The organism is Virgibacillus xinjiangensis (genome assembly GCF_042643145.1).
In the GTDB taxonomy this organism is placed as follows: domain Bacteria; phylum Bacillota; class Bacilli; order Bacillales; family Amphibacillaceae; genus Virgibacillus_O; species Virgibacillus_O xinjiangensis.
In genome coordinates this window covers 55,876-113,546 of the sequence record NZ_JBHRSA010000057.1, presented here as the reverse complement: position 1 = coordinate 113,546, position 57,671 = coordinate 55,876, and the positions used below count along the sequence as shown (strand labels likewise).

The window sequence follows — 57,671 nt, the reverse complement described above, 5'->3', positions numbered from 1 at the left end:
CAATTGACCGGACATTCGAGTGGATTTGGTATAAAATCAAAACTTTCTTTGAAGGTGTGTTTGCCTTCTAAATAATAGTGGAAAAGAAAAGGGATAAAGCATGAGCTTTATTCCTTTTTTTGGCCTTGAAAGAGTTTAGTGGTCATAGTGGATTCGAAGGTTTTCAGGAAGAAAATGTGTTATAATTAGCACGTTACATATTTATAAACAATAATCGCAGAACAGCCTCCTCCAAGGAGGAATGAGCTGGTGTATAAGAGTATTTTAAATGTAGGGGTGTGTAATCATGCTTGATGGGGGATTCCGTTTAATAGAACTGCTTAGAATAGGCGTAGATATTGCTCTCGTCTGGTATGTATTATATAAATTGATCATGCTGATCCGTGGAACGAAGGCTATTCAGCTATTGAAGGGAATAGCTGTCGTACTGGCTGTTTGGCTTATTAGTATCCTGTTTGATTTACAGACGGTGCAGTGGATAACGAATCAAGCGATTTTATGGGGATTTCTTTCGATCATCATTCTTTTCCAGCCAGAATTGAGGCGGGCGCTGGAACAGATAGGCAGGGGAAACCTCTTTTCCCGGAATGCAAGGTCGGAGGAAGAGGTGATCGAAAAAAATATTGATGCAATCATCCAATCTGCAAAGTATATGGCGAAAAGGAGAATTGGTGCGTTGATTTCCATCGAACGTGAGACAGGAGTAGGCGAGTATGCTGAAACGGGGATTCCTATTGATGGTAAGTTATCCCATCAGCTGTTGACGAACATTTTTACGCCAAATACGCCTTTACATGATGGAGCGGTAATCATTAAAGGGAATGAGATTGCTGCGGCTGCATGCTATCTGCCATTGTCGGAAAGTCCGTTCATATCTAAAGAGCTGGGGACCAGGCACCGGGCAGCGATGGGAATCAGTGAAGTAACTGATGCACTGACGATCGTGGTTTCAGAGGAGACGGGGGATATTTCTTGTACTAAAAACGGAGAGTTATTCAGAAATCTGAGTGAAGACAGGCTCCGGGAAATACTCCAGGATAATCTGTCCCTGCAGCAAACCCCTGAAAAGAAATCAAAAAAGCGTGGGGGGGATACGAATGGATAACTGGTTCAAGAGTAAGTGGTTCATACGGGTCCTTGCTTTGGCATTTGCTGTGCTTCTCTATGTGTTCGTTAATGTGGAAGTGAACACTTCTACATCCGAGTCCGCCATCCCAGGCCGGGCTACGGAGGTGAAAACGATAGAGGAAGTACCAGTGGAAATTCGGATTGACCAGGAACAGTTTGTAGTAAGCGGGGTCCCGGAATATGTAACCGTGTCGCTGGAAGGCACTCCTGCATTACTGGCACCAACCGTCCTTCAAGAAAGTTTCGATGTGTTTGTCGACCTGCAAGGATTGGAGGAAGGCGAGCATACAGTAGAAATTCAACATGAAGACCTGTCTAATCAGCTCACTGCCTATATTGAGCCCAAGACGGTCGAGGTAACTATAGAGGAAAGAGCAACAGAGGAGTTTGAGGTAGGAGCAGAGTTTCTTAATGAAGATGAGCTGCCTACCGGTTTCGAATTGGGTGATTACAATATAGAACCGCAGACGGTGACCATTACAAGTTCACAAAGTGTCATAGATGAAATAGGGGTTGTAAATGTGTATGTTAACTTGTCTGGGGTGGAAGAATCGATTAACAACAGGGAACTCCCTGTGAATGTATATGATACGCAGGGCAATGAATTGAACGTAAGAGTCGAGCCAGAGAACGTCCAATTCTCAGCTGAATTGGAAAACCCAAGTAAGAAGGTGCCTGTGAATGTTGCTACTTCAGGAGAAGCTCCAGAAGGCTATGAAATAACATCCATATCTGCTAGTGTGGAGGAAGTAGAAGTTTATGCAACTTCCGATACACTGGAAGGTATTGAAGAAATCTCTACGGAGGAAATCGACCTGACCGAACGGACAGAGTCGGAAACCATTGAAGCAGAACTTGATCTGCCGGATGGTGCGGTTGTTCCTGAACCGGAAACTGTCGAGGTGGAGATAGAAGTGGACCAAACGGAAACAATTGAGGACGTTTCCTTACAGACTGAAGGGCTGGAGGAGGGACATGACCTGCAATTTATAGATCCCGGGAGCGGCCAGATGGATCTGCTGATTTCCGGGAGCCAGCCGGAAATCAGTCAACTGGATATAACTGATTTTCTCTTGACCATTGATCTAAGCGGAATGTCCGTTGGTGAACATCTCGTTCCAGTTGTCATTGAGGGTCCCGATTCAGATGGTTATGATGTTACCGGTGAGTATGAGGAAGTCACCGTCGCAATAAATTAAGCGAAAGAAATGACTATATTAGTTGAATGACAGGTTGATTCGCAAGTAAAGGAGAGGTAACATGGGAAAATATTTTGGAACGGATGGCGTTAGAGGGGTGGCAAATAAGGAACTTACCCCTGAAATGGCATTTAAATTAGGACGCTTCGGCGGTTATATACTGACAAAGGAAACAGAAAAACCGCGGATCCTAATTGGAAGAGATACAAGGGTTTCCGGTCCAATGCTGGAAAGTGCCCTGGTAGCAGGCCTGCTTTCCATCGGAGCGGAAGTTATGCGTCTTGGCGTCATTTCCACTCCTGGCGTCGCTTATTTGACAAAAGTTACAAGCTCGCAGGCCGGAGTGATGATTTCAGCTTCCCATAACCCTGTAGAAGACAACGGGATTAAGTTTTTCGGCCCAGACGGGTTTAAATTGTCTGATGCACAAGAAAATGAAATCGAGAGTCTTATGGATGGGGAAGATGATTTGCCTCGTCCGGCAGGAGTGGATATAGGCGTCATCAATGATTACTTTGAGGGCGGCCAAAAATATCTTTCTTTTCTTAAGGATACCATTGATAATGACTTTGAAGGGATGCAGATCGCTCTTGATTGTGCCCATGGCGCCACCTCAGGCCTGGCTACACATCTGTTTGCAGACTTGGAGGCAGACGTATTTACCGTCGGTTCTTCACCGGATGGTCTGAATATAAATGATGGGGTCGGCTCCACTCACCCGGAAACACTGCAGGCTTTTGTAAATGAAAAAGGAGCAGATGTAGGCCTGGCCTTTGACGGGGACGGAGACCGCTTAATTGCTGTGGACGAGAAAGGCAACATTGTCGACGGCGATCAGATCATGTTCATCTGTGCAAAATATATGAATTCCAAAGGATTGTTAAAGGATCATACGGTTGTTTCCACTGTTATGAGCAATATCGGTTTCTATAAAGCATTGGAAGAGAATGGTATGCGCAGTGATAAAACAGCGGTAGGCGATCGTTATGTGATGGAAGAAATGCGGAAAGGCGGCTTTAACCTTGGAGGGGAACAGTCAGGCCATATTATTTTCCTTGATTATACAACGACCGGGGACGGCATGTTGTCAGCCATTCAGTTGGTGAATGTCATGAAAGAAACCGGTAAGCCGTTGTCAGAGTTGGCCGCTGAGATGAGTGTATTCCCGCAAGTGCTGAAAAATGTAAAGGTAATCGATAAACAAGAAGCATTGGCCAACACGCAAATTCAGGAAGAAATAGATGCAGTTGAAAATGAACTCGGAGACCAGGGCCGAGTACTGGTACGTCCCTCCGGTACAGAGCCCCTGGTTCGCGTAATGGTGGAAGCTCCTACCAAAGCAGATTGTGAGAAATACGTCGATCAAGTAGCAGAAGTTATCGACCGTCTTCTCGGTGTAAAAGAGTAGCTTATAAAAGGCCGTTTTCCAAGAGGAAAACGGCCTTTTATCGTGTATGCTGCTTTAACACCGTTCTTGGAGTGCAAACCCGGTGCTATTCACGGGCGGAGAAGGTTAGGGAACGGCTTATGATCCCTCTGCATAAATTAGGTGTACCCAGTCCTTTTAACAAAAGTATTGACCAAATTAATTACCATCAAGTAAAATGAAATGAGCTCTCAACAGGAGTTTAGTTAACGAGGAATTGAGGTAAACTGAGAGAGCTGGCTTTTTATTCGAAAAATGAAAGGAGTCATCAAGTCTCACTGTCTTTTTAAAAGCGCCAGGACTATTCCCTGACCGGTGAAAGGGGATAGTTGACGAGGTGGAGGCTAATCGAGTGTTCGGCGGATTCCTCCCGGTTGTGCATCTCAACCGACATGCTTTTGCCTTAAAACAATAAGGTGACTTATTGGCCAAGGGGTTGAAGCAGGATGCAAACTTTTATATCACGGGAAAGGGGCAGCTGAACGCCCCTGAAATCAAGCGTTTTGTTGTCCCTTGATGAAGGAGGAACAACAATATGTGCGGAATTGTAGGATATATTGGTCAGAATGATACAACAGATGTTTTATTGAACGGGCTGGAGAAACTAGAGTATAGAGGGTATGATTCGGCCGGGATCGCTCTATTGACTGACAAAGGGCTTGAGTTGACAAAAGTGAAGGGGCGGATTGCAGCACTGCGTGAAAGTGTGGATACTTCCATCCGTGCCAACATGGGCATAGGACATACACGCTGGGCAACACATGGAGTGCCCAGTGAAGAAAATGCCCACCCTCATCAAAGTGCCTCAGGCAGGTTTACCCTTGTCCATAATGGTGTCATCGAAAACTATTTGGACCTAAAGAAAGAATTTCTGGCTGATGTCGACTTTGTTAGTGAAACTGATACAGAAATCATTGTACAACTCATAGAAAGGCTTCATGGAAAGTATGAAGATACAGTCGAAGCCTTCCGTCAGACCATGAAACTTTTGAAGGGTTCTTATGCCATTGCCATGATCGATGCAGAAGATCCGGAGACTTTCTATGTATCCAAGAATAAGAGTCCGTTGCTCGTAGGTCTTGGTGATAAGTTTAATGTGGTTGCAAGTGATTCGATGGCAACGTTGAAGTTGACTGATCAATATTTGGAAATTGAGGATAAAGAGATTGTACTGGTAAACCACAAGGAAGTGGAAATTCAGAAGCTTGATGGCCAAGTGGTGGAACGGACGCCGTTTACAGCAGAAATTGATGCCAGCGATACAGAAAAAGGGACCTATCCTCATTTCATGCTGAAGGAAATAGATGAACAGCCAATTGTCATGCGCAAAATCATCAATGAATATCAGGATGCTGACAACGCATTGAAGTTGGATGAGGATATCCGCAAAGCTATGCAGGAAACAGATCGAGTCTATATTATTGCTGCAGGTACCAGCTATCACGCCGGTCTTGTCGGCAAAGAATTCCTTGAAAAGCTTGCCAATATTCCGGTGGAAGTTCATGTCGCAAGTGAATTTTCCTATAACATGCCATTACTATCAGAAAAACCGCTTTTTGTATTCATCTCACAGAGCGGGGAAACAGCAGACAGCCGCAGCGTGCTTGTGAAGATTAAAGAATTGGGACATCCGGCACTAACGATTACAAACGTGCCAGGGTCCACCCTTTCCCGTGAAGCTGATTATACACTTCACTTGCATGCAGGGCCGGAGATTGCTGTCGCATCTACGAAGGCATATACAGCGCAAATTGCCGTGCTTGCTATCCTGGCGGTTGATACAGCGCAGGCAAAAAATCTTAACCTTGATTTTGATCCTCTCCAGGAACTTGCATTGGTAGCCAATGCTATGGAGGTTCTGACCGACCAGAAAGAGGAAGTGGAACAGCTGACCAGAAATTATCTGGCTACCACACGTAATGCATTCTTTATCGGTCGTAGTGCTGACTACAATGTTTCCCTGGAAGGCGCCCTGAAGCTGAAAGAGATTTCCTATATACAGGCAGAAGGATTTGCCGGCGGAGAATTGAAACATGGTACGATTGCCTTGATTGAAGAAGGGACACCGGTGATCGCCCTAGCGACACAGGAAAACGTCAACTATTCTATACGGGGAAATGTACAGGAAGTAGTGGCACGGGGAGCCAATGCTCTTGTAATCAGTATGAAAGGTTTGGAACAAGATGAGGATGCATTTGTGCTTCCGAAGGTTCATGAGCTGCTGACTCCGCTCATCAGTGTGGTACCGTTGCAGCTGCTCGCCTATTATGCAGCACTTCATCGTGACTGTGATGTTGATAAGCCGCGAAACCTCGCAAAAAGTGTGACAGTTGAATAAGTGAAAGATGAAAAGCGTGCCTGAATAAATACAGGCACGCTTATATTTGTTCTATAAAAATAGTTTTTGGTAGATCTTTCTGGCGTAATCCCGGAAACGAGGATTCCTGTGCAGATCCTTATTTTGAACGAATTCTTCAAACTCCAGCTTAGTTTTCATATCGTCCTTCTGAGAGGTTCCTGTAGCAAAGTAAAGAAGGTCAACCATGGTAAGGTCTTTCTTATTATCATCTAATTTGTCATCGATATATCCTGCATTTTTCAAAATGCGATAACCCATCCGCAGTTCCGGAGAGAGCCCTTGGAGATCTTCTTCTAAATTCAGTGGCTTCCCTTTTCCGGGAAGGTTGTCGAATTCACCCTGGTCCATTGCTTTTTTTATTCGCTCCTCCACAAACATGTACATATCACTCTCTCCTCCCATGTAAATGTACTAACAGTATAACATGAGAGAGGATAGGCGCTGTAGAACAGATTTTCTTCACGTTTTCAACTTATGTAGTCCAATATCGCTCCTATCGCCTGTTCACCTTCCATTTCCCATTTGCTTTTATCTTTTATTTGGCCATCTTTATCCAATGGTTCTTGGAATTGATTCAGCCCTGTGGCAGCCAGAAGCGACTGTTCATCTTTGTCGAGCCCGAGATGTACGACATGCTTGATGACAAAAGGTGTACCAAACTCAAGATAGGCTTCATCCCGGTCCAATTCTCCTTCCAGTACATGAAAGGGGATGCGGATGTAAATGGTCTCACCGGCTTCCCTGGACAGCACTCCATCGAAAAATCCTCCATCATATTCCCAACTGCCGCAAAGTGTATATCCATTTCGTTTGAATATCTTACGCACATCTCCAAAGTAAGCTTTCTTCCCTTCCATTTCCGTTTCCAACTTCAGCATATGATCACTCCTTCTGATACTATCATCTGTAGTATGGACGTATCGAAAAGAGTGCATACACTGACAGAGATTTACTGATAAAATGTTATACTTGTAAAGAAAAGAATTGATCAGACGATAAAGTGGTGAGGATTATGTTAGAAGACACAGGGGAAAGAGTGATCCCTGAGAATATGAAGATTACCAATGGACTGCTGATGGAACATGTCGCCAGATACCATTTTGCTGCAGAGTATGTTACAGGCAGGGTTCTGGATTTTGCAAGTGGGTCCGGTTATGGAGCCCATATCATAGCTAAATCATGCAAGCATAAAATCGATGAAGTTATTGGGGTGGATAAAGATAAGGAGGCCGTCAGGTATGCTAGAGGAATATACTACCATCCGCTTACGACCTTCCGGGAAGGAGATGTTACCGACCCGGGATTGCCGGGAGAGTTAGGTCAATTTGATGTTATCCTAAGTTTTGAAACAATAGAGCATATTACGGAAGAGGGACAGTTTCTTTCTAATATTTATCGCATGCTTAAGCCGGGAGGGATCCTAATTTTATCCACTCCGTTCGGCGAAGGGCGCGGGAAGCCATGCGGGCAGCCATACCATGTCCATCAGCTGAAGGTAGAAGAGTTTAAAGGCCTATTTTCTGCCTATAGGGAAGCCGATTTTTACTATCAAAAGGGCGTCTTGATCCAGCCAGCTGCTGCCGCCGAAGATAAGAACTTTCCGCTTGGAATAGTCGTATGCAAAAAATGACAGGGAAACAGGGGATTTATTGATGAAGGAATATGATTATGAAAAAATACTGAATATCAACACCAGTGGAGAACAACAGGGATATCCCCGTTCTCTCCATTACCATCCATATCAGCCTACTCCGTACAGTGCATTGGAAACACTATTCAGCAGTTATGAGGTCAAATCAACAGACAGGGTAGTGGACTTCGGTTGTGGGAAGGGAAGATTGAGTTTTTTCATCCATTATTATTACCATGCTAGTGTTATAGGAGTGGAAGTGAACAAAATCTTCTATCTCGAAGCGATGAATAACAAAATGAACTATAAGAAGAGAAATCAGGCCGGCCTTATTGAATTCCATCAAGGCCTTGCGCAAGAATACCCCATTGATCCGTATGATAACCGGTTTTATTTCTTTAATCCTTTTTCACTGGAAATTTTTATCCAGACGATCCATAATATCTTGTCCTCCCTTGAAAAGGACTATCGTGATATGGAATTGATTCTGTACTACAGTTCGGAGGAGTATATGTTATACCTCGACAATAATACTCCATTTGAGTTGAAGAGGGAGATACAACTGCCGGGAATAAGCAAAACCGACCCTTATGAGCGGTTCTTAATCTATAGCTTGGACTATGTCTGACATGCAGCAAATGCTTGAGCAATATCATAAAAGGCTTCCACTTGGGAAGCCTTTATAGTAGATGGTCGTCGATTATTTCTCTGAACTCGGACCAATCAGTGATACGCGAAACATGGCGGATATGCCGATTATAGGTTTGATCCTTCAAGAACAGGCGGGCAGGAATATCGGATAAGGTGTCCAGCACTTTAGGCTTGTCGTCCACATAATAATCCAAATCTAGTTCTTTGATCGTGTGAATCTTCTCTTCATCCTTCATACCGTAAAAAAAGCGGCTGTCCCGAATTGGAAAACCTTTTTTCCTCATCCAGTCCTTCGTCCGTTCTCCATGCTCTGCCGGGCGAGCCGTAATATAATAGATTTCATGCCCTTCTTCTGCAAGCTCCTGAAGCAGTTCCACAGCACCTGGGAAGGGCGGACAATCCGTATAGTAGATTTCTTCACGTGAATCCAGCCACATTTGTTTCCCTTCTTGATCGTCCATTCCAAAAGGTTCGTGGATTTCAAGCCGATCTAGTTTGAGGAATTCCTCCCGTGGTACCTTCTTCTGTAATTTGCGATTGTACAGATGGAAAGCATATTCTCGCAAGTTAATTAACGTATCATCAATATCGAATCCTATTTTCATCCTATCACCCTTTCATCTTTTGGTATTCTTATATATAGGGTATCCGATGAATTTGAAATCCTTGCCAACCATTTGAATGTCTGTGTCAGCGAGCTCAACTGCATCCTTCATCTCCTTGATTCCTTCGCCTTCTAGAAAGGTAGGGGCAGTCGAACCACCGACAAGCTTTGGAGCGAAGTAGAGAACAACTTTATCAACCAGGCGTTGCTCCAGAAAGGATGCGTGAATATTCCCCCCGCCTTCTACCAACAGGGATGATACCCCTTCTTTCCCTAGAATGTCTACAGCTTCTACAATATCCACTCTGTTCCTTCCGTTTGTTTCTATTACGGTTATTCCATGACTTTCCAATTGTAGGCGTTTTTTCTTATCATGACGCTGACTGGTGAATATCCAAGTTTCTGCTTCATTATCTGATATGACTTGATAATCCAGCGGTGTTTTCAGGGAAGAATCAACTATAATCCGAAGGGGATTGCGCCCGTTCGGTATTCTAGAAGTCAAAGCAGGATTATCCTGTAAGACGGTATTAACACCCACGAGGATAGCCATGTTTTCATTTCGGAGCTGATGGACATCTGTGCGCGCCTCTTCCGATGTGATCCATTTACTACTCAGGGAATGTGTCGCCACTTTTCCATCGAGAGTGGTACCGGCTTTCAAGGTGATGAATGGCTTTTTTTCCACAATGAATGTATTGAACACTTCATTCATGCTTTGGGCTTCTCGTTCGCGTATTCCGGTGACCACTTCTATCCCGGCGTCTTCCAATATCTTCACCCCATTGCCTGCAACAATGGGATTCGGATCCAATGTAGCAATAATTGCTCTCTTGATCCCCGCCTTTACTAATGCTTCAGCACATGGCCCTGTTCTGCCATGGTGGGAGCAGGGTTCCAGTGTTACATAAATGGTCCCGCCACGGGCATGGTCCCCAGCCATCCTTAATGCATGGATTTCAGCATGGGGTTCCCCAGCTTTCAAATGGGTACCCACCCCGACAATTCGATGATCATTGACAATAACGGAACCGACGAGCGGATTGGGATCGGTCTGTCCTTTCATTGCTCTTGCATTATTCAATGCCAAGTCCATATAGAATTCATGTTCAGTCATTTGGGCAAGTCCTTTCTTCTTCCATATGTCCAGACTTGTCCACTTTGGTCTGAAGATATTTCCGGTTGTATTCTGAAATATCCCCCCATAAAGGGGTACGTCCGGAGACAGACAAACCGGCGTTTTCCAATGCTTCCACTTTCAAGGGATTATTTGTGATCAAAGTGACTGGTTTTGTGCGCAGACGCTTCAATACCATTATGGCATCTTCATAACTGCGGGCATCATTCACAAAACCGAGACTCTCATTAGCTTCCACTGTATCATATCCGTTTTCCTGAAGAACATAGGCCATTGCCTTGCTGAACAGTCCAATTCCTCGTCCTTCATGATTGGCAAGGTAGAATAAAGCTCCTGCCCCATATTCATGGATTTTTTTCATTGATTCCTTCAGTTGGAAGCCACAGTCACAACGTTTGCTGCCGAAAATATCACCAGTGTGACAAATTGAATGCATACGAATAAGTGCGTCCTCTGACTCCTTGAAGTCACCATATACCAGTACACTGGACTGCTGATACTCTGCAAGGTTGGCGGAGGCCAAACGATCGATGATCCTCTCATAGTCTTCCGTCACTTCTTCATAATTAAGCCAGCAATACCATTGAAACACGACTGTTTCTCCGTACAGGTTGACCGGAAGTTGGATAGGCCCGACCAGATAGATAGCGGAATCTTCATGCTTAATGAGCTGTATTTTATCTTTCAAGACAGAAAATGCCTCTGAAGCCATTTTAAGTTCCATGGTTTTATCCCCCTTTATATATTTCTTAGTATAGTTAAAACCTAGGATATCATCAATTTTTCATTCTCGAGTTTCATGATTAAGGTGTTATATACCCGGAAAAAGGGTATAAATGAAGGTGTTTCATACCGCAGGAGATAGAGCAGGAAATGCAAAGCAGTGTAAATTGCTGAAATTTTGCTCCGCTGCTGTGAAGTTTCACTTTATTGTCAAAGTCTTATTAGCAAACTGTGATAAAATAGGCATACGGTAAAGAGTAAAGATGTATAGTACGATTTCTATGCTGATACACTAATATCTCCAAGCTCAGCTTGGTGGAAAACTATTGGCATATTCACTTGCTCAGTACTGAATTTGTTGAACCATATATTAGGGAGGTCAATTATTGTGGAATTCGATACAGTCATGATGAGCCGTCTTCTGACCGGAATGACGTTAGCCTTTCATATTATCTTCGCTACTATTGGCGTCGGTGTACCCTTGATGATTGCCATTGCTGAGTTCATTGGTATACGGAAAAATGACCCCCATTATTTAATGATGGCTCGGCGATGGGCAAGGGGGTTTGTGATAACCGTTGCCATTGGGGTAGTAACAGGAACGGCGATTGGCCTGCAATTGTCCCTGGTGTGGCCCAACTTTATGCAACTGGCAGGCAATGTGATTGCACTGCCGTTGTTCATGGAAGTATTCGCCTTTTTCTTTGAAGCGATTTTTCTGGGTATTTATTTGTATACATGGGATCGGTTTAAGAGTCCCTATACACACTGGGCGCTAAACATCCCAGTGGTACTTGGTGCTGGAATGTCCGCAGTATTCATCACTACGGTGAACGGTTTTATGAACCAACCGGAAGGTTTTGCAATGGAAAATGGACAGTTCGCAGCAGTGAGTCCTATCGCAGCCATGCTGAACACAGCTACTCCGACTAAAGTTTTTCATGTGCTGAGTTCAGCTTATTTGACTGCTGCAGCGTTATTAGCCGCCATTACGGCTTTTGCTATTCTCAAAAATAGAGGAAAAGCATCCGATTATCATAAAAAAGCATTGAAAGTACTGATGTCGCTAGTATTAGTCTTTGGTGTCCTCACTGCCTTGGCGGGAGATTTATCAGCCAAGTTCCTTGCTGACCATCAGCCAGAAAAACTTGCAGCAGCTGAATGGCATTTTGAGAGCGAAAAGAATGCAGATCTGGTCCTGTTCGGTTGGCTTGATGGAGAGGAACCACAGGGAGCCATCCGGATTCCAGGGGCATTGAGTTTCTTGGCATTCGGGGACTTCAATGCGGAAGTGACCGGTCTCGAGGAATTCCCGGAAGAAGAACTTCCCCCTCTCTGGGTGCACTATATGTTTGATCTGATGGTTACCATTGGAGGAGCCCTGATAGTGATTCCACTTGTCTACTTGGTTATAAGCAGGGTGAAAAAGTGGAACGAGCATAATAAGGGACTTCTCTGGTTGATTGCCGCCAGCGGGCCGATGGCATTTCTAGCTATTGAATTCGGATGGTTCTATGCAGAGGTCGGCCGTCAGCCATGGATTCTAAGGGGATACATGACAGTAGAGGAAGCGGCCACGAATTCACCTTATATCGGGCTGATGTTCTTTCTCTTCCTTGCACTGTATATTGTACTCGGTACCTTATGTGTCATTACGTTAAGGAAGCTGTTCCGTAATAATCCTGCAGAGTTGGAATTAGAGAAACACTATCCTCATCTGAAAAAGGAGGATGACCAATGAGCTATGAAATCATAGGAATATCTGTATTGTGGATTTTTCTGTACGGTTATCTGATTGTCGCTTCCGTAGATTTCGGGGCTGGTTTTTACGCTTGGTATGCCAAGGCTTCTAAAAAAGATCATATCATTAACCAGCTGATCTCCAGGTATCTGTCTCCCGTCTGGGAAATCACAAATGTCTTCTTTGTTTTTTTCTTCGTCGGCATCGTCGGTTTCTTCCCGGACACGGCCTATTATTATGGGTCGGCATTATTGGTGCCAGGTAGTATTGCGCTTGTCCTGCTGGCAATACGGGGATCTTTCTATGCCTTCGAAAATTATGGATCGAAGCAGAGTAATGTTTATATGTTTCTGTATGGAGCGACTGGTCTGCTCATCCCTGCCTCGCTTGCGGTGGCTTTAACTCTTTCGGAGGGTGGCTTTGTAATCGAAGAAGGGAATTCAGTTTCCCTGCAGTATTTAGAGTTGTTCACTAGTCCATTGTCCTGGAGCATCGTGGCGCTGGCATTAGTATCGGTGTTGTTTATCAGTGCAACATTCCTTACATTCTATGCTTCCAGAGCAAATGACAGGCCTGCGCTGAAGCTTGTCCGCAGTTATGCTTTGTTTTGGAGCACACCGACCATCATTGCAGCATTAACTGCTTTTATTTTCCTTAGTCAGCATAATGAGCGGCATTTTGAGAACATGATGGATCTATGGTGGATGCTGGGACTATCGGTTGCCTTTTTTATGGCGGCGATGTGGTTCCTCCACTCGGAGAAGTATTATGGTCTGGCGTTTATCTTCGTGATGCTGCAATTCTTCTTTGCCTTCTTTGCTTATGGAATCGGTCATTATCCGTACATCCTTGATCCATATATCACGATCCAGGATGGTTCTACCCATGAATCCATGGGACTGGCGTTGGTCATAGCCTTCATTGGCGGACTCGTTCTGCTCATACCATCCTTGATTCTTGTGTTCAAGCTATTCCTGTTTGATGCCGATTATGTCAAAGGCAAGAAGTAATCAAGACTACTTCGTATTCAACAGCCAAGAGATGGCGATGCTGTTCATGATAGCCTAAGCTCCATAATTTACTGGCTTTGTATAAAATTACCTACACTTGAGGTTAGGGGATAAAAAATGAAAGAATTGAAGAACAGACTTTCTATCCAGAGAAGAAGCATGGTATCGCTTCTTCTCTTCTCTGTATTAATAGGGCTGCTTGCCATTCTTCAAGCATATCTGCTCGTAAGCACGGTGGATCAGGTATTTCTCAAGGAAGCAGGATTTTCAGATATACTTCCCGTCCTGCTAGGATTGTTAGCTGTTCTAATGGCCAGGACGGCTGCCAGTTACTGGAATGGACGGACGGGAATCAAGATGGCCTCTAAAGTCAAAAAGGATTTTCGGAGCGAATTGTTGCAGCACTTCTCAAGGAGCAGCCCGGTTCAGTCTTCATTCGGCGGCCAGTCTGGACGAAAAGTCAGCGTAATGCTGGACGCAGTAGATGAAGTGGACAGTTATTTCAGTGAATACATCCCCCAGGTGCTCCAAGCATGCATTGTCCCGATTTTTGTGCTGGTTGCGGTGTTTACTCAACATGTGAATTCCGGGTTGATCATGTTGATCACTGCGCCGTTCATCCCCATCTTTATGATTGTTATCGGAATTCAGACGAAGAAGAAATCAGAAGAGCAGCTGGAGAAGATGGCGGCTTTTTCTGGCAAGTTCCTGGACACGCTGCAGGGGCTGACAACACTCAAATTGTTTGGAAGGGCAAAAAGGCAGAAGGAAGAAATAGAAAAAGGGAGCATCGGCTTTAGGGAAGCTACGATGGAAATCCTGAAAATTGCATTCATGAATTCATTTGCCCTTGAAGTTGTCACCATGCTCAGTATTGGTTTGGTTGCACTGGAACTGGCTATCCAGCTGATCATCTATGAAAGCATTTCATTCTTCACCGCTTTTTTAGTACTGTTGCTCGTGCCCGAGTTTTATAATTCACTGAAGGACTTGGGGAATGCTTTTCATAATGGAAAAAGCAGTATGGGAGCAGCTGCTACTATCCAGGAAGAACTGGAACAGGCGGAAGAAGGCTGCGAGTGGGGGGGTCGGAAAATAATGGGAAAAGAACCACCGGCTATAAAGCTTGAGGAGGTATCTTTCAGCTATGGTGCCGAGCGTTTTGCTCTTCAGGATATTCATGCCTATATTCCGCCGGGCAGTCAGGCTGCCATTGTTGGAAGAAGTGGTTCGGGAAAGACAACCCTTCTCCACTTGATGGCAGGCTTAGTCCCACCTGGAGACGGAAGGATCCTCGCAAATGGCCATCCTTTATCGTCCTATCAGGAACAGGAGTGGTTCAATCGATTGAGTTATATTACGCAGCATCCTTATATATTCTCGGGAACCATACGAGAGAATATAGCCATCGGAGCGAATGGAGAGCCATCCGATTCGGATATAATGCATGCTGCTGAACAGGCAGGGCTTTCCCATATGATTGAAGACTTGGAACAGGGTTATGATACACCTGTTGGTGAAGCCGGCAGGGGGTTGTCAGGTGGTGAGATGCAGCGCCTTGCCTTAGCCCGAGCCTTTTTGAAGAAGCCTTCTGTCATTCTTTTTGATGAGCCGACTACTGGCCTGGATCTGCAGACCGAACAAGTACTTCAATCTTCCATTGATAAACTAGCACGTCATGCAACCATCATTACGGTTGCCCATCGTCTCCATACGATTCAGGATGCGGATATCATCTTCTACTTGAAAAACGGTATGGTGGCTGCTTCCGGAAAGCATGAAGAATTAATGGAGGTGTCTGCCGATTACCATGCGATGGTAACTGCACACCAAGGGGGACAGCAATCATGAGTGATCTACTGAAGGTTACGAAGCTGATGTTTATGGAAAAAAAAGATATTATCATCTCTATTTTAGCTGGTTTTATAGCTGGGATAGCAGCTGTGGGCTTGTTTGCGGCAAGTGGCTATCTGATATCCAAAGCAGCACTGGCACCTCCGTTATATGCCTTGATTGTGCTGACCTCGACAGTGAAATTGCTGGGTTTTGTACGGGCCATTGCCAGATATATGGAGAGATACTTTTCACACCGTGCTACATTTACCATTCTAAGCAATCTACGGGTTGATTTCTTTAAACGCCTCGAACCACTGGCACCCGGGATTTACCAAAAGTACCGCAGTGGAGACCTGTTGGCCAGGATTGTCGGGGATGTGGAAAGCCTGCAAAATTATTTCTTGAGAGTGTTCTATCCCCCAATTGTACTGGTGATGGTGTTTCTAGCTACGATGCTGTTCACCGCCTATTATTCTGTATATGTTGCGCTTGTGCTGCTGGGGGGACTCGTCCTTACGCTGATAGTCGTCCCAGCCATATTTACTTTCCGACAAGAGAAGATCAATCAGGATGTAAGGAAAAGACGTGGTGAATTATCAACGGAAATAACGGAATTGCTCTATGGCCTCCGTGATTTGAAAATTTATCAGAAACTTGAACAAAAGGAGGAAGCTTTAAATCATTCCTCTGTAAAGTATCTGAGGAATCAGGAGAGCGAGGGCATTAACCGAATTTACAACCAGTCGGTCAACACATTCGTCTCATTATCTGTCTCCTGGCTGGTCCTAGGCTTAGGTGCGTATATGGTGGCAGAAGGCCGGCTGGAGGGAATTTTCTTGGCAATGCTGGTGATGATATCATTGACTGTTTTTGAGGACGCAGGGCCAATGGCAGTATTCCCCATCCATTTGCAGGATAGCAGAAAGGCCGCTAACCGGCTCTATTCTGTGGTGGGGAGGGACGAGGAAGTATCAGAGTCCGTCTCTGGTGAATTAGTCGTCGATCACCCACCGGCCGTTCATATGGATCATGTCTCTTTCAAATTTCCGGAGGAATGGAGGAAAGCAGTTGATGAAGTCACACTGACACTGCCGCCTGGTTCCAAGACAGCGATTGTAGGCCCCAGCGGTTCTGGAAAGTCTACAATTCTGCAGCTGCTATTAAAAATGGCTCATCCTCAACATGGTGTCATCAGCTTGAATGATACACCTGTTGATCAAATACAGCAGGAAAGCATCTGGCGTAATACCAGGGTGGTCCTACAGGAAAATCATTTATTTTATGGCACTGTCCGTGAAAATCTAATGCTGGCTGAAGAAGATTTGTCAGAGGAAAAAATGATACAAGCCCTGAAGAATGTAAAGCTGGAGGGATTTTCCCTTGATGACCATGTACAAGAAAAAGGGGATAATTTGTCGGGCGGAGAGAAACAGCGTCTTGCTATTGCAAGGGCAATGTTGAAAAGTGGGAATCTTTGGCTGCTTGATGAGCCCACCTCTTCGGTGGATGCATTGACCGAGCAGCATATCCATGAATCAATATTCAGCAAGGCTGCCGAAGATACCATTGTTCTTGTCAGCCATCGGCTCGCCGGTTTGGATAAGATGGATCAGATTATTGTCATGGAACATGGACAGATTATTGAATCGGGGACTTTTAATGAGCTGATGACACGTAAGGGTTATTTTTATCAGATGAAAGTAATAGAGAAAAACCTACTATAATATTGCCGTGGTTAGTGAAAATAGACTGAATGAGTATAGGTTTACAATAATAGTGTGAGTTGACTACGATTATTGATGGACAGATAAATTCCAAAGAGAAAGCTCGGGGCAGATTATGCTCCGAGCTTTTTAATATGCTAAAGCAACATTCGACTAAATCCGACCCCATAAGGGCTTTTTCCATACCATTAATTCATAGGGACCGATAAAGGTGAACTCCCCTTTCATTACCTTTTGTCCGTTATAACGATTGAAATCATTGGTTGCAACCAACTCCCAGCTGCCTGAAGAGGGGAGGTGTATATCATAAGAATGGTTGTCAGGGTTTACGTAGATGGCAAAATCTTCTCCATCCCCTAGGAGGGTATAACCGAATACAGGATGAGGAGTTTCGAGTATGTGCAGCCGCTTCCGTATTTCTCCGTTGGTAGTCAGCCGAAACACGGGATACTTTTTCCTCAAACCAATCAATTGCTTAACGAAATTCACATACTGATCTTCCTTCATCCTTCTCCACCAATCCAGCTGATTTACTTCATCACCGGATAGATAGCTGTTTTCATCCCCGCCTTTGCTTCTGAACCACTCCTGACCTGCATGCAGAAATGGTACTCCCTGACTCAACAATGTTAATCCGGTAGCCAATTGATGCATTTTCTTCTTTTCTGACTCTTCCTGCTCCGGATTGGTAAGGAGAAGGCGATCCCATAGGGTATGGTTATCGTGGCATTCCACATAATTAATGGTCTGAGTAGTTTCTGAGACAAATGGATCCCCGAATTCTTTCAAGGCTGAACCGGATACAAGGCTGGGCAGTTTTTCTATAAATTTACCATTTCCATTCACATAGCCTGTATCCTTTGTGTCAAACAAGCTGCCCTTCAGTATATCTCTAAAGCGATCATTGAAAAAACGAAGACCAGGGAGCTGGCTGGAATTAAAGGATGTGGCCTTTCTTTCATCTGGAAGAGCAGTTGGTAGATTCCAGCCTTCACCTAGCAGAAAAATAGACTCCCTTGCACAAAGCTGCTGAATCTGTCTCATGGTATCTATATCCATCACACCCATCAAGTCAAATCGGAAACCATCCACCTCATAGCTTCTCAGCCAGTAGTCGACCGTGTCCAAGATGAACCTCCGAGCCATTGCCCTTTCACTGGCAAAGTCGTTTCCTACACCTGTACCGTTACTACGTGACCCATCATCATGGTAGCGGAAGTAGTACCCTGGCACCAGTTTTTCAAAGGATGAAGACTCCAAATCGTACACATGGTTGAAGACGACATCCAAAATTACGCCGATACCGTGCTTATGGAAGGACTGCACCATCTCTTTACATTCTTTGACACGAGCAGTCACATCTCGGGGAGAGATGGAGTAGCTCCCTTCCGGAACCTGAAAATGCAGGGGGTCGTAGCCCCAGTTATATGATTGTTCAGGAGAAAGCTCATCAACCCGGGCAAAATCATTTACTGGCAGAAGCTGGACATGGGTGCATCCCAACTCTTTAATGTAAGCAATACCAGTCGATTGCCCAGTTTCATCAATCGCTGACGATTCTGTCAGGCCGGCAAACTTCCCCTTATGGTTTACTCCACTTGCTTCATGACTGGTTGCATCCCTAACATGCAGTTCATAGATGATGGCATCCTGAAGCTTTTCCAGCTCCGGGCGTGGGTGGTGAGCGGAAGGCTCGGTACGACTCGGATCCAGCACCACACTTTTTGAACTGTTGGGAAGTAATGCTTTAGCATAGGGATCCGTCGTTTTATTCGTTTTGCCGTTGACCTCCACTTCATATTCATAGGGCATTCCGTGCCAGTCGCCATTCATTTCCAGCTGCCATATTCCTTTGCTCTTCCTGCTCATGGCCAGTACTGTTTCACCAAAGTGCAGTTTAACGGATCGGGCGGTAGGAGCCCAGACGGCAAACAAGGTAGAAGAGGTTGTGTAACTCGCTCCTAATGGCGTCTCAGAGTCGGTATAATGCTCATCAAACCAATCAGTTCTAACAATATTGCCTGGATACACAGGCCACCGATGATCCCCCCATTCCAATTCAAGGGTCTCTCCGAGTGGGAGGGGATGAAGGAGGTTGAGGCGGATTGATGTGTGGTCTAGTCTATCTTCTGCCTCCGCTGGGAACCAATCATTTTTTTCTTTCCAATGCACCTGTGGGCGCTCTCTCTCCAGTTTGCAGACTTCTTCATCTGTAAGGATAACAGTAATGGTACGTACATCATCAATCCAGGCTGCTTGGGTATTCACAACGTTAGCTCCTTCACTGTATTAGTCTTTTCAGTATATGCTACTTTTCCTTATTAAGGTAACCGTTTGTATTCCAAAGGTGGATTTATTTATCTTTCATTCCTTCATTCATATTTTCCCTTTTAGCAAAATAACCATCTCCTGTCCTTGCTAAACGTTGAAATATAAATCCTCTGTTGTATCGACATGACGTGACAAATAGAGATGAAAGTGTCCGAAAATGTCGAAAGAATTTTCTGAAAAATAACCGTATAACCCTTGAAATGGTCTGTTGTTGTATCTATAATTTACATTATTCACACCACTTATCCTAGTAATGAGTACTGACTACAAGGGGGAAGACATCTTGCTTTATAACTTAACTGATGAGGATCTTTTCTTATTCCATCAGGGGACAAATTACCGGTGTTACAGGTTTTTAGGCTGCCACCCGCTGGAGTGGGAAGGCAGAAAAGGACACCGGTTTGCAGTATGGGCTCCTCATGCCGAGCGGGTATGTCTCGTGGGGGACTTTAACCAATGGGAGGGAAGGGACTACTATCTGGATAGAGTAACAGAATCGGGATTATGGGCTGGATTTTTCACCGGTATTTCCCCGGGTCATTCTTATAAGTACGAACTGTATACTCCGGACGGACGTGTCTTATTAAAATCCGATCCTTATGCAATCCAATCGGAATTGCGGCCTGCTACAGCCTCTGTTGTTCCTGATAGTAAAAGGTATCAATGGTCAGACCAAGCATGGCAGGAAGACCAAAGAGAATATAATCCTTATCGTTCTCCTCTTTCCATCTATGAAGTACATATGGGCTCTTGGAAAAAGAAGAGTGACGGCTCTTTTTATACGTATCGGGAACTTGCTGCTGAACTGGTACCCTACGTAAAAGAGTTAGGGTATACCCATGTGGAGCTGCTGCCTTTAGGGGAGCATCCTTTTGATTTGTCTTGGGGGTATCAAACGACCGGATATTTTTCCACCACATCCAGGTATGGATCCAGGGAGGACTTCAAGTACTTCGTGGACCAATGCCACATGGAGAACATAGGGGTCATCATGGACTGGGTACCTGGACACTTTTGTAAAGATGACTTTGGCTTGCGCCAATTTGATGGGGAGCCTTTGTATGAGTATGCCGATCCGGCTAAGAGTGAGAAGAAGACCTGGGGCACCCTGGCTTTTGATTTTGGAAGGCCGGAAGTACAGTGCTTCTTGATTTCCAATGCCCATTTTTGGATGGAAGAATACCATATTGATGGATTGAGGGTAGATGCAGTGGCAAGCATGCTGTATCTCAATTTCGACCGCAGCGATGAAGATGAATGCGTTTATAACTCCTATGGGGGAGAGGAAAATCTGGAGGCGTTCGCCTTTATAAAAAAACTGAATGAAACGGTGTTCGAATCTTATCCCCATGCTCTGATGATGGCAGAGGACAGCTCTGACTTGCCACTGGTGACCTCGCCAACATATCTTGGCGGTCTTGGATTCAATTTCAAATGGAATATGGGCTGGATGAATGACACCTTGGAATATATGGAAAAAGATCCGATTCATCGGAAATGGCACCACCAACTGTTAACTTTCTCCTACATGTACACGCATACGGAAAATTTCTTACTGCCATTGTCACATGATGAGGTGGTTCACGGGAAAAAATCGCTCCTGGATAAGATGCCGGGAGACCAATGGCAGCAGTTTGCCAACTTAAGGCTTTTATATGCCTATATGATTGCCCATCCCGGAAAAAAACTTTTATTCATGGGTGGGGAACTTGGCCAATATGCTGAATGGAAGGATAAAGAAGAAATAGATTGGCACTTGATGAATTATCCACTTCATCAGGGCATCTGGAATTTTGTAAAGGAGTTGAATCATTTCTATCGTGAACGACCCGAATTTTATGAACTGGATCATCAATCAGAGGGATTCGAGTGGATAGACCCCCATCATCCGGACCAAAGCATCATCGCTTTTTTCCGAAGAGGTCTGGAGGAATCCGATGAATTGGTAATTGTCTGCAACTTCACTCCGAATGTGCATTACGATTATAAAATAGGTGTCCGCACTCCCGGTACATACGAAGAAATCTTCAACACAGACGCGAAAGAGTACGGCGGGTCAGGCCAACTCAATGGCAGGGCCCATTATAGCTTCACGGAAAGGTGGCATGGACAGCCGCATCATATAAAGATCAAGGTGCCGCCATTGGGTATGGCGGTATTTAAGCGACAGACCGATATTTTGGAGGAGGATGAGCATTGAAAGAATGTGTTGGAATGTTGTTGGCGGGCGGAGAAGGCAAAAGACTGGGTGCATTGACCAATAATCTGGCAAAACCGGCTGTGCCGTTTGGCGGAAGGTACCGTATTATCGACTTTACGTTGAGCAATTGCTCGAATTCAAGTATTCAGACCCTGGGGGTTCTGACCCAGTATTCTCCGCTGGAACTTCACCGGCATATTGGTGACGGGAAGCCCTGGGATATGTCCAGAAGGGATGGCGGGGTGACGGTGTTATCCCCTTTTACTGCCAAGGGTGGTGGTGACTGGTATTCTGGCACGGCGGATGCAATCTATCAGAATATCCATTTTATTGATCAATATAATCCGGAGTATGTATTAGTCATCTCAGGCGACCATATCTATCAGATGGATTATACCAAAATGTTGGATGAACATAAGCAGACAGGGGCTGACGCTACCATTTCTGTGATAGAGGTCGATTGGGAGGAAGCTTCCCGCTTCGGAATCCTCAATACGACTGATCATCTGGAAATCTATGAGTTTGAAGAAAAGCCTGAATACCCAAAAAGCAATCTGGCATCCATGGGTATCTATATTTTTTCTTGGAAAAAGCTGCGCGACTATCTGATACGCGATGCACAGCTTGCTTATTCCAGCCATGACTTCGGCAAAGATATTATTCCTTCCATGCTGAATGGAGGCTGCAGGATGCAGGCGTACCGTTTTGAAGGGTACTGGAAAGACGTAGGCACCATTCAAAGTTATTGGGAGGCGAATATGGATTTGCTGACAGGAAAAGGCCTGTCCCTTAACGACAAAAATTGGAGGGTTCATACCAAGGATGCTACATCGCCACCTGAATATATCGGGACTAGAGCTGTTGTGAAAAATTCTTTGGTGAACTCTGGATGCAGGATCTATGGAAGAGTGGATAGGTCGGTTATCTTCCGTAATGTAGAAGTGCGGGAGGGAGCTGATGTCCGTGAATCCATCATCCACCCAGGAGTGAAGGTGGGAGGTAATTCCGTGCTGGAACGTGTCATCATCATGGCGGATACGGTTGTACCGGAAGGAACCTATATACGTGCGGCTGCCGATGAGGAACCGATTGTTCTTAATCAAGAGGTATTGGAAAATAGGCTCACATTGACAGGAGATGAAGCGTAATGAGCAAAATGATGGGATTAATCAATTTGGAACATGAATATCCATTATTCAATGAATTGACGTATTTCCGTAATGCGTCCTCCATTCCTTTTGGAGGACGATACCGGATGATCGATTTCACTCTCTCCAACATGGTGAATTCCGGTATTGAGGAAGTGGCTATTTTTGTGCGGAATAAATACCGCTCCTTAATGGACCATATGGGAACCGGGGAGAATTGGGATCTGGACCGCAGAAATGGTGGTTTATTCATCCTTCCACCAGATTGGAACGATCCAAATGACCAATCAAGAGGTGACTTGCAGTTCTTTCATAATAACAGGGATTATTTTCATCGGAGCAAGTCGGAATATGTACTGATAAGTGGTAGCCAGTTTATCACCAACACCGATTATCAAGAGGCTTTCCAGTTTCATTTGGATCGTCAGGCTGATGTTACGTTGATTTCCGTGGAAGTGGATACTTTGAGGGAGGAGCATGAACCCTATTTGCGTCTGGAGACGGATGATCTTAACTGGGTAAGAGGGCTTACCAATGACAAAAGGAACCCACGGATCTTTACAGGTGTTTATATTATTCATAAAGAATTACTGATGGAATTGGCGGATCATTGTATTGCTTATGACCGAGACCATTTCTTTTTGCATGGAATCAAGGAAAAACTGGATGAACTGAGGGTTCAGACTTTTGCACATCAAGGCTACAGTGCATTCGTAAACAATGTCGACAGTTATTATCAGCATAATATGAACCTGCTTGATGAGGAGAATTACCGCAACCTCTTCCATCAGCAACATATCGTACGAACGAAAGTATCCAATAATCCTCCGGTGGAATACGGGGAACAGACAAAAGTAAACCAGGCGATCATAGCCAATGGCTGTACGATTGGTGGAGAGGTGGAAAGAAGTGTGCTGTTCAGAGGTGTAAGCATCCAGCAGGGAGCGGTCGTAAGGAATTCCATCATTATGCAACGATGTATCATTGAAGATGGAGTTCATCTGGAAAATGTCATTTTGGATAAAGATGTGCACGTGAAGGCAGGGCAGAAACTGGTCGGGTCCATCGAGAAGCCGTATGTGGTGGCCAAGCGGCAGGAAATTTAAAGGAAATAAGGGAAGGAGGAGATGGTGAATGAAGAATGTCCTGTTCGTTGCTTCAGAATGTACACCTTTCATCAAAACAGGTGGGCTAGCAGATGTAATCGGCTCTCTCCCCAAGGCACTAAAACAATATGAACAATTGGACACTCGTGTCATTCTTCCTCTTTATGACGAAATTGGACAGGAATGGCATGGTAAGATGAAGCATCTTGCATCTTTTGATGTTCAATTAGGGTGGAGGAATCAGCAGACAGATGTCTATTTGCTAAAACATGAAGGTATCACCTATTACTTTATAGCGAATGACTACTATTTTACACGTAAGGGGATATATGGTTATTACGATGATGGAGAGCGGTTCATCTATTTTTCGCAAGCGGTGATTGAGGCCCTATCACATATCAATTTCAAACCGGATACCCTTCATGCACATGATTGGCAGGCAGGAATGGCGGTAGCCCTTGCCCGCATCACGAAACCAGTAGAGGGAATGTCCACTGTGTTCACCATTCATAACATCCAGTATCAGGGAGTGATGCCTATCGGTTCGTTCGAGGATTTCTTCCGGCTCTCCCGAGAGCACATAGCCGGTATGGAATGGAACGGAATGTTGAACTGTCTGAAAAGTGCTTTGTTCCATGCTGACAAAGTTACTACCGTCAGTCCTACGTATGCTGAAGAGATACAGGAGGAATATTATGGAGAGGGGCTTGCTCCAATCCTCAGGGAAAGGTCGAATGACGTGACAGGTATTTTGAACGGTATTGATCCCAAAGAATACCACCCACTGACAGACCCGTACCTGCCAGTGAATTACCGGACTTCCCGAGCGAAAAAGAAAGAGAACAAACTGGCCCTTCAGAAGACGTCTGGCCTGCCTCAGGATGAAGAAGTCCCAGTATATGTAATGGTAAGCAGGTTGGTGGAACAGAAGGGAATCCATTTAATCCAGCATATCCTGGAGGAGTTCCTTGAGGAGGAAATACAGTTTATCGTATTGGGAACGGGAGAAGAAGAGTTCGAGAATTATTTCAGATGGCTGGCGGACAGCTATCCGGACAAGGCAGCGGCAATGCTTACATTCGATGAGCAGGCCTCTCGCTTGATGTACGGCGGAGCAGACTTTTTCCTGATGCCTTCTAAATTTGAACCGTGTGGCCTTGCCCAGCTAATTGCCCTTCAATATAAAACAGTTCCCATTGTAAGGGAAACAGGGGGATTGAAAGATACAGTGACACCATATAATCGGCTTACCGGGGAAGGGACCGGTTTCAGCTTCAGCAATTATAATGCCCATGAACTCTTGCACGTCCTACGGCTGTCGTTGAATGTTTACCAAGCGGAGAATGATTGGCATCTTCTTTCACAAAATGTAAATAAAAGCCAGTTCACTTGGAAAGAGTCTGCCCGGGAATATAAGAATATGTATGATGCACTGACACCAATTTACGGATAGGAGTGGGGGAATGCAGCCATACACTGCAGATGGATTGAAAGATGAAATAGCACGAAGATTACAAGTAGATAAAGGGCAGAAGCTGGAAGAGGCCTCACCGAAAGATGTCTACTATGCACTTGCTTCCATCGTCCATGGAGAAATAATGCCATCATGGAATAAAACACAACAAAAATATAAAGATAAAAAGGCTAAGCAGGTTTATTATCTTTCCATGGAATTTTTAATCGGAAGTTTGATTAAGAGTAATTTATTGAATTGCGGGATGCTGAATCAGACGATAGAAGCATTGAGAAAAATGGGTTTTCATCCGGAGGAGATCTTTGCTCAAGAGCAAGACGCAGCTCTTGGCAATGGGGGGCTCGGAAGACTTGCTGCTTGTTTTCTTGATTCGTTGTCCTCCTTGGACTATCCCGGACATGGACACGGTATCCGGTACCGATACGGATTATTCGAGCAGCGGATCATTCATGGAAATCAAGTCGAACTTCCGGATTATTGGCTGAAGGATGCCTACCCATGGGAAAACCGTAAAGAAGAGGAAGCAATCCTTATCCATTTCCGGGGAGAAGTACATATGTTCAAAAAGAATGATGGCTCCTTGGAGTTTAAGCATGAGAACACAGATAAAGTGATGGCAGTCCCATATGACATACCTGTTGTCGGCTATCAAAACAGTACAGTAAATACGCTGAGACTCTGGAGTGCAGAACCTTACTTTCCGCCGGAAGAGAATGAGGGGCAGGAAGATGATTTTTATCATGATTTGGAACACCAGCATTCCATTGAGCAGATCACCGGCTTTCTATATCCGGATGACTCCAACATAGAGGGGAAGGAATTGAGGCTGAAGCAGCAATATTTCCTCGTTTCTTCCAGCATTCAAAATATCATCCGCCAATTCAAGGAAAATTATCAGCTTCCGCTTAGCAGGCTTCCTGAGAAAGTTGTCATCCAAATCAATGACACTCATCCATCCCTCGGCATCCCGGAAATGATGCGCGTGTTGATGGATGAGGAAAATCTTAGCTGGGATGCCGCATGGAAGGTTACCACTGGAGCCTTCGCTTATACCAATCATACGACATTAAGCGAAGCATTGGAGACATGGCCAGTTGAGATGACTGAAGGCCTTCTGCCACGGATCTATATGATCATTCATGAAATAAATGAGCGGTTCTGTCGGGATTTATGGTTTAACCATAAAGAAAAGCGAGAGGAAATTCCTCAGCTTGCTGTCATTGCCGATGGCCGGGTCCATATGGCCAGGCTTGCGATCGTCGGCAGTTTCAGCGTGAATGGAGTTGCCAGAATCCATACAGAGATATTGAAGAATCAGGAGATGAGTGGGTTTTATTCCCTTTATCCAAAGAAGTTCAATAATAAAACAAACGGTATTACCCACCGACGCTGGCTTCTTCAGGCCAATCCAGGTCTCGCAGGACTGATAACTGACGTAATCGGGCCTAATTGGATCAGAAGGCCGAAGCAGCTGATCAGTTTGATGAAGTATACAAAAGACCGGCCATTATTGGAGAAATTTGCGTCTGCTAAACAGCAGAATAAGCAGGCGTTGGCAAATTTCATCCATCAACGTACGGGGATAGCAGTCGACCCTCATTCCATTTTTGATGTGCAAATCAAGCGGCTGCACGAGTATAAGAGGCAGCTGTTGAACATTTTCCATGTCATCTATTTATACAATGAGTTGAAAGATAATCCCCAATTGGATGTAGTGCCGCGGACCTTCATTTTTGGGGCAAAAGCAGCCCCCAGCTATTATTTGGCAAAGGAGATCATCAAGCTGATCAATACGGTCGCTAGTATTGTCAACTATGATAAAGATGTGAAGGATAAGCTGAAAGTCATCTTCCTTGAAAACTATAATGTCAGCCTGGCGGAGAAAATCATACCAGCTGCCGATATAAGCGAACAGATTTCAACGGCCAGCAAGGAAGCCTCCGGAACAGGAAACATGAAAATGATGATGAATGGGGCTTTGACCATCGGCACCATGGATGGAGCAAATATTGAGATTCACGATTTGGTCGGAGATGACAATATGTTTATTTTCGGCTTGTCTGCAGAGCAGGTGATGGATTATTATCGGCACGGAGGGTATAGTGCTACAGACATCTATAACACGGACGACAGGGTGAAGAGGATTCTTGATCAGCTGAAATTAGGTGAATTCGGTTCCCAGGAGATTGAATTCAAAGATATTTACTATAATATCCTCTCCCATAATGATCCCTATTTTGTTCTGAAAGATTTCGAGCCGTATATGGAGGCGCATGAGATTGTAGAGCGCACGTATCGGGACACCTATTCGTGGCTGCAGAAAAGTGTCACTAACATTGCCTACTCAGGGAAGTTTTCTAGTGACCATACCATTCAACAGTACGCTACTGGTATATGGAATCTAAAGCAATTCAAAGAAAAAGAGTAAAACTCGAGAGCACCTCTGTCTGCTGAAAGTTGCAGGCAGGGGTTTTTTTGGGTAATATTGCCCCTTATGGGTATTATAATTGACATAAAAAGGCAACAAAAGATAAAATCATCAAAAAATTTGATTAATATATTGCATTTTTCGCAGGAAGATAGTATGATGTATTTCATATTAATATATTGCATATAAGTCTATGGACAGGCATTCAATATAATCAGGAGGAATATACATGGAACGAAAATTGTCTTTTTCATCATATGCTGCTATAGGAGTCATGTTGTTCGCACTATTTTTCGGAGCGGGAAATCTTATTTTCCCAGCCCAGCTCGGGCAATATGCAGGAGTTAATTTATGGCCGGCTATTATCGGATTTCTGATTACAGGTGTTGGTTTGCCGCTATTGGGAATTATCGCCATGAGCTTTTCCGGCAGCCGTAATCTGCAAGAATTAGCTAGCAGAGTGCATCCCGGTTATGCCATTTTCTTTACGTCTCTACTTTATTTAACGATCGGACCATTCTTTGCGGCACCGCGTACAGGAACAGTTGCTTTTGAGGTAGGAATTTCCCCCTTTATCGGTGAGGGTTTTCAACAAGGTGCCCTTTTCATATTCACACTGTTGTTTTTTGCAATCACCCTATGGTTTTCCCTACACCCGGCTAAGCTGGTAGATAATGTGGGGAAGGTATTGGCCCCTGGTTTGGTGGTACTAATCATAATACTGTTGGCCATGGCATTCTTTCAACCAATGGGCGCAATGGAAGCACCACAGGACGCGTATGCAAGTGGAGCGTTTGTTACCGGTTTTCTGGAAGGGTACAACACGATGGATGCACTTGCCTCCCTTGTATTTGGTATCATCGTCATTAATGCGATCAGGTCGATGGGGGTCACATCGAAGACGGAGATACTTAAAACAACTGCGAAATCCGGTAGCATCGCCATCCTGCTCCTTGCTGCCATTTACGTAGGCATTGCTTATATGGGGGCTACCAGTACACAAGTTTTTGGACTCTTTGAGACTGGAGGACCTGTATTAAGTGGAGCTGCATCCTACTATTTCGGTACATTTGGATCAATTATGCTGGCAATTGTCATTACACTTGCTTGTTTGACAACCGCCATTGGATTGACCACGGCAAACGCGGAATACTTCCATACGCTGATACCAAAGATCAGCTATAAACAATGGGTGGTATTCTTTGCTTCACTGACCTTTGTGATTGCCAACTTTGGTCTTGCAAACATTATTGCTTTTTCGATACCTGTATTGATGTTCCTTTATCCATTGGCCATTGTCCTGATTTTGCTGGCCTTCTTGTCTCCTCTGTTCAATCACGCACGAATTGTATACGCATCTACGATCGGTGTGACATTCTTGATCAGTATCATTGATGGACTCAAGTCATTATGTGATTCTCTCGGTATTGATTATTTCAGTTGGATGGTACCGATTGTGTCCTTCTATGAGCAGGTGCTTCCGTTCTACAATGAAGGGCTGGGCTGGTTGCTTCCGGCAGCAGTAGTCATTGCCATTACTTCCATCATCGTCCGTGTGTATAGAGCAAAATCAGTAGAGGCCCATGCTTGAGGAAACCGATAAGCTGGATCCTTTTAGTCAAACAAGCAGCACAATTCAACTAATTGTGCTGCTTGTTTCTTGATATATGGGTGAATATGCTCACTTCTGGGGTTTCCGACCTTGTCATTGGTGGATGGACTACTCAGGGAAAGGCAGTACATGAATAAAAGAAGCAAAAAAATCGCTCGGAGCATTTTGCTCGGAGCGTCTTTTTAATGGCTACAATCTATTTATTTTCTTGGCTAATCGGACTCTATCTTAGGGAATTCTTCGATGGCGCGGAGCCAGTTTCCTTTCATGATGGGAGTCAGGCTATCCTTGTCTTGCTTCTTCAAAAGGTCAATGATCTCAGAATGTTCACGGATGGAATCTTCTGTAAGAACGATCGAGTTATGGAAGAATTGTCTGCGGACATGTGCCTGCAATTTACCGATGATATCATGAATGTAGGAATTATTTGCTGTATCTACAATGATTTGGTGGAACTCTTCGTCAATCTTTAAAGCAGAATAGTAGTTTTCCGAATGAATTGCCTTGGCGAAGCGGTCATTCGTCCGTTCCAGCAAATCGATGGTATCCTCTGTTATATGCTCTACGGCCAGTTCAGCGGATAAAGCCTGAAGTGCTGCCAGCGGAGGGAGCAGGTCTTTAATTGCTTCCCGGTCCACTTCGGTCACTTGGGTAGCTTTACCTGGGAACATTTCTACAAATCCTTGCGCTTCAAGCAATTGGAGGGATTCCCGCACAGGTGTTCTGCTTACGCCCAGAGCATTGGCAAGTTCCGTGTCATTCAATTTTTCTCCGGGAAGGAGTGTCCCATCGATAATCCATTGTTGAAGTTGGTTAAATGCATTTTCCTTCGCCGTCTGACGAACCGGTTTGGAATGGTCAGTTGGTATTGGCATAAGATTCACCCTTGCTATTAATAAATTGGTTTAATACCTATAAGATTAGTATACATGAAATTCCAAGGAATTGATATACAATATATTGATTTATATAATAGACTATTTGCCTTTTGAATTTTATATAAAATCACGTTGACCAAGGTGGTCGATAGTGCTACATTATAATAGACTGTAGTGGTCTAACTTATAATAGTTATGGACGGGGAGGGGGATCGTTATGAATAAATCGTTCGATCATCTGGAAGAAGAGAAAAAGACGAGGATATTGAATGCTGCTATGAAAGAGTTTGCCGACAAAAAATTTGATCATGCCTCGACTAATGAAATAGTAAGGAATGCCGGTATAGGCAAGGGAATGCTTTTTTATTACTTTAATAATAAACAAGACTTGTTCTACTATTTAATAGGCTATTCGCTGGATGTCATGGCAGAACAATTCCTGTCGCAGATCGATACCAGCGAGACGGATTTCGTAGAACGAATGAAGCAAATCGCTGAAGTGAAACTACGCTATTTCCGAACACATCCGGATATTAATCATTTTATAGCTTCTGTGTACCTGGATGACCAGTTTATCCTTCCGGTTGAACTAAGGAGGAGACTGGAAAAGTTAAAAAGAAAAGGCCATGAAATAATGTATGAGAACATCGATAAAGGGTTGTTCCGACAGGATATAGATATAGAAAAAGCATTCCATCTCATCCAGTGGGCCATGAATGGATACCAAGAAGAGGTGATGAGCCGTCTGAGGGGAGAGAACATACCGGAACTTGACTTGGATATTTACTGGCAGGAGTTTTATGATTACTTGGAGGTACTTAAAACAAGCTTCTACAAAAAAGAGGGGGAGAAGCAATGAGTCTGCTTACGATCAGCAACCTTACCAAGAAGTTTGGGAACTTTACTGCGTTGGATGGATTGAACATGGAGGTCGAAAAAGGAGAAATCTACGGATTCATCGGGCCTAATGGTGCTGGGAAGTCAACGACCATTCGCGTACTTCTCGGCATGCTTAAAGCCACGTCCGGAAGGGCACAGATATTCGGCAAAGATGTCTGGAAAAATGCGGTTGACATTCACCGAAAAATTTCCTATGTACCAGGAGATGTGAAGCTATGGCCTAATTTAACAGGTGGTGAAGTGATAGATATGTTTGTCAGACTTCATGGGGGAAGGGCTGATCACAGGCGGAGCGAGCTGATGGAACGCTTTGATTTTGACCCGAGTAAGAAGTGCCGGACTTATTCCAAAGGAAATCGGCAGAAGGTGGCCCTCATAGCTGCGTTTTGTGTGCATGCAGAGCTGTATATACTTGATGAGCCGACTTCCGGACTTGACCCGTTAATGGAAAGTGTCTTCCAGGATTGTGTGCAGGAATTGAAGCAAGAAGGAAAAAGCATTCTCCTGTCCAGCCATATTTTATCCGAGGTTGAAAAGCTTTGTGACAGAGTGGGGATTATCAGGCAGGGCAGTATGATTGAAAGCGGGACACTCGAAGAGCTCCGTCATTTGAGGGGGACCAATTTATCGGTGGAAACCAGGGAGCCTGCCACCTTCCTGGAGCAGATGGAGGGGGTCCATGATATCAAGAAAAATGGGCACACTCTATCGCTTCAAGTCGACCAGGAGGCAATGGAACAGGTGATGAAGCAATTGAGTTCATTGGGTATCATCAGTCTGGAGAGTAGGCCTCCTACGTTGGAAGACCTGTTTATGAGGCATTATCATCATAAAGAGAAGCTGCAATCTGGAGGTGGTTCCTGATGGTTGGCACTCTTTTCACAGGGGCAGGTTCACTTTTCAGCATAGGGTTAAAAAGGGAGAGGATACGCATACCTCTTTGGATGGCAGGTATCACCTTTTTCACCCTCTTGGTTCCGGGAGCGTTTACCGAACTGTATCCTTCCCAAAATGATAGGATGGGCATTGCTGAGACCATGCGCAACCCTGCGATGACAGCATTGATAGGACCCGGCAACTTGGATAACTATACGATAGGGGCTATGACTGTCCATCAAATGCTGTTGTTTACTGCATTGACAGTTGCTTTCATGAATATTCTGCTGATGAGCAGACATACGCGGGGAGATGAAGAAGAGGGGAGAGAGGAAATGCTTCGTGCCTTGCCGGTCGGGCGTCTTTCCCACCTACAGGCCTCCTTTATGTTGGCTTTAGTTACAAATTTGCTGCTTGCTCTGATTATAGGGGTTGGGTTATATGCCCTGAGGATAGAGGGTATGTTTCTCGAAGGCTCCCTTTTATATGGAACGGCTCTTGGGGGAATAGGATTATTTTTCGCGGGAGTTACAGCAATCTCTGCCCAGCTGGTGGAGACTTCCAGAGGAACAGCAGGTTTAACGATAGCAGTATTGCTATTTTCCTACCTGGCCCGGGGAATGACAGATATTAACGATCAGACATGGTCCTGGTTCTCACCATTGGGTTGGGTGACGAAAACGGAAGCCTATACGTCAAACAACTGGGGCCCTGTATTATTGATGGCTATTGCTGCATGTCTGCTGTTAGTTGCAGCATATTATCTGAACGCGAAGAGGGATATAGGGACCGGACTCCTCCCTTCTAAACCAGGAAGGGCACATGCCTCATGGGCTTTGAGCAGCCCGGTGGGGCTTTCGCTCAGGCTTCAGAGGACAGGGATGGCTGCCTGGGGAGTCGGTCTCTTGGTGATGGGGCTATCTTATGGCTCCGTATTAGGGGATCTGGAAGGATTCTTTGAAGGGAATGAACTATTGCAACAGATGTTGGACGAAGATGATCGTCTTACGATAGTGGAACAGTTTCTTCCGGTGCTAATGGTGGTGGTCGCCATTTTATCCAGTATTCCTCCTCTTCTGTCCATGCTTAAATTAACTGGTGAAGAGAGGAAAGGAAGGGTGGGTCATCTGCTTGGCAGGCAAATATCCCGCCAGAAATTGATGGCAAGTTATCTTATGGTAGCAGCAGTAAATGCCTTTGTCATGCTCTCGCTTGCGGTTATTGGCCTGTGGGTTGCAGGTAATGCAGTGATGGAAGAAGGATTGTCTTTTTGGTTTTTATACGGTGCTGGGATGGCCTATTATCCTGCTTTCCTGGTAATGCTCGGCTTAACCATGTTGTTAATCGGGGTGCTGCCGAATTACACCAAGCTGGTTTGGCTCTATTTGGCTTATTCATTCATGATTGTCTATTGGGGCGGATTATTCGATTTATCGGACTGGGCAGGCAAGTTATCCCCTTATGGGCACGTCCCTCAAGTGCCGATAGATGAATGGACAGTGTTACCGGTAATTGTTCTGATCGTTTGTGCTGTCATTTTAGCGGTAGGAGGATTTATAGGATATGCAAAGCGGGATATCGATGCCGGATAACTAGCAAACCGATCATCCAGTCTAGGTTTTGAAAGGAATAGGAATAGAAAAATGGTCCGGCTCATCAGCCGGGCCATTTTCCGTCTATAGCTTGACAATTGTCCTGCCCCGCACCTTGCTTTGCAGGATTTTGTCCAGTACAGCAGGGACTTCCTCTAAGGAGACTTCATGCACAATTTCTGTTTCCAGGGAATGTGGTTTCAGGTCATCAGCCAGCCTGTTCCAAACTTCTCTCCTGAGTTCCATAGGGCATTGGACAGAGTCTATGCCGAGCCAGTTGACACCTCTCCCGATGAATGGCAGGACAGTAGTGGAAACCTCTATACCACCGACCATTCCACTGGTCGCAACAGAGCCGCCGGATTGGAGGCTGCTGAGAATAAATTGCAAGGTTTTTCCACCGACTGGATCAATAGCACCAGCCCACTGTTTCTTTCTGGTAGGGGTCCCGGCCGTATCTGTAATTTCTTCTCTATCGATTATTTGCGCAGCTCCCAGTTTTTCCAAGTATTCCTGTTCGGATGACTTGCCGGTAGCGGCGGCAACCTGATATCCTTTTTTAGCTAACATATCGACAGCGAGACTGCCTACTCCGCCGGTGGCTCCAGCAACCAGTACTGGTCCCTTATCAGGGTTCAGGCCATTATCTTCTAGCCGTTGGATGGATAGACCAGCTGTCAGGCCAGCTGTTCCGAGAATCATTGCTTCCCTCATCGTCAATCCATCCGGAAGAGGGACCACCCATTCTTTAGGTACTCTTGCAACTTCACTGTAACCACCCCAATGGCCGGTACCTAGTGCATAGCTGGTCACAATCACCTGGTCACCTTCTGAGAACGCTGGTGTCTCGGAATGTATGATCGTTCCGGCCAAATCAATCCCCGGGACTAATGGGAACTTCTCTACCAACTGTTGCTGGATACCAACAATGGCATCCTTATAATTGACACTGGAATAGGCGACTCTGATGGTGACGTCTCCGTCTGGCAGATCGCTTTGGTCACACTGCTTCACTTTCAACTGGCCATTTTCCTTTTCTTTATCAAGCACCAATGCCTGAAATTGATCCATTAGATGGTCATCCTTTCCTCCAATTAATCTTACTATCATTTTAATTGTCTTGAAGCCAAGTTTAAAGCAATCTGGTTTAGAGAGGGATGATAACAGCACCCACATGAATATAGAAGGCATTAGGCGAATGCTCGTCAACGGGGAAGAAGGTTGGACTCATTAACCTCCTGATTCCCGGGAATTATATAGAGTGAGTTGGGTCGACAATGGTCAAAGAGAGGAGAAAGCCATTCATGAGTACATTGATCGTGACAGATGAAATCATCATTCACGCTCCTTTGTCCAAAGTATGGAAAGTACTCACCTATCCAATCTACATCAGAAGGTGGGATGACTTCCCTGATACCTGCCGCGAACACCCGCTCAAGGCAGGACAAGTGTATTTTTGGGAGCTTCCAAGAGGAGGTTATTCAAGCCATACCGTAGTGAAATTGGAAAGGGAGAGGCGGATGCATATTTCACTCTTATCCACAACCAGGGGATATCCTTTTCAGATACGAACTGTTGGTACATGAGAAAAACACTCGTCTCAGACTAAGGCACGGAGACTTTTCCGTCTTGACGAACGGCCAAGATTATTACGAAGCTGCTGCTGAATTTGCTGACGTGGCAAAACATCGAATAAAGCAACTGGCAGAATATGATTAGTAAAACCCTCCGGTGTGGAGGGTTTTAAGGGTTAATATGGATCGGCGTCATGGCCTTTCTCGACTGCGTCCTGTGGACCTTTTTCGCTGTCCTCATTTCCTAGCGGTCCAGGTTTGGAATTTTGCCCCATCATTTTCTTGGCCTCTGCAAGGCCTTCTCGCAGGCGGCGTCCATATTCTTCATCGGCAGATTCGGCAAGCTCTACCATCTTATCCTGGATGCGTTGGTCGCATTCTGACAAGTCCCCTACGAGGTTGCTGATCAATTCATCCTTTTCCCAGTCTTCAAACATACGATATGTTTCGCCGGCTTGTTTCGTATTTTCTTCTCGGTCAATAGTTTCCCTTACCAATTTCCCCTTGACTTCAGGAGTGTATTCTTTCCCGGATTGTTCAGCTTCTTGGAATCCACCAAGAATGGATGGTTCATAATTGATGCTTGGGTTTTTGTTGCCTCCCACGCGGCGGTCTACTTCATAACGCATGTTGCCGCCTTCCTGGTTGGTGTTCACCTGCTTTTGCGCCCGGTTGATCGGCAGCTGGAGATAGTTTGCGCCGACGCGGTAACGCTGGGTATCTGAATAGGAAAATGTCCTTCCCTGCAGCATTTTATCGTCAGAGAAATCCAGCCCGTCTACAAGTACCCCGGTACCAAATGCTGATTGTTCCACTTCGGCGTGGTAGTCTTCCGGGTTTTTATTCAACACCATTTTACCAACAGGCAGCCATGGGAACTGGTCCTCTGGCCAGAGTTTTGTATCATCCAGCGGGTCAAAATCTAATTCTGGATGCTCGTCGTCGCTCATGATTTGCACATATAGTTCCCATTCTGGATATTCTCCTCGTTCGATTGCCTCATATAAATCCTCTGTTGCATGGTTGAAGTTATTGGCCTGGATTTCTTCCGCCTCTTTCTGGGTCAGGTTCTTAATTCCTTGTTTCGGTTCCCAATGGTACTTCACGAGTACCGCCTCACCCTCTTGGTTCACCCATTTATACGTATTGACACCAGACCCCTGCATCTGACGATAATTCGCCGGGATTCCCCATGGAGAGTATACAAAGGTCACCATATGGAAGGATTCTGGAGAGCTTGCACAGAAGTCGAAGAAGCGCTGGCTGTCCTGGATGTTCGTTACTGGATCTGGCTTGAATGCATGGATCATATCGGGAAACTTCATCGCATCACGGATGAAGAAAATCTTCAAGTTGTTTCCGACCAAGTCCCAGTTTCCATCTTCTGTATAGAACTTCACCGCAAAGCCTCGGGGATCCCGTAAGGTCTCTGGGGAATGTCCGCCATGGATGACCGATGAAAAACGGACAAATACAGGGGTCTGCTTCCCCTTTTCCTGAAAAAGCTTCGCTCTTGTATACTTGGATACCGGTTCATCACCTGCAGTGCCATATGCTTCAAAATATCCATGAGCACCAGCGCCACGGGCATGTACTATACGTTCAGGAACTTTCTCCCTGTCAAAGTGACTGATCTTTTCGATGAAATCATAGTTCTCCAATGTACTTGGCCCTCGATTTCCAACTGTGCGTATACTTTGGTTGTTGGTAACCGGATGGCCTTGTCTGTTCGTTAGCGTGTCATCTTTTTCATAATTCGTTCTTTGATTATGTTTGCCTTCAGCCATTCTATATCTCCTCTTTCCATTAGTGTGTTGGTAATGACAAAGGGCGATTCCCGATTCGGAATCTGAGGTACTAATATATAGAATGACCGTTTAGGATGAGGTTTATTAAATTTCTTGTGGAAGTGGAGTTTTATAAGATCCGTGCCGTGGAGAAAGATATGATAGGGACCACGTGATGTGAAGTGATAAATATGGGAGGGCAGGCAGTTCAATGAGGAAGGCAGGTTGCCGGCGCGGTAATTGCTGCACCGGCACTAAGATTCATCAATTTGCAGGCACCAACCGGACAGGGACCCCTTCTGTCTGTGCTTCTTCATAGCATTTAATCAATCCATGTTCCCGGATATCTTGCTTTTTCACCCGTTTTTGATTTACCGTTACTTCAACAGGACCTTCAAACGGGAAGGTTTCCAAAGAAACAGTCTGTTCATCCAACCAGTTGATGCCAATCGGATTTTTATGAAAGCCATCCAATTCAAATGGGAGGGGGATGCCCTGCTTGAAAAATGGATGCTCATCCTGCTTGCCCACCCCCGGGTCGTTTATACATACATAGAGGGAGAAGTTATCACCAAGCTGGACCAGCCCATAATGAAAGTTAAACAAACGTTTGTTGAAATCGGGAAGGTTCTCCATAATTCGTTCTTGTCTTGCTGTTTCTTGTCGGACAAATAGGTCTGCTTGCCTTGAGGATTCCGCAGCAATAAAGCGTTTGTAATGTTCACTGCAAAGAAGCGCAGCATAAGGGTCTGCCTTTTCCACTTCATCTATCCCAAGGGTATACAAGATCACTTTCGGGTGAATGGGGAAGTCGGTAAAGGTGAAAGGCTCCTGCTTTGCATCATTCCAAAAAGGTTGTTTATCAAATTCTTTCCAGCCTAGGTCATGCTGCTCGATTGCATATAGTACAGACTCTTTTCTTCCCTTGCCTTCAAATAAATTGTCTTTCCATCTTTCCATAATTTCTCCGGAAAGCTTGGCGTGATGGTGTTGCTCCACCAAAACGAAATCGTTATCATGTTCCCTGATAATCATCCTCCGCACATCCTTTCGATTTGCTACCTACTTTGTATTTTTCCCTATATAGATGAATATGTAAACAGTTAAAAAAATAGCAGGCTTCATCCTTCCAGATGAAGCCTGCTTGTCATATCAATTGTTGAAAACGTAAACGCTTGTTGAGTGCATACATAACTGGAATTCCAACTGCCAATACAACAAACTCCCCTGCAGCGGTGGTCAGCCATGTGAAGAGGAAAGGCAGACCAAGTGCCAGGTTCAATTCAAAGGCAATAATAAACATGTTAAAAGAAAAAATCAGGGTATTAAGAACTAATAGTACCCACGTATTCTTGATATATTTTGCCAATAAAATGATAAGTCCGAGCGACACAGCGGAGTGGGCCACCCCGAAAATCAAATCATACATACCCAATGGGGAGAACAGCAGATTGCTGAGGAACACTCCAAGGACTATACCGAAAAAGTACTTTTTATTGAACACTACAAGGTGGTTGAACATTTCTGGAATCCTGAACTGCACATTGGTGAATCCAAAGGGTTGAATGACCATGGAAACAGCAATATATAAGGCTGCCAATACAGCATTGACGACAATTGTATTTGTTTTCATTATCTTCTCTCCTTAGTTTTTTATCGTGGGAGGGTCTCGAACCACGTATTTTAACTTACCAAGTATAATATAAAAAGATGGAAATGGGAAGGATACGAGTACTTCAAGGGGACATCTAGTTGACAATTATAGGGAAAGAACTCTACAATTTACATAAAGTAACCTAGTTTATTATTGTAACTAATATAATGTAAAGGGAGATTATCATGGAAACTAAATTTTTTGAAAACCCGGCAACCTATGTGGGGCAAGTGTGCATCAATGTTACCAATCTGGATCGATCTATTGCTTTCTATGAAGAAGTAGTGGGGTTCAACGTGCTGGAAAGGGCGGGGAATAGTGCGTCTCTGACAGCTGATGGAAAACGTCCAATCCTGACCATAGTCGAGCCGGAGGGCTCCATGCCGAAAGAAGAGCGGAAAGCCGGACTGTTCCACTTCGCTATATTACTTCCTTCCCGGGAGGACCTCTCCAGCTTTTTGACACATCTGATAAAGGCGGGACGCACCTTGCAGTTAGGTGCCTCGGATCATCATGTGAGTGAAGCTCTGTATTTCAATGACCCGGATGGTAATGGCATCGAGGTATATAGGGATCGTCTGTCAGATGAATGGAGTTGGAACGGTAGTACCGTGAAAATGGTGACAGATCCGTTGGATGCTGACAGTCTTGTCGCGGAAAGTGACCGGGAATGGGAAGGTCTTCCTTCTGATACAGTGATGGGGCATATTCATCTGCATGTAGCTGACCTGAAAAAGACGGAAGCTTTTTATAAAAATGGCCTTGGGTTTGATATAGTGGCTACCTATCCAGGAGCATTGTTCACTTCAACAGCCGGCTATCATCATCATATCGGGTTGAACATATGGAATGGGGAGGGGGCTGGAAAACCTTCTCCGAATAGCGCCGGACTCCGCTGGTTTTCTCTTCTATTCCCGGACAAGGAAATGAGGGAAAAAGCTATAGATCGACTTCAGCAATCAGGCGTGGATGTAGAGGAAACGGGAGAAGGTTATAAAGTGGAAGATCCGTCCGGAAATCATATACAGTTGATCGTATGATGAGGGGATCCTCAGTTGTATGAAAAAAACGTTCTGCCTTAATCAGCAGAACGTTTTTGCCATATCAGAAACGTCATTTTTTGATGGTTTGATACCATTTTTTGGCAGCCGCCACTTCTCCCATGGTCAACTGATGGCCCCGGTTTTCCCAATGCAGCTGTACATCTGCACCAGCGTTTTCGAGCAGCGATTTCAACTCTTCGGATTCCTGGGAAGGACAGATAGGATCATTGATCCCCGCAGCAATGAATATATTCTTTCCTGTTAGATCAGGGAGGTTGATCCCTCTGCGCGGCACCATTGGATGATGCAGGATGGCACCTGATAAGGCGTCTTGGTGATGGAACAACAAGCTTGCTGCAATATTTGCTCCATTGGAGTAGCCTACTGCGATGATATTTTCTCTATCGAAGTCATATTTCTCAGCAGCCTCATCGAGAAACTCAAAGAGCTCTTTGGTCCGATAGATAAGGTCTTCCTCATCAAATACACCCTCCGCAAGGCGTTTGAAGAAACGCGGCATGCCATTTTCAGAAATATTCCCTCGTACACTTAAAACATTTGCCTCAGGATCGATCTCCTTGGCAAGGGGCAATAGATCTTCTTCCGTCCCGCCGGTGCCGTGAAGCAGAAGCAGTGTAGGTTTATTCTGGTTCTTACCTTTTTGAAAAATGTGTTTCATAGATGGTTCCTCCTATTTTATTCATTCTGTATCGTTACATTTAGATTTCGTTGTCCATGCCTATTTTTTTAAGAGCTTCCACAATCGTTTCTTTCTCTTGGTGGGAAATACCGGAGAAAATCTCCTCGATTACCTCTTGATGTTTAGGGAAGATTTCATCCATCAGCAAAATTCCTTCTTCGGTGATATGGATGTAGACTACTCGCCGGTCCTCTGTGCACGGCTGCCTTTCCAGAAGGCCCTTTGCTTCCAATTTATCAATCACATAGGTAATAGAGCCGGTGTTGATCAAGACTGCTTCGGAAATCTGCTTCACCGTCAATCTTCCTTTATGATATAAAGCTTCCAGTACAGCGAAGTCAGAAGATTTCATTCCATAGTTCTTAATATCCTCTTTCACTCGCTCCATTACGGTCTTGGATGACTTCATCAGTACCACGAAAGTCTTCAATGATAAATTGTCGTTCATGATGCCACCCCCAATATAAGTTAAATCTAATCTACTTGAATTTTATTATATTGAATTCATATTAAAATAATTATTTAATACTGTCAATCAGCATCCGAGGGGCCAAGTGTGGTAATGGAGCTTAAGGGGAAGAGGAATGATAGGATTTTTATCAACAGTGAAAAAGGAAGGGATAGAATGGGTTTAACCAAGAGGCAAGTTTCTGATATCGCAAAAAACCATGAACTGATGATACGGGAAGATTTTATTGAGTTTAATGAATCTGGGTTGGATTTCCAAGTAGTCTTTGCCAATGATATGGAGGGAGAACAATGGGTGCTCCGGATTCCTCGTCGTGCTGACGTTATTGCACATGCAGTCAGGGAGAAAAAAACACTGGATTTGGTAAGCCCTCACTTGTCGGTGTCCGCCCCAAAATGGGAAGTGTTTTCTGATGAATTAATTGCCTATAAAATACTGCCTGGAATTCCGGCAGGGACGGTCGACCCGGAGAAGAAATCCTATGTATGGGAAATAGATGAGGAGAACGTTCCGATCATCTATCATGAAACACTCGCAAGGGCGATGGCCTCTCTTCATCAGATCAATAGGCAGTATATGGAAGAAGCGGGTATGCATACGTTCTCCATTTCAGAAATCAGAGATAATATGAGGCACAGAATAGAGAAGGTCGAAGAGGACTACGGAGTTGCTGAAGAACTATGGAATCGCTGGCAGGCATGGCTGAATAATGATTCTCTATGGCCGGAGAGCACGGCACTGGTGCATGGCGATCTTCACCCAGGCCACATACTCATTGATCACACAAGCAGGGTAACTGGTCTGATTGATTGGACGGAAGCCAGGGTGGATGATCCTGCCACCGATTTTGTTGCTCATTATATGGCATTTGGGGAAGATGCTTTGAACAGGCTGATAGAAGCCTATGATAAAGCCGGAGGTTATGTGTGGCCTTTCATGGCAGAGCATGTGAAGGAACTGCAGGCGGCCTACCCGGTCACTGTAGCAGAATTTGCCGAGCGTTCAGGTTCCGGGGAGTTTGCAAACTTGGCTAGGCAGCTTCTAGGTGTAGAGAATAAATAGAGGGGTTGAATAAAAGCAGAACGGCTCGGCCATTCTGCTTTTTATATTATTCGGATTCCCTTTCTCGGCTTGAGGTCTGCCGTTTTTTATCAAAGAGTACGAGCAGGCCGGGAAGCAGCACACCTCGGATGACAAAGGTATCTATCAAAATGCCTACAGCCACAATAAAACCGAAAACAAACAATAGTTGAATCGGTTGGGTCATCAACACGGCAAAGGTCGCAGCCAGAATCAGCCCGGCGGATGATATGATTCCTCCAGTATGGGTGACTGCCGTTTCTACTGACTCTTTCACTGGGAGTTTTTCCTTCTCTTCCAAATATCTCGATATCAACATGATATTATAATCAATCCCAACAGCTACGAGGAAAATAAAGGCATAAACCGGGACCCTGTTGCTGATTGAGCTTATATCAAAAAGCAGACTGGTCAGGAACATTCCTAGACCAAGAGCAGCCGCAAAAGATAACAGGTTAGTCCCCATCATAAATACCGGCATCTTGAAAGAACGGGTCAGGAATGCCAACAGAAGGAAGATTACCACCGTTTCCAGAAGGACAATGAGCAGAAGATCTCTATTATTCAGTGACCTGTCATCGATGGACGCAGCTGTTTCTCCTGCAAAGTATAAGGCGCCGTGTATACCAGCATCTTCCAGTATACTCCCGGCATCATTCCGGATACTCTCCAAGGCATCCATCGTTTCGGTGGAGTACGGATTCTCCTCAAAAACCATTCGATAGGAAAAAGCATTACCTTGATCGTTGGTACTGTTCAATTGAACACTGCCTGTGAGTGGCTGATTTGCAAGTTCTTTTCTTAAGACTTCCTGCTCTTCTTCGGAGATTTGACCCTCTGCTTCCAGCAGGACCGTGGTTGGAGCCAGTTCACCTGCTTCAAAGTTTTCCTCTAGCAGAGTAAAACCTTCACGGGAAGGCAGATCCTCTGGAAAAGACTTGAGCAAGTTAAATTCATACTCCAAGTTGAATACATTCACTGCAGATAAAAGGAGGAAGGTGCCGGTTACAGTTACTGCGATGACTGGTTTTTTTACGATGAACTTTCCGATACGTGCCCAAAATGAACTGGCCTTTACTTGAGGGTCGCCCACCTTGGGAATTACCGGCCAGAATGATCTCCTTCCGAATATGGTGAACAGACAGGGAACGAGGGTAACTGAAGCCAGCATGATTACTGCAATTGCTGTTCCGAATATCGGAGCGAAATTCTGATAATCACCAAGCGTTGCAAACAGAAGCAGGAGCATTGCTGCCAGCACCGTGGCCCCCGAATAGAAAACCGGGAGGCCAGTTCCTCTCATGGCCTGCTTCATCGCTTCATACTTGTTATCCTCACGTTTCAATTCCTCGCGGAAACGGGAGAATACAAAAAGGGAATAGTCTGTCATTGCTGCAAATAAAAGAATGGTCATGATGGATATGGATTGGGTGCTCATCAGAAGTCCAGCTTTCCCCCAAATCCCTAGTACCTGCATGGTAACTTGATAAATAAAACCTGCCGCTAACAGAGGTATGAGTGCCAACAATGGAGAACGGTACAAGAGCACCAACAGGACCAGAATGATTGCTACTGTAGCCATGATCAGAACCAGGTCGGCACGTGAGAACAAATCATTAGTGTCGACGGCTATCCCGGCAGGGCCGGTGATGGACAGTTCGGAATCCAGATGATTGCCAGCCACCGCGCTAATTTCATTCAAGCTCTGTTTGATTTCCGCTGTATCCAGCTCTCCATCCAGTTGGAGTGGGAGATAGGCGGTATCCCGATCCATTGTTATAAATTCTTTGATAGCCTGAGGTGGCAGTTTATCGAAGGGAAGGACCTCTTCGATGCCATTTATTTGCTCTGCTTCCAGCTCGGTTGTGAAGTCTGCTACTCTTTCTAGATCTATCGCTCCACTATCTTTGTGAAAAACCAAGATGGCTGGTAGCTGGTCACTTTCACCAAAATAATCCTCCACTTTCTTTTGCGCGACGACGGAAGGAGCATCATCAGGTAGTGTCTCGATACTGGAGACTTGGTAATCATGGGCAGATGGAGCGAAGATGGATAAGAAAACCAGGGCAGATAGCCAAATTCCCAACGTGATCCATACTCCCCTCTTACTGGATGCCCTGTCTGTAATGGATTGCAGTAAGTTTCTCATGTTTTACTTCCTCTCCTGACGGTTAGTGTCAACCACGTCCAATGGATGGGTTCTGTGATCAATTGATAGGTATTCTTGTAATCCTCGTATAATGCTCTTTTCTCCCCAAACCTTTTACTTCAAGAGGATCTTAATCCTTCTTTACTGCCTGGGTCATCTGATGCCAAATGGATCCTTGTGCTGATCTGCCCCCTTCAATACGGGCGAGTGCCATCTTCACCTGCATTCTAACTTCAAATTCCGGATCATCCAACTTCTCGCGCAAGGCAGGTACAGCTGTTTCATCTCCTGCTTCATAGAGAAACATGGCAGCCCGCCAACGGACAATCCGGCTTGGGTCATCCAGTGCCTTGGCCATCTCTGGGATCGCGCTGGGATAGCCCAGGTCGGAAATACAGTCTCCAGCAGTTCTTCTGACATTAACGGCTTTGTCATGTAAGGCTTTGAATAGGGGCGGCAGTACTTCCTCACTTTCAATCATGCCGAGAAATGCTGCAGCCAGGCGCCGCACCGATGATTTCTCATCATCCAACGCCTTCGTCAAAATAGGAAGATGCTCGAGTGTAGGTTCGATGATCCGGTCGAGCGCTGCGTAGCGCTCTTTCCAATCCGTGTGCTCCAACATCTCTATGGTAACAGTTTCATTTCTAGGCGCCTCGGCTGAGTCATCTTCTTCCAACAAGTTAGCGAGCCGATGTTCATCGTAACTGGCGGACAATTCTTCCACGATGGTTTCACCTATTTCGTCGATATTGCCATAGCGAGGGCTCTGTTCCACCCACTTTCTTTCCATCAGCATATTTTCGGAAGCCATGGAGGCTTCCATGGCAGCATTAGTAAAACGTTCTGGCAGGCTGAAACGTTTTTCGGCATCACCATCTTGAAGTTTCACCTGCATGGGAATTTTACGAATCATTTGAACGAATACCTTTACTTCACCAAAAGCTTCATCATTGGCTGTTTTTCCTTCTATAACCATTTCTTCGGGGTCTTCCGCAGAGCCGAGTACTTGTCTCACACGGGGAAGGATTTCTTCCCAATCATGTTTCGGATGCCGTTCAAGAGCGATAAAGTCTATCACTTGATAAATCCCTTTCACACCGTCTATTTGAAACAATTCTTTTACATAATCGGGTGCGTTTTCCCGTTCATCTGTACGTTTAAAGTTGAGGGTCTTCCCATCTGTTAGTGCTTCATCCAAGTTTATTTTCATGGAGTGAGGACTAGGTGTAGGTTCAATCGAGATAATTTTCATCTTCATTCTCCTTTTGCTGCTGAATGGTTTCTCTCAGCAGTATTTCAAATTTGTTCCGATCTTCTGCAGTAAATGCTTTAGGTCCTTTGGTCCGCTTCCCGCTCTTTCTTGCCATGGCACTGGCATAACGGGTTTCTAAGAGAAGATCGATATTGTCGTTCGTATAAGCGAAGCCTTTATGATGCAGGACAACACAGCCTTTTGCCAGTCCAAGAGATGCGAGCCCATAATCCTGTGTCACGATGATGTCCCCACTTTCAGCCAGCTTCATTATCTTATAATCAGCTGCTTCAGCACCTGTATCGACATAGACGGTTTCCACGCCGTATGTTTGTTCACCAGGAGAATAGTGGGCAAAACTCTGGACAAGGACAACCGGGATTCCAGTCTGTTTTGCTGTATTGATGACAATTTGCTTTACCGGTGATGCATCAGCATCTACATATATTTTCATGGCGGACCTCCAAATATGACAAATATAAAAAGTGACATTCCAGTCCACTTCCCGTACGAGCCGTACAGATGAAACCGAATACTGGAAGTCACACATGATTAAACCTATTGTAGGTGATTTTCACTCTTTCGCCAACCGTATAAAGCTGGTTTCAGCAGGTATGATAAAATGATGGAAAATCAATCGAGGATTAAGTTGAGGTGGACGGCTTGGAAAGGATCATAATGGTTGATCAAATGAGGAAAGAAGACTGGAATCAGGTTAAGCAAATCTATCAAGATGGAATTGAGACTGGAAATGCTACATTTGATACAGAGCCTCCTGATCGGGAAGAGTGGGACAGAAAGTATTTGCAGGTCTGCCGGTTGGTTGCCAGAGAAGGGAACCAAGTGATTGGCTGGGCTGCACTTCTGCCGGTGGCTTCCAAAGACGCTTTTTCGGGGGTGGCAGAGTTGAGCATTTATCTCCGGACAGGAAGCTCCGGGAAGGGAGTAGGCACGAAACTGATGGATGAACTGGTGAAAAAAAGTGAGTCGAAAGGTTTTTGGACGCTACAAGCCGGCATCTTTCTGGAAAACCATGGAAGCATACGTCTCCATGAAAAATTTGGGTTTAAGATGGTAGGTGTCCGAAGCCGGATTGGGAAATTGAATGGGGTCTGGCGTGATGTTCTATTGATGGAGAGACGCAGTACCGTGGTAGGTTTGGATTAAGACAAGAGTGAAAAGAATGTAAAATACTGGGGTTGCCCAAAGGAAACTGCTAGTATCATATTATATCGAAGAATGGCTAGAGGAGTGATCAAGTGGCACAGGAAGTATTGATCAATGACCGATTGTTCCATGCCGAGAATTTTTACCAGGAGACCATCACAAAGAATGGACAGCCTTTACGGACCATCGGTTTTGAGTTCGAGGTGACCAGCAGGGATTATCATGATGTAACTGTACTGCTGTATGAAAATGACTTTCATGTAAGAGTACCGGCGAATGATTTGGATTTTGGGGCAGTCATCCATAAATATTCCACGTCTGTTACGAACCTCTACGAGGAAAATAAAGTGGGAATTTTTAAATTGGAGTTAATTCAGAAAGCAATTTAGTTTATAATGGATAATTAATAGTGTGAACAATTGCAGACAAAATTCGGCAAAATAAGAAAGGATGTAATTCATTGGCAACATCAAATCAAATCCAGCCGCGTAAAGTTCTAGGAAAAATAAAACCATATACCCCAGGTAAGCCAATTTGGGAATTGCAGGAAGAGCTCCAACTCGATAAGGTAGTGAAACTTGCCTCCAATGAAAATCCCTTGGGTCCGTCTCCTAAAGGAGTGCAGGCAATCACAGACAGTTTGGATGGGCTGAACCGGTATCCTGATGCCGACACCAGTGCGTTAAAAGAAGCAATTGCATCCCAAATGGAACTGTCCCAGGATCAGCTGATCGTCACAAACGGAGCTGACGAATTGATCACGCTGGTTTCTGAAGCATTCCTGGAAGAGGGAGATGAGATCATTGTACCGTTTCCATCTTTCAGTGAGTATGACTTTGGAGCTCAGCTGATGGGAGCGGAAGTGGTCCCTGTCCATCTGGAAGAGGATTTCCGGTTTAATGTGGATCGGATGATTTCTGCCATTACGGAAAAGACAAAATTAATCTATATTTGCTCACCAAATAATCCAACAGGTACATATCTGCCAAAGAGTGATCTGGAGAAACTGCTGCAGGCCATGCCGGATCATGTTCTTATGGTTTATGATGCTGCATACAGCCATTATGCAACAGCTGAAGACTATACAGACGGTGTGGAATATGTCCAAGCGGGTTACCCGATCATCGCCCTGCAGACCTTCTCCAAAATTTATGGACTGGCAGGCGTGCGTGTAGGGTTCGGAGCTGCTCCAGATTATGTTATCCAGACAATACTCAAAGTGAAGGAACCCTTCAATGTCAATGCTTTAGCACAGGCAGCAGCCGCAGCGGCGATTAGAGATGAGGAGCACGTCGAGGCATCAAGAGAAATGAACAGCACCGGAGGGGACCAACTCTACCACCTGTTTAACGAACTGGGCCTAAGCTATATAGAAACGCAGGCTAATTTCATTCTGGTCAAATTTGGTCCGGATGCAAAGCGGATTCATGATGAACTGCTTACCAAGGGTGTCATCGTCCGCTATGGGAATACATGGGGGATGCCAGAGCATGTGCGCGTCTCTATCGGTACACAGGAGGAGAATCAGTTCTTTATAGATGCATTGCAATCTATTCTCAATCAATAACAACGGAGGTACAGACATTGAACAAAATAGCAGAGAAACTTAATGAAATCATTGAAGAGAAAAGTCAACATACGTATGAAATGCTTTCCGATTTAGGCAGGAGTATTTTCTACCCGAAAGGGATTCTCAGCCAAAGCGCCGAAGCGAAAGGAAAAGCGACATCCAAGTTCAATGCTACATTGGGAATTGCTACGGAAGAGGATCAACCGATGCACTTCGACCATATCCAGGATACACTTCCTGAATATGCCCCGGAGGATATCTATCCGTACGCTCCGCCGCAAGGGAAGGAGGCTCTGCGAAAGGCATGGAAAGAGAAATTGTTCAGGGAGAATCCATCATTGGAGGGCAAGAAGTTCGGTAACCCCGTAGCCACCAATGCCCTTACACATGGTTTGAGCATTGCCGGCGACTTGTTTGTGAACCCGGGAGACCAGATTATTGTCCCTGATAAGTTTTGGGGAAATTATAACCTGACCTTCCATGTGCGCAGAGGAGGGGAGTTTTCCAAATTTACATTGTTTGATGAACATGGGAAGTTCCATGTAGAGGCATTTCGCGAAACAGTAATGGAGCAGAAAACTTCCGGAAAAGCAATAGTGGTATTGAATTTTCCAAACAACCCGACAGGCTATACTCCGCACCAAGATGAAGTGGATGGGATTGTATCCGTCTTGAAAGAAGCTGCAGAAAGTGGAATCAACCTGGTTGTTCTGCTGGATGATGCTTATTTTGGTCTCTTCTATGAGGACTCTGTAAAAGAATCCATATTCGGCCAATTGATCGGACTGCATCCGAGGTTACTGCCGGTCAAGATTGACGGGGCAACCAAAGAAAACTACGTGTGGGGCCTTCGTGTCGGTTTCATCACTTTTGGCGCGGAGAATGCAGCTGTACAAGATGCATTGGAACAAAAGGCCAAAGGGCTGGTGAGAGGTACGATTTCCAGTGGATCCCATTTATCCCAGACGGTGATTTTAAAATCTTTGGAATCCGATGACTTTGAAAAAGAAAAAAAAGAAAAGTATGCCTTGATGGAGAGCAGGGCTAGAAAAGTGAAGGAAGTATTGGCACAGGATAAATATCAGCATGCATGGAAGGTATATCCATTCAACTCAGGGTATTTCATGTGCCTGGAATTGTTGCACACCGATGCAGAGAAGCTGCGTGTCCACCTGTTGGATAAGTATGGAGTGGGGACCATTGCGGTGAATGCAACAGATCTTCGGATTGCTTTCTCCAGTGTGGAGGAGAAGGATATCGAAGAGCTGTTTGAGCTTATTCACCAAGGGGTTCAAGATCTGTCCAAGTGATGACACCAACAGTCCCGGCTGCGGCCGGGGCTGTTTTTTATTCTGGACAAGCTTTGCAGCAATTCTTTTACTTTTTGTGGGAACATGCGATAATGGTTGCAAAACGTGATGGGATGGATTATAGACAATGGTGATGGAACTGGAAGTAAGGAAAAAGGATATAAAAAGATACCGAGATGGGTACCCGCTTATCATCAAAGACTCACTTCTCCACCCGGAAGAGCTGAAGGAGGAGGGGAAGGTCTTTCATCTCGTGGACAGTCAGCGCAGGTTTATTGCCAAAGGATACTATGGCAAGCAGAACAAGGGTCTCGGATGGGTGCTTTCCTACAAAGAAGGCGAGAAGATCGATTATTTATTTTTTAAGGATCGATTGCTCAAAGCCTTGCAAAAGCGCTCCTCTTTTTATCAAGATTCAGAGACGACTGCTTTCCGGGTTTTTAATGGGGAAGGGGACGGTATCGGTGGTTTGACCATTGATTATTATGATGGTTATTATCTGACTACTTGGTACAGTGAAGGAATATACAGCTTTAAGGACAAGGTTATCCAGGTCTTGGACGAACTTGGTGATTACCATGCCATTTATGAGAAAAAGCGCTTTGATACGAAGGGAAGATATGTGGATGGGGATGACTTTGTCAAGGGAGAGCGCGGAGACTTTCCGATTTTCATTAAAGAAAACGGTATGAACTATGCGGTCGATCTGAATGACGGGGCGATGGTTGGCATTTTCCTGGACCAAAGAGAGGTTAGAAAAGCCATTCGCGATACATACGCGACTGGAAGGAATGTGCTCAATACATTTTCGTATACGGGGGCTTTTTCTGTTGCAGCCGCTTTGGGAGGGGCCGTAAAAACCACTAGTGTCGACCTTGCCGGGCGCAGTAAGCCGAAAACCATTGAACAATTCAGTGCAAATGCTATTGATTTTGATCAGCAGGATATCATTGTAATGGATGTATTCGACTATTTTAAATATGCCAAGAGAAAAGGCCTTCTGTTTGATATGGTTGTTCTTGATCCGCCCAGCTTTGCTCGGTCCAAGAAGCGAACATTCAGTACGGCTAAAGATTATCCTGGGCTGGTGCAGGATGCGTTGGGGGTTACAGAAAAGAATGGCATCATCGTGGCCTCCACCAACAATGCTACATTTGGAATGAAGAAATTCAAGGGGTTCATTGAAAAAGGATTTCGCGATAGCGGCAGCCGCTACAAAATCTTAGATGAATTCTCTCTGCCGGGAGATTTCCAGAAGAACAGGGACTACCCGCAGAGCAATTATTTAAAAGTGCTTATTGTAAAAAAACTGAACTGACGGAGGTTTGATGGAGGTTCCTTAGGGTATAGAGAATAAAGCAAGAACTGGGTGTAAGGAGGAATGAGGGTGGAAATTCTCCGGAATGACTGGAAACCACGGCTGGATAAGGAATTCCATAAAAGCTATTATCAGGAGTTGCGATCATTTTTAAAAGAAGAATATGAAACCAAAACTGTTTATCCGGATAAGGCTAACATCTTCAATGCCCTGCATTACACTACATATGCCCAAACGAAAGTAGTGATCCTCGGGCAGGATCCTTATCATGGTCCAAAGCAGGCTCATGGATTAAGCTTTTCTGTACAGCCTGACGTTAAAATACCGCCTTCCCTCAAAAATATTTTTAAAGAGCTCAAGGAAGATACAGGAGCACCAATCCCGGAGCATGGCTGTTTGACCAAATGGGCGGAGCAGGGGGTCTTACTTCTGAATACCGTTTTGACCGTCAGGGAAGGGGAGGCCAATTCCCATAAAGGAAAAGGATGGGAGCATTTTACCAATGAAGTGATCAGACAGGTGAATGAAAAAGAGGATCCTGTGGTTTTCCTGCTATGGGGAAGAAATGCGCAAGCAAAGGAAGACTTGATAACTTCCCCTCATCACCTGATCATTAAATCGCCACATCCTAGCCCATTCTCAGCAAATAAAGGTTTCTTTGGCAGCCGACCTTTTTCCCGGACTAATCACTTCCTCCGGGAGGCAGGCCGACCGGAGATTGAATGGAGTCTGCCGCCTTTAGAATAAGCTGAACTGACAAGCATAATGGCTCGTTCAGCGGGAAGATACAATGGAAAGACACGCTATTTCACCGATAGCGTGTCTTTTTTAGCCATAGCCTGCTCCAGGATGGGAAGTCTTGAAACGTCAACCGGTGTTTAACCTACCCTTATCCGGGAAGAATTTCTAAAGGAGTAATTTTCAGAAAGGATGAGGGTATTGGCTAAAACGGATACATTGGCAAGGGAGAAAGGGTTCGATCACAGCTTCGATTTATTGAGAGAGGGATATCATTTTATTCCTAATAGAAGGCACAGCTTCCAATCGGATATGTTTGAAACCCGCCTGCTCGGCCGCAGGGCCTTATGTATGGGTGGAATGGAAGCGGCTGAGCTGTTCTATGACAATGATTTGTTCAAACGTTCAGGAGCGGCACCCGGTATGGTCCGGAACACTCTATTGGGAAAAAACAGTGTGCAGAATTTGGATGGCGAAATGCATTACAGTCGGAAGAAGATGTTCATGTCATTGATGACGACAGACAGGTTGGCAGTAATGGATGAGATTACCATCGATCAATTCGAAGCGGCACTGGACCGGTGGGAAGAGCAAAAGGAAATTGTATTGTATGAAGAGGCAAAGGAATTGATGCTTCGTATTGCCTGCAATTGGGCAGGTGTCCCTTTATGGTCGCATGAAGTTTCCTTGCGCAAAGAAGATGTTGCCTCCATGATAGAAGGGGCTGCCTCACTTGGGAGGAAGCACTGGAAGGCAAGAAAAGCGCGGACACGCTCGGAAAAGTGGATTGGAAGCCTGGTGGAGAAGGTGCGGCAGGGAGTATTGAGTCCTCCCGAAAAAACGGCTCTTCACACCATTTCCCTCTATCGGGATATCAATGGAGAACTTCTTGATGTCCATACGGCAGCCGAAGAGATATTAAATATTATCCGACCGATGGTAGCTATTGCCGTTTATATTAATTTCACCGCCCTGGCTGTTCATCAATACCCAGAAGAAAGAGAGAAGTTGAAGAGCGGAGATGAAAAACAGAATTTGATGTTTGTACAGGAGGTTCGGAGGTTCTATCCTTTCTTCCCTTTCCAGGCGGCAAAGGCTAAACAGGATTTTACATGGAAAGGATTTGAAATCCGCAAAAATGATTTGGTGCTGATGGATTTTTATGGAACAAACCATGATCCGAAACGATGGGGGAACCCTCAAGTGTTCAACCCTGATAGGTTTGCCAATTGGGAGGAGAACCCATTCGATTTCGTTCCTCAGGGCGGAGGGGATTATAATATGGGCCACCGCTGTGCCGGTGAATGGGTGACTGTCCAGGTGATGCAAATAGCCTTGGATTACCTGGTGAATAAGATGTCCTATCATGTTCCTCAGCAAGACCTAAGTTATAGTTTGGTGAACTTCCCGACCAGATCAAATAGTCGATTCATTATGAACGACATCGTTAGAAAGGCGCAAAAATAGAAGCATAGTAAAGAAGAGACAGCTGCAGATTCACTCGGCAGCTGTCTCTTCTTTTACATCTTTCATCTCTATGACTTTCAATCCATCTGGGTCGATCTTCAAGTGGACAACACGGTAATCCGGCAGCTCTTCCGCCATTTTTCCCGCAATGTTTAGTCCAGTCCCTTCTGGAGCAAAAGAGATCATGGAAGGACCAGCACCACTGATGACCGTTCCGAATGCACCAAACTGTCTGGCCTTCTGCTTGATATCAGGATACAGCGGAAGGAGTTTGGCACGATATGGTTCATGCAGGAGATCCTGTTCCATCATATCGCCAGCTTGCCTCATATCACCTGTCAAGAAGAAGGAGAGCATCATATTGCTGACACTGCTTGCCGTAATCGCTTCTTGTCTGGTGAAACTGTCAGGCAGTACATTCCTGGCATCTTCTGTCTTCAACTCAAAATTCGGTATATAGCCGACAACATCCAAGACAGGGACCGGAAGTTTTGTCCATTTTACCTGCTCTTTTTCTATCTGTGCTGTAACGGTGAAACCGCCCAGAAGAGCTGGCGCAATATTGTCTGGATGGCCCTCTTCTATCGTGCCAAGGAGCAGCTTCTGTTCTTTGGTCAGAGAGAGGTTGCACATTTGGTTTGCAACCTCAATTCCAGCCAGTACAGCAGAGGCACTGCTCCCGAAACCACGGGCAAGGGGGATATCGCTAAAGACGGTGATCTCACATGGAGGGAGAGCTCTGCCGTACTGATTGGCAGTACGCTCAGCCACCTGGTAAATGATATTTTCTTTATAAGGAATATGATCCGGCAGAAAATCTGAACGGTTTTTGATGCTCCATGACTCAGCTTTCCTTACCTCAAGCGTCAGATAGAAATCCAAGGCAATACCTGCTGAATCAAAGGCAGGTCCTAAGTTAGCGGAGGTTGCCGGAATGGAAATCCTGAAGTTTTTCATGCTTTCACCCGGTCTTCCACATAATCCCTTACTGCCTGTTCGTCGTTTGGCAGGGATACTGGATCTACTTTTACCTGGTCAATCGCAGTCTGAGGGTCTTTCAATCCGTTACCAGTAAGGACGGCAGCTACTTTGCTTCCTTTCTCAATGGATCCATTTTTGCATTGTTGAATAAGTCCAGCTATGGAAGCACATGATCCAGGCTCTGCAAAGATTCCTTCTTTCCTTGCCAGCAGCTGCTGTGCATGGAGAATCTCTTCGTCTGATACGGAGTGGATTTGCCCTCCGGATTCATCTCTTGCTTTTAAAGCCAACTCCCAGCTTGCAGGATTTCCGATCCGGATGGCCGTTGCAACTGTCTCTGGTTCTGTAAATACCCGGTCTTCTACGATAGCTGCGGCTCCTTCCGCTTCAAATCCGAACATCTTCGGCAGCCCTGTCTGTTTCTTTTCATGGTATTCCACGAAACCTTTCCAGTATGCACTGATATTCCCGGCATTCCCTACAGGAATTGCCAGTATGTCGGGCGCCTGTCCAAGCTGTTCGCATACTTCGAAGGCAGCCGTTTTTTGCCCTTCAAGACGGTATGGATTCACGGAGTTGACTAAAGTGATGGGGGAGGTTTCGCTCAATTTCCGTACAATTTTCAATGCTTCATCGAAGTTACCGTCAATTTCTACGATTTCTGCTCCATACATCATGGCTTGAGCCAGTTTTCCTAAAGCAATTTTTCCTTTGGGAATGACAATGATTGCCTTCAGGCCAGCCTTTGCAGCATAAGCTGCAGCAGAGGCCGAGGTGTTGCCTGTAGAAGCACAGATGACGGATTTGCTTCCTTCTTCGGCAGCTTTGGCGACTGCCATGACCATTCCTCTGTCTTTAAACGAACCGGTCGGATTGATTCCCTCCACTTTTCCATATAACTCGATTCCCAATTCCTCTGAGAGGTTGGGGAAATGAATCAAAGGCGTATTGCCCTCATGCAGTGTAAGCTCTGGTGTGTTTTCTGTAACGGGCAGATATGATTTATAGTGTTTCAGAAGTCCTTGCCATATCATTATCCCCATCTCCTTCCACTTTGTAGTAACTTTTGATCTCCATGACGTTCTCCAAGTCCTGTAATTTGCTTAAGGCATTATTGAAATTCGCCAGGGATGTCTCATACGTGATGAACACAATTTCCGCCAATTCATTATGCTCGACAGGTGTCTGCAAAATCCGTTGGAAGCTTATCCCGAGTTCATGGAACAGCGAAGAGATAGAAGAGAAGACACCAGCTTCGTCCTTTGTATACAGTCGAACGTAGAATTGCCCAAACCGCTGATCGGCGGGTTTCAATTCTTTTTCGAAATGAGATTCAGCAACTTGACTGCCAGTTACGCCTAGACGCATGTTTTTAATGGCTGCCACAACATCCGCCATTACAGCAGTCGCGGTCGGCAAGCTTCCTGCTCCGGGACCATAGAACATGGTCTCGCCGACAGCTTCACCATATACATAAACGGCATTGTACTCATTTTTGACGTCTGCTAAAGGATGTTCTTTGGATAGCAATGTAGGTTGTACATTCACTTCCAGTTTTTTATCATCAAAATTGGCAAAACCGATCAGTTTCATCGTATAACCTAATTTATCGCCATTTTGCAGATCTTCCAGTTCAATGCCTTTAATTCCGGTTACTTCGACATCATCCAACTCGACATCCGTCGAAAAGGCGAGACGTCCGAGAATCGCCATTTTTCTGGCAGCATCCAATCCCTCTACATCAGAAGTGGGGTCTGCTTCAGCAAAGCCGAGTTCCTGGGCTTCCTGAAGTGCGTCTTCATAGCTCATTCCCTCTGTATTCATTTTCGTCAATATGTAATTGGTTGTTCCATTGACAATACCCATCACCTGCTGAATATGGTCAGATGAAAGTCCATCGGTAATTCCCCTCAGGATCGGAATACCGCCAGCGACACTTGCCTCATAAAAGAAGTCACATTTATTTTTAGATGCCGCTTCTTGCAATTCCTTTCCGTACAATGCTACTAGATCCTTGTTGGCAGTGACGACATGTTTCTTGGCAGAAAATGCTCTTAGTATATATTCCCGTGCCTGTTCGATACCTCCCATAACTTCTACAATGACATCGATTTCCGGGTCATTCAGCACATCATCCGGATTAGTCGTAAGATGTGTACGTTCTTTGTCCAAATCGCGTGCTTTCTCGGGGTTGCGGACAAGGGCACTTTTTACTTGTACCTGTGCTCCCAGCTGGTGTACGAGCTTTTCTTGATGGTCTTCAATCAACTTGATTACGCCGGAGCCGACAACTCCCAGCCCAAGAAGGCCTATTGATACACTGTCTCCCACACTATCACCTCATCTTATCCTTTATTATATAGATTAATTATTTGTATATTTAATACATTTAAACACGAATAGGGAAGTATAGCAATAGAGAATTTTTAAACTATTGACATCAAACGCTTACATTTATAAACGCGGTTACATGCAAGCTGCATTGACTTGCAACCCATGCTTCATTATACTTGCTTGGCATATTAGTGAAAAGGCGGGAGACGTATGGAATTCAAGATAAACTGCTTATCTTTCTATTTAATTGAAGTAGATGGTGAAGACAAAAGATACCGTCATTTCAAGACGTTGGAAGAAGCCGAGTATGAAGAGAACCAATTAAAAGACTTTCTGGATGGAGAGCTGGCAAAGATCGCTACTCGCAAAGTCGACCGCCATGCCAAATCAGAAGGTGCATCAACCAAGATCGGACGGTTTATCGTAGAACCAGGCCATGAACTGTCTTCCAATCCCAACTATAATCTGTTTCATCGGACGAGATTTGCTGAAACGGTGAGTGATTTCAGGGAATCAGCAGATGAAATAGCACAAATGTATATAGATACAAGCGCAATTCGTGGAGGAGCTCTACTCGTTGTTTCCGCTAAACTTACGAAGTTCTTCGATGACCCGTTTCTATTTATTCTCAAATGTGATTTTGAACCAAAAGTGGCGACCATCACCGACGAACATTCATTGATTCGGAACGTGGAAATGGCTATTACTACCAAGAACATGAAGTCCATTCAGTATCCCTTCATGCCTGAGGAGGGAATGATGGACCAAGCCGAAGTGAAGGTCCATCAAGCTTCCCATGCACGCTATTTTGAGGACTTTTTAAACTTTGTAGCTTATGAAAAGTCGATGCCTGAAATAGTCAAAACCCAGGTGGTCGGCATGGTACAGGAGCATATAAATGAAACCTATCCAGAAGAAAGCGAAGAACGGACGCAATTTGAAGAGGCGGTAGAGGAATGGGCCGTTACCCCGGCCCGTGATTTGCAGGAACGTCTAACAACTGAACAGGTGGTAGAAGCATCAGCACAAATTGTGGAGCATGCACCGGAAGCGGAACTGAAAATGAAGCTGGACCATATAGACATAAAGGGGATGTTGGCGGATTTCGGCGAAACACTCCACCTGGCGAAAGTGAATGGCAAGTATATTCTAGTGATTGAGGCAGAGACAATCAGTTTTGATAAAGGGTTCTCTCCTATCGAGTTTCATAAACCCGATGATTTAGAAGAAGTGATGCAGCGTATTACAGACAAAGAATAAAGGGTAAAAGGGCAGTAGATGACTTTACAGAGGTGAATATAATGGACCATTTGTTCTATCTATTTTACTCTATTGCTTATCTCGGCCTGCTGGTTTGGGGA

51 protein-coding genes and 1 riboswitch (2 of these 52 only partly in view) are annotated in these 57,671 nt (G+C 45.0%); of the genes, 32 read left to right on the top strand and 19 right to left on the bottom strand.

Features of this window, described 5'->3' with window-relative positions; genetic code table 11:
- The 5 genes from ACFOGI_RS16015 to glmS form a co-directional block, all read left to right on the top strand.
- Positions 1 to 71, top strand: partial view of a zf-HC2 domain-containing protein gene (locus ACFOGI_RS16015; RefSeq protein WP_390274784.1) — the final stretch only. 562 nt of this gene lie to the left of the window's left edge; the window shows 71 of its 633 coding nt (coding positions 563-633); its start codon lies beyond the left edge, outside the window; its stop codon occupies positions 69 to 71.
- Positions 72 to 286: 215 nt separating this feature from the next.
- Positions 287 to 1,105 (top strand): diadenylate cyclase CdaA, encoded by an 819-nt coding sequence (cdaA, locus tag ACFOGI_RS16010; RefSeq protein ID WP_390274781.1) that lies wholly within the window; start codon positions 287 to 289, stop codon positions 1,103 to 1,105.
- Positions 1,098 to 2,327 carry a CdaR family protein gene (locus ACFOGI_RS16005; protein WP_390274779.1) on the top strand — a complete coding sequence of 410 codons (1,230 nt, stop codon included), beginning with the start codon at positions 1,098 to 1,100 and terminating at the stop codon, positions 2,325 to 2,327. Before cdaA ends, ACFOGI_RS16005 begins: the two co-directional genes overlap by 8 nt.
- A 61-nt stretch (positions 2,328 to 2,388) precedes the next feature.
- Positions 2,389 to 3,735 carry a phosphoglucosamine mutase gene (glmM, locus tag ACFOGI_RS16000; protein ID WP_390274777.1) on the top strand — a complete coding sequence of 449 codons (1,347 nt, stop codon included), beginning with the start codon at positions 2,389 to 2,391 and terminating at the stop codon, positions 3,733 to 3,735.
- A 553-nt stretch (positions 3,736 to 4,288) separates the two neighbouring features.
- On the top strand, positions 4,289 to 6,091 hold the full coding sequence (glmS, locus tag ACFOGI_RS15995; RefSeq protein WP_390274774.1) for a glutamine--fructose-6-phosphate transaminase (isomerizing): 1,803 nt from the start codon (positions 4,289 to 4,291) through the stop codon (positions 6,089 to 6,091).
- 51 nt (positions 6,092 to 6,142) lie between these two features.
- Here the strand turns inward: glmS and ACFOGI_RS15990 are convergent, their stop codons facing one another.
- Both ACFOGI_RS15990 and ACFOGI_RS15985 read right to left on the bottom strand, forming a co-directional pair.
- Entirely contained in the window at positions 6,143 to 6,496 is a 354-nt protein-coding gene (locus ACFOGI_RS15990; RefSeq protein ID WP_390274772.1) for a DnaJ family domain-containing protein, read from the bottom strand.
- Positions 6,497 to 6,579: 83 nt separating this feature from the next.
- Positions 6,580 to 6,990 carry a YugN family protein gene (locus ACFOGI_RS15985; protein ID WP_390274769.1) on the bottom strand — a complete coding sequence of 137 codons (411 nt, stop codon included), beginning with the start codon at positions 6,988 to 6,990 and terminating at the stop codon, positions 6,580 to 6,582.
- Positions 6,991 to 7,124: 134 nt separating this feature from the next.
- Between ACFOGI_RS15985 and ACFOGI_RS15980 the strand changes: the two genes are divergently transcribed.
- Both ACFOGI_RS15980 and ACFOGI_RS15975 read left to right on the top strand, forming a co-directional pair.
- Positions 7,125 to 7,742: a class I SAM-dependent methyltransferase gene (locus tag ACFOGI_RS15980; RefSeq protein ID WP_390274766.1), complete on the top strand. Its 618-nt coding sequence runs from the start codon at positions 7,125 to 7,127 to the stop codon at positions 7,740 to 7,742.
- Between the two features lie 22 nt (positions 7,743 to 7,764).
- The gene (locus ACFOGI_RS15975; RefSeq protein WP_390274762.1) at positions 7,765 to 8,370 is read left to right on the top strand and encodes a class I SAM-dependent methyltransferase; all 606 of its coding nucleotides are present in this window, start codon (positions 7,765 to 7,767) and stop codon (positions 8,368 to 8,370) included.
- A 52-nt stretch (positions 8,371 to 8,422) separates the two neighbouring features.
- Here the strand turns inward: ACFOGI_RS15975 and ACFOGI_RS15970 are convergent, their stop codons facing one another.
- From ACFOGI_RS15970 to ACFOGI_RS15960, 3 genes are read right to left on the bottom strand one after another with little or no spacing between them, the layout of a single operon-like run.
- Entirely contained in the window at positions 8,423 to 8,998 is a 576-nt protein-coding gene (locus ACFOGI_RS15970; protein ID WP_390274760.1) for a 5' nucleotidase, NT5C type, read from the bottom strand.
- 12 nt (positions 8,999 to 9,010) lie between these two features.
- On the bottom strand, positions 9,011 to 10,114 hold the full coding sequence (gene ribD / locus ACFOGI_RS15965; protein WP_390274757.1) for a bifunctional diaminohydroxyphosphoribosylaminopyrimidine deaminase/5-amino-6-(5-phosphoribosylamino)uracil reductase RibD: 1,104 nt from the start codon (positions 10,112 to 10,114) through the stop codon (positions 9,011 to 9,013).
- Positions 10,107 to 10,859: a GTP cyclohydrolase II gene (locus ACFOGI_RS15960; RefSeq protein ID WP_390274755.1), complete on the bottom strand. Its 753-nt coding sequence runs from the start codon at positions 10,857 to 10,859 to the stop codon at positions 10,107 to 10,109. Before ACFOGI_RS15960 ends, ribD begins: the two co-directional genes overlap by 8 nt.
- A gap of 387 nt (positions 10,860 to 11,246) precedes the next feature.
- Between ACFOGI_RS15960 and ACFOGI_RS15955 the strand changes: the two genes are divergently transcribed.
- The 4 genes from ACFOGI_RS15955 (at position 11,247) to cydC (ending at position 17,169) form a co-directional block, all read left to right on the top strand.
- Positions 11,247 to 12,599: a cytochrome ubiquinol oxidase subunit I gene (locus tag ACFOGI_RS15955; protein WP_390274752.1), complete on the top strand. Its 1,353-nt coding sequence runs from the start codon at positions 11,247 to 11,249 to the stop codon at positions 12,597 to 12,599.
- The gene (locus ACFOGI_RS15950) at positions 12,596 to 13,609 is read left to right on the top strand and encodes a cytochrome d ubiquinol oxidase subunit II (RefSeq protein WP_390274750.1); all 1,014 of its coding nucleotides are present in this window, start codon (positions 12,596 to 12,598) and stop codon (positions 13,607 to 13,609) included. The genes ACFOGI_RS15955 and ACFOGI_RS15950 overlap by 4 nt, the downstream gene beginning before the upstream one ends.
- A 117-nt stretch (positions 13,610 to 13,726) precedes the next feature.
- Positions 13,727 to 15,460, top strand: coding sequence for a thiol reductant ABC exporter subunit CydD (cydD, locus tag ACFOGI_RS15945; RefSeq protein WP_390274748.1), 1,734 nt, complete (start codon positions 13,727 to 13,729; stop codon positions 15,458 to 15,460).
- Positions 15,457 to 17,169 (top strand): thiol reductant ABC exporter subunit CydC, encoded by a 1,713-nt coding sequence (gene cydC, locus ACFOGI_RS15940; RefSeq protein ID WP_390274746.1) that lies wholly within the window; start codon positions 15,457 to 15,459, stop codon positions 17,167 to 17,169. The genes cydD and cydC overlap by 4 nt, the downstream gene beginning before the upstream one ends.
- Before the next feature lie 153 nt (positions 17,170 to 17,322).
- Here cydC and pulA read toward each other — a convergent pair whose 3' ends face one another.
- Positions 17,323 to 19,437, bottom strand: coding sequence for a type I pullulanase (gene pulA, locus ACFOGI_RS15935; protein WP_390274743.1), 2,115 nt, complete (start codon positions 19,435 to 19,437; stop codon positions 17,323 to 17,325).
- Positions 19,438 to 19,753: 316 nt separating this feature from the next.
- Here pulA and glgB point away from each other — a divergent pair, with 316 nt between their 5' ends.
- The 6 genes from glgB to brnQ all read left to right on the top strand — a co-directional run bounded on the left by glgB (position 19,754) and on the right by brnQ (position 29,447).
- Positions 19,754 to 21,700, top strand: a complete 1,947-nt coding sequence (gene glgB, locus ACFOGI_RS15930; protein WP_390274740.1) for a 1,4-alpha-glucan branching protein GlgB — start codon at positions 19,754 to 19,756, stop codon at positions 21,698 to 21,700.
- Positions 21,697 to 22,848: a glucose-1-phosphate adenylyltransferase gene (locus tag ACFOGI_RS15925; protein ID WP_390274737.1), complete on the top strand. Its 1,152-nt coding sequence runs from the start codon at positions 21,697 to 21,699 to the stop codon at positions 22,846 to 22,848. The genes glgB and ACFOGI_RS15925 overlap by 4 nt, the downstream gene beginning before the upstream one ends.
- Positions 22,848 to 23,954: a glucose-1-phosphate adenylyltransferase subunit GlgD gene (glgD, locus tag ACFOGI_RS15920; RefSeq protein ID WP_390274735.1), complete on the top strand. Its 1,107-nt coding sequence runs from the start codon at positions 22,848 to 22,850 to the stop codon at positions 23,952 to 23,954. Before ACFOGI_RS15925 ends, glgD begins: the two co-directional genes overlap by 1 nt.
- 28 nt (positions 23,955 to 23,982) lie before the next feature.
- Positions 23,983 to 25,407, top strand: coding sequence for a glycogen synthase GlgA (gene glgA / locus ACFOGI_RS15915; protein WP_390274733.1), 1,425 nt, complete (start codon positions 23,983 to 23,985; stop codon positions 25,405 to 25,407).
- A gap of 10 nt (positions 25,408 to 25,417) precedes the next feature.
- A complete protein-coding gene (locus ACFOGI_RS15910) occupies positions 25,418 to 27,856 on the top strand; it encodes a glycogen/starch/alpha-glucan phosphorylase (protein WP_390274731.1) in 2,439 nt (812 codons plus the stop codon).
- Positions 27,857 to 28,085: 229 nt separating this feature from the next.
- Positions 28,086 to 29,447 (top strand): branched-chain amino acid transport system II carrier protein, encoded by a 1,362-nt coding sequence (brnQ, locus tag ACFOGI_RS15905; RefSeq protein ID WP_390274728.1) that lies wholly within the window; start codon positions 28,086 to 28,088, stop codon positions 29,445 to 29,447.
- A gap of 233 nt (positions 29,448 to 29,680) precedes the next feature.
- Here the strand turns inward: brnQ and ACFOGI_RS15900 are convergent, their stop codons facing one another.
- A complete protein-coding gene (locus ACFOGI_RS15900) occupies positions 29,681 to 30,343 on the bottom strand; it encodes a GntR family transcriptional regulator (RefSeq protein ID WP_390274726.1) in 663 nt (220 codons plus the stop codon).
- Between the two features lie 220 nt (positions 30,344 to 30,563).
- Here ACFOGI_RS15900 and ACFOGI_RS15895 point away from each other — a divergent pair, with 220 nt between their 5' ends.
- The 3 genes from ACFOGI_RS15895 to ACFOGI_RS15885 are packed head-to-tail and all read left to right on the top strand — an operon-like array spanning position 30,564 to position 33,714.
- On the top strand, positions 30,564 to 31,205 hold the full coding sequence (locus ACFOGI_RS15895; protein ID WP_390274723.1) for a TetR/AcrR family transcriptional regulator: 642 nt from the start codon (positions 30,564 to 30,566) through the stop codon (positions 31,203 to 31,205).
- Positions 31,202 to 32,110 carry an ABC transporter ATP-binding protein gene (locus tag ACFOGI_RS15890; RefSeq protein WP_390274721.1) on the top strand — a complete coding sequence of 303 codons (909 nt, stop codon included), beginning with the start codon at positions 31,202 to 31,204 and terminating at the stop codon, positions 32,108 to 32,110. Before ACFOGI_RS15895 ends, ACFOGI_RS15890 begins: the two co-directional genes overlap by 4 nt.
- The gene (locus ACFOGI_RS15885; protein WP_390274719.1) at positions 32,110 to 33,714 is read left to right on the top strand and encodes an ABC transporter permease; all 1,605 of its coding nucleotides are present in this window, start codon (positions 32,110 to 32,112) and stop codon (positions 33,712 to 33,714) included. Before ACFOGI_RS15890 ends, ACFOGI_RS15885 begins: the two co-directional genes overlap by 1 nt.
- Before the next feature lie 84 nt (positions 33,715 to 33,798).
- On the opposite strand, the gene ACFOGI_RS15880 is transcribed toward ACFOGI_RS15885, so the two are convergent.
- Positions 33,799 to 34,785 carry an acrylyl-CoA reductase family protein gene (locus ACFOGI_RS15880; protein WP_390274716.1) on the bottom strand — a complete coding sequence of 329 codons (987 nt, stop codon included), beginning with the start codon at positions 34,783 to 34,785 and terminating at the stop codon, positions 33,799 to 33,801.
- Positions 34,786 to 35,018: 233 nt separating this feature from the next.
- On the opposite strand from ACFOGI_RS15880, the gene ACFOGI_RS15875 reads away from it, so the two are divergent.
- The gene (locus ACFOGI_RS15875; protein WP_390274714.1) at positions 35,019 to 35,300 is read left to right on the top strand and encodes a hypothetical protein; all 282 of its coding nucleotides are present in this window, start codon (positions 35,019 to 35,021) and stop codon (positions 35,298 to 35,300) included.
- A 164-nt stretch (positions 35,301 to 35,464) separates the two neighbouring features.
- On the opposite strand, the gene ACFOGI_RS15870 is transcribed toward ACFOGI_RS15875, so the two are convergent.
- From ACFOGI_RS15870 to ACFOGI_RS15860, 3 genes are all read right to left on the bottom strand, one after another.
- Positions 35,465 to 37,075, bottom strand: a complete 1,611-nt coding sequence (locus ACFOGI_RS15870; RefSeq protein ID WP_390274712.1) for a catalase — start codon at positions 37,073 to 37,075, stop codon at positions 35,465 to 35,467.
- Positions 37,076 to 37,339: 264 nt separating this feature from the next.
- Positions 37,340 to 38,110 carry a DUF3891 family protein gene (locus ACFOGI_RS15865; protein WP_390274709.1) on the bottom strand — a complete coding sequence of 257 codons (771 nt, stop codon included), beginning with the start codon at positions 38,108 to 38,110 and terminating at the stop codon, positions 37,340 to 37,342.
- 112 nt (positions 38,111 to 38,222) lie between these two features.
- Positions 38,223 to 38,708: a QueT transporter family protein gene (locus ACFOGI_RS15860; protein ID WP_390274707.1), complete on the bottom strand. Its 486-nt coding sequence runs from the start codon at positions 38,706 to 38,708 to the stop codon at positions 38,223 to 38,225.
- Positions 38,709 to 38,714: 6 nt separating this feature from the next.
- A riboswitch (PreQ1 riboswitch) is annotated at positions 38,715 to 38,759 on the bottom strand.
- Between the two features lie 155 nt (positions 38,760 to 38,914).
- On the opposite strand from ACFOGI_RS15860, the gene ACFOGI_RS15855 reads away from it, so the two are divergent.
- Positions 38,915 to 39,769: a VOC family protein gene (locus tag ACFOGI_RS15855; protein ID WP_390274704.1), complete on the top strand. Its 855-nt coding sequence runs from the start codon at positions 38,915 to 38,917 to the stop codon at positions 39,767 to 39,769.
- A gap of 73 nt (positions 39,770 to 39,842) precedes the next feature.
- On the opposite strand, the gene ACFOGI_RS15850 is transcribed toward ACFOGI_RS15855, so the two are convergent.
- A complete protein-coding gene (locus ACFOGI_RS15850; protein ID WP_390274702.1) occupies positions 39,843 to 40,451 on the bottom strand; it encodes an alpha/beta hydrolase in 609 nt (202 codons plus the stop codon).
- A 40-nt stretch (positions 40,452 to 40,491) separates the two neighbouring features.
- Entirely contained in the window at positions 40,492 to 40,920 is a 429-nt protein-coding gene (locus ACFOGI_RS15845; RefSeq protein ID WP_390274700.1) for a MarR family winged helix-turn-helix transcriptional regulator, read from the bottom strand.
- Positions 40,921 to 41,097: 177 nt separating this feature from the next.
- Between ACFOGI_RS15845 and ACFOGI_RS15840 the strand changes: the two genes are divergently transcribed.
- A complete protein-coding gene (locus ACFOGI_RS15840) occupies positions 41,098 to 42,003 on the top strand; it encodes a macrolide 2'-phosphotransferase (RefSeq protein WP_390274696.1) in 906 nt (301 codons plus the stop codon).
- Positions 42,004 to 42,049: 46 nt separating this feature from the next.
- On the opposite strand, the gene ACFOGI_RS15835 is transcribed toward ACFOGI_RS15840, so the two are convergent.
- The 3 genes from ACFOGI_RS15835 to ACFOGI_RS15825 all read right to left on the bottom strand — a co-directional run bounded on the left by ACFOGI_RS15835 (position 42,050) and on the right by ACFOGI_RS15825 (position 45,879).
- Positions 42,050 to 44,170 carry an MMPL family transporter gene (locus ACFOGI_RS15835; RefSeq protein ID WP_390274694.1) on the bottom strand — a complete coding sequence of 707 codons (2,121 nt, stop codon included), beginning with the start codon at positions 44,168 to 44,170 and terminating at the stop codon, positions 42,050 to 42,052.
- 130 nt (positions 44,171 to 44,300) lie between these two features.
- Positions 44,301 to 45,425 (bottom strand): conserved virulence factor C family protein, encoded by a 1,125-nt coding sequence (locus ACFOGI_RS15830; protein WP_390274691.1) that lies wholly within the window; start codon positions 45,423 to 45,425, stop codon positions 44,301 to 44,303.
- Positions 45,406 to 45,879 (bottom strand): YaiI/YqxD family protein, encoded by a 474-nt coding sequence (locus ACFOGI_RS15825; protein ID WP_390274689.1) that lies wholly within the window; start codon positions 45,877 to 45,879, stop codon positions 45,406 to 45,408. Before ACFOGI_RS15825 ends, ACFOGI_RS15830 begins: the two co-directional genes overlap by 20 nt.
- Positions 45,880 to 46,088: 209 nt before the next feature.
- Here ACFOGI_RS15825 and ACFOGI_RS15820 point away from each other — a divergent pair, with 209 nt between their 5' ends.
- The 7 genes from ACFOGI_RS15820 (at position 46,089) to ACFOGI_RS15790 (ending at position 52,995) form a co-directional block, all read left to right on the top strand.
- Entirely contained in the window at positions 46,089 to 46,592 is a 504-nt protein-coding gene (locus tag ACFOGI_RS15820) for a GNAT family N-acetyltransferase (protein WP_390274686.1), read from the top strand.
- A 92-nt stretch (positions 46,593 to 46,684) separates the two neighbouring features.
- Positions 46,685 to 46,981, top strand: coding sequence for a DUF3219 family protein (locus ACFOGI_RS15815; RefSeq protein WP_390274683.1), 297 nt, complete (start codon positions 46,685 to 46,687; stop codon positions 46,979 to 46,981).
- Positions 46,982 to 47,052: 71 nt separating this feature from the next.
- Positions 47,053 to 48,159: a histidinol-phosphate transaminase gene (gene hisC / locus ACFOGI_RS15810; RefSeq protein WP_390274680.1), complete on the top strand. Its 1,107-nt coding sequence runs from the start codon at positions 47,053 to 47,055 to the stop codon at positions 48,157 to 48,159.
- Positions 48,160 to 48,176: 17 nt separating this feature from the next.
- Positions 48,177 to 49,472 carry an aminotransferase class I/II-fold pyridoxal phosphate-dependent enzyme gene (locus ACFOGI_RS15805; protein WP_390274677.1) on the top strand — a complete coding sequence of 432 codons (1,296 nt, stop codon included), beginning with the start codon at positions 48,177 to 48,179 and terminating at the stop codon, positions 49,470 to 49,472.
- A gap of 127 nt (positions 49,473 to 49,599) precedes the next feature.
- A complete protein-coding gene (locus tag ACFOGI_RS15800; RefSeq protein WP_390274674.1) occupies positions 49,600 to 50,790 on the top strand; it encodes a class I SAM-dependent rRNA methyltransferase in 1,191 nt (396 codons plus the stop codon).
- Positions 50,791 to 50,859: 69 nt separating this feature from the next.
- On the top strand, positions 50,860 to 51,537 hold the full coding sequence (locus tag ACFOGI_RS15795; RefSeq protein WP_390274671.1) for a uracil-DNA glycosylase: 678 nt from the start codon (positions 50,860 to 50,862) through the stop codon (positions 51,535 to 51,537).
- A gap of 183 nt (positions 51,538 to 51,720) precedes the next feature.
- Positions 51,721 to 52,995, top strand: a complete 1,275-nt coding sequence (locus ACFOGI_RS15790) for a cytochrome P450 (RefSeq protein ID WP_390274669.1) — start codon at positions 51,721 to 51,723, stop codon at positions 52,993 to 52,995.
- A 30-nt stretch (positions 52,996 to 53,025) separates the two neighbouring features.
- Here the strand turns inward: ACFOGI_RS15790 and thrB are convergent, their stop codons facing one another.
- Genes thrB through ACFOGI_RS15775 form a run of 3 tightly spaced genes read right to left on the bottom strand, consistent with a single transcriptional unit; the run spans position 53,026 to position 56,307 of the window.
- Positions 53,026 to 53,952, bottom strand: coding sequence for a homoserine kinase (gene thrB / locus ACFOGI_RS15785; RefSeq protein WP_390274667.1), 927 nt, complete (start codon positions 53,950 to 53,952; stop codon positions 53,026 to 53,028).
- Positions 53,949 to 55,010 carry a threonine synthase gene (gene thrC / locus ACFOGI_RS15780; RefSeq protein ID WP_390274664.1) on the bottom strand — a complete coding sequence of 354 codons (1,062 nt, stop codon included), beginning with the start codon at positions 55,008 to 55,010 and terminating at the stop codon, positions 53,949 to 53,951. Before thrC ends, thrB begins: the two co-directional genes overlap by 4 nt.
- Positions 54,979 to 56,307: a homoserine dehydrogenase gene (locus ACFOGI_RS15775; RefSeq protein WP_390274662.1), complete on the bottom strand. Its 1,329-nt coding sequence runs from the start codon at positions 56,305 to 56,307 to the stop codon at positions 54,979 to 54,981. Before ACFOGI_RS15775 ends, thrC begins: the two co-directional genes overlap by 32 nt.
- A 213-nt stretch (positions 56,308 to 56,520) precedes the next feature.
- On the opposite strand from ACFOGI_RS15775, the gene ACFOGI_RS15770 reads away from it, so the two are divergent.
- Positions 56,521 to 57,570 carry a DUF3900 domain-containing protein gene (locus tag ACFOGI_RS15770; protein ID WP_390274660.1) on the top strand — a complete coding sequence of 350 codons (1,050 nt, stop codon included), beginning with the start codon at positions 56,521 to 56,523 and terminating at the stop codon, positions 57,568 to 57,570.
- 41 nt (positions 57,571 to 57,611) lie between these two features.
- Positions 57,612 to 57,671: the 5' end (the start) of a hypothetical protein gene (locus ACFOGI_RS15765; RefSeq protein WP_390274658.1), read on the top strand. The gene runs 534 nt beyond the window's last position; 60 of the gene's 594 nt are visible here — the first part of the coding sequence; its start codon is at positions 57,612 to 57,614; its stop codon lies beyond the right edge, outside the window.

Excerpts from the sequence above, each read along its gene's own strand:
- cdaA (WP_390274781.1), top strand. The coding sequence starts at position 287 with ATGCTTGATGGGGGATTCCGTTTAATAGAACTGCTTAGAATAGGCGTA.
- ACFOGI_RS16005 (WP_390274779.1), top strand. The coding sequence starts at position 1,098 with ATGGATAACTGGTTCAAGAGTAAGTGGTTCATACGGGTCCTTGCTTTG.
- glmM (WP_390274777.1), top strand. The coding sequence starts at position 2,389 with ATGGGAAAATATTTTGGAACGGATGGCGTTAGAGGGGTGGCAAATAAG.
- glmS (WP_390274774.1), top strand. The coding sequence starts at position 4,289 with ATGTGCGGAATTGTAGGATATATTGGTCAGAATGATACAACAGATGTT.
- ACFOGI_RS15990 (WP_390274772.1), bottom strand. The coding sequence starts at position 6,496 with ATGTACATGTTTGTGGAGGAGCGAATAAAAAAAGCAATGGACCAGGGT.
- ACFOGI_RS15985 (WP_390274769.1), bottom strand. The coding sequence starts at position 6,990 with ATGCTGAAGTTGGAAACGGAAATGGAAGGGAAGAAAGCTTACTTTGGA.
- ACFOGI_RS15980 (WP_390274766.1), top strand. The coding sequence starts at position 7,125 with ATGTTAGAAGACACAGGGGAAAGAGTGATCCCTGAGAATATGAAGATT.
- ACFOGI_RS15975 (WP_390274762.1), top strand. The coding sequence starts at position 7,765 with ATGAAGGAATATGATTATGAAAAAATACTGAATATCAACACCAGTGGA.
- ACFOGI_RS15970 (WP_390274760.1), bottom strand. The coding sequence starts at position 8,998 with ATGAAAATAGGATTCGATATTGATGATACGTTAATTAACTTGCGAGAA.
- ribD (WP_390274757.1), bottom strand. The coding sequence starts at position 10,114 with ATGACTGAACATGAATTCTATATGGACTTGGCATTGAATAATGCAAGA.
- ACFOGI_RS15960 (WP_390274755.1), bottom strand. The coding sequence starts at position 10,859 with ATGGAACTTAAAATGGCTTCAGAGGCATTTTCTGTCTTGAAAGATAAA.
- ACFOGI_RS15950 (WP_390274750.1), top strand. The coding sequence starts at position 12,596 with ATGAGCTATGAAATCATAGGAATATCTGTATTGTGGATTTTTCTGTAC.
- cydD (WP_390274748.1), top strand. The coding sequence starts at position 13,727 with ATGAAAGAATTGAAGAACAGACTTTCTATCCAGAGAAGAAGCATGGTA.
- cydC (WP_390274746.1), top strand. The coding sequence starts at position 15,457 with ATGAGTGATCTACTGAAGGTTACGAAGCTGATGTTTATGGAAAAAAAA.
- glgB (WP_390274740.1), top strand. The coding sequence starts at position 19,754 with ATGAGTACTGACTACAAGGGGGAAGACATCTTGCTTTATAACTTAACT.
- glgD (WP_390274735.1), top strand. The coding sequence starts at position 22,848 with ATGAGCAAAATGATGGGATTAATCAATTTGGAACATGAATATCCATTA.
- glgA (WP_390274733.1), top strand. The coding sequence starts at position 23,983 with ATGAAGAATGTCCTGTTCGTTGCTTCAGAATGTACACCTTTCATCAAA.
- ACFOGI_RS15910 (WP_390274731.1), top strand. The coding sequence starts at position 25,418 with ATGCAGCCATACACTGCAGATGGATTGAAAGATGAAATAGCACGAAGA.
- brnQ (WP_390274728.1), top strand. The coding sequence starts at position 28,086 with ATGGAACGAAAATTGTCTTTTTCATCATATGCTGCTATAGGAGTCATG.
- ACFOGI_RS15900 (WP_390274726.1), bottom strand. The coding sequence starts at position 30,343 with ATGCCAATACCAACTGACCATTCCAAACCGGTTCGTCAGACGGCGAAG.
- ACFOGI_RS15895 (WP_390274723.1), top strand. The coding sequence starts at position 30,564 with ATGAATAAATCGTTCGATCATCTGGAAGAAGAGAAAAAGACGAGGATA.
- ACFOGI_RS15890 (WP_390274721.1), top strand. The coding sequence starts at position 31,202 with ATGAGTCTGCTTACGATCAGCAACCTTACCAAGAAGTTTGGGAACTTT.
- ACFOGI_RS15885 (WP_390274719.1), top strand. The coding sequence starts at position 32,110 with ATGGTTGGCACTCTTTTCACAGGGGCAGGTTCACTTTTCAGCATAGGG.
- ACFOGI_RS15880 (WP_390274716.1), bottom strand. The coding sequence starts at position 34,785 with ATGGATCAATTTCAGGCATTGGTGCTTGATAAAGAAAAGGAAAATGGC.
- ACFOGI_RS15875 (WP_390274714.1), top strand. The coding sequence starts at position 35,019 with ATGAGTACATTGATCGTGACAGATGAAATCATCATTCACGCTCCTTTG.
- ACFOGI_RS15870 (WP_390274712.1), bottom strand. The coding sequence starts at position 37,075 with ATGGCTGAAGGCAAACATAATCAAAGAACGAATTATGAAAAAGATGAC.
- ACFOGI_RS15865 (WP_390274709.1), bottom strand. The coding sequence starts at position 38,110 with ATGATTATCAGGGAACATGATAACGATTTCGTTTTGGTGGAGCAACAC.
- ACFOGI_RS15860 (WP_390274707.1), bottom strand. The coding sequence starts at position 38,708 with ATGAAAACAAATACAATTGTCGTCAATGCTGTATTGGCAGCCTTATAT.
- ACFOGI_RS15855 (WP_390274704.1), top strand. The coding sequence starts at position 38,915 with ATGGAAACTAAATTTTTTGAAAACCCGGCAACCTATGTGGGGCAAGTG.
- ACFOGI_RS15850 (WP_390274702.1), bottom strand. The coding sequence starts at position 40,451 with ATGAAACACATTTTTCAAAAAGGTAAGAACCAGAATAAACCTACACTG.
- ACFOGI_RS15845 (WP_390274700.1), bottom strand. The coding sequence starts at position 40,920 with ATGAACGACAATTTATCATTGAAGACTTTCGTGGTACTGATGAAGTCA.
- ACFOGI_RS15840 (WP_390274696.1), top strand. The coding sequence starts at position 41,098 with ATGGGTTTAACCAAGAGGCAAGTTTCTGATATCGCAAAAAACCATGAA.
- ACFOGI_RS15835 (WP_390274694.1), bottom strand. The coding sequence starts at position 44,170 with ATGAGAAACTTACTGCAATCCATTACAGACAGGGCATCCAGTAAGAGG.
- ACFOGI_RS15830 (WP_390274691.1), bottom strand. The coding sequence starts at position 45,425 with ATGAAAATTATCTCGATTGAACCTACACCTAGTCCTCACTCCATGAAA.
- ACFOGI_RS15825 (WP_390274689.1), bottom strand. The coding sequence starts at position 45,879 with ATGAAAATATATGTAGATGCTGATGCATCACCGGTAAAGCAAATTGTC.
- ACFOGI_RS15800 (WP_390274674.1), top strand. The coding sequence starts at position 49,600 with ATGGTGATGGAACTGGAAGTAAGGAAAAAGGATATAAAAAGATACCGA.
- ACFOGI_RS15790 (WP_390274669.1), top strand. The coding sequence starts at position 51,721 with ATGAGGGTATTGGCTAAAACGGATACATTGGCAAGGGAGAAAGGGTTC.
- thrB (WP_390274667.1), bottom strand. The coding sequence starts at position 53,952 with ATGAAAAACTTCAGGATTTCCATTCCGGCAACCTCCGCTAACTTAGGA.
- thrC (WP_390274664.1), bottom strand. The coding sequence starts at position 55,010 with ATGATATGGCAAGGACTTCTGAAACACTATAAATCATATCTGCCCGTT.
- ACFOGI_RS15770 (WP_390274660.1), top strand. The coding sequence starts at position 56,521 with ATGGAATTCAAGATAAACTGCTTATCTTTCTATTTAATTGAAGTAGAT.